Source organism: Pseudonocardia yunnanensis, from assembly GCF_039534065.1.
In the GTDB taxonomy this organism is placed as follows: Bacteria; Actinomycetota; Actinomycetes; order Mycobacteriales; family Pseudonocardiaceae; genus Pseudonocardia; species Pseudonocardia yunnanensis.
The window spans coordinates 114,348-171,386 of record NZ_BAAAUS010000063.1 but is presented as its reverse complement, the minus strand read 5'-3'; the positions used below and the strand labels follow the sequence as shown (position 1 = coordinate 171,386).

Sequence of the window (57,039 nt, the reverse complement as noted above, 5' to 3'; positions counted from 1 at the left end):
CGAACTGGCTGGGCCCGTTCCGCCACGAGCAGCGGATGGAGCTGCTGGAACGGCAGTACGCGATGTGGACCGATCACGGCATCGCGGTCACGAAGGTCTTCCTCGGTGACCCGATGGGCTGGAACCTCCCCCACCACGTCGAGGCGGACCTGCGCGCGATCCAGGAGCGCTGGCCATCGGTCAGCACGTTCCACCTGCACCTGCACAACACCCGCGGCATGGCTCCGATCAGCGCATACTCCGCGCTGCGGACCGTCGGCGAGCACTGCACGGTGATCCTTGACGCGAGCATCGGCGGTATGGCCGGCTGCCCCTACTGCGGCAACGGCCGGGCCGCCGCACTCACCCCGACCGAGGACCTCGTCCACCTGCTGGACGGCCTCGGCTTCGACACCGGCGTGGACCTCGACAAGCTGATCGAGACCGTGGTGCTCGCCGAGGAGATCCTGGGCCACCGGCTGTACGGCCACGTGTCCAAGGCAGGCGGGTGCCCGCAGGGTGCCGCGCTGTACCCGATGGACCTGCCGTTCATCGAGACGCTGGAGCAGGCGCAGCACTTCCGGCTCGGCCCGCCCAGCTACGAGGGGGCGATGTCGCCCTGGAAGGAGCCGATCACGTCCCCGTTCCGGAAGGACCCGACCACGCCCCGGAAAGACAAGGCCTGATGCGCACCGTGCCCACGCTCATCACCACGACGCCTCAGGGAGGCAGCCGATGACCGAGAACGTTCCCGAGGTGACCCACGGCATCGCCGAGTACGCGGTCAAGGCGGACGTCTCCGCCGCACCACCCGACGTGCTCGACCTCGCACGGCGCACCCTCGTCGACACGGTGGGAATCAGCATCGCCGCGCGCGCCGAGGAAGCCGTGCAGATCCTGCTGCGAACGCCGGGCACCGCACCCGGCGCGGGCACGTCCACCGTTCTTCCGACGGGGGCCCGGACCGACGCACCCACAGCGGCGCTGATCAACGGCACAGCGGCGCACGCGCTGGACTACGACGACGTCACCGAGCAGATCTACGGGCATCCCAGTGTGGTGCTGTGGCCTGCGATCCTCGCTGCGGGCGAGCAGGCCGGGGCAGGCGGGCGCGACCTGCTCGACGCCTACCTCATCGGGTTCGACGTCGTGACGGCGCTGGCCGAGGGGTTCGCGCTGCGCGAGCACTACGGGCGCGGCTGGCACTCCACCGCGACGCTCGGCGTGGTCGCCGGGGCCGCCGCGGTGTCCCGCCTGCTCGGCAGCGACGTCGAGCAGACCCGCTCCGCCCTCGGCCTCGCCGCCACGATGGCGGGTGGGAGCCGGCAGAACTTCGGCACGATGACCAAGCCGCTGCATGCGGGGCTCGCCGCTCGCGACGCCGTGCTCGCGGCGTCCCTGGCCGCCGGCGGGTTCACCGCCGACCCTGCGCAGCTGGAGTCACCGCTCGGCTACTTCAACCTCTACGGCGACCGCACCCGGCTGGGCGGCGTGCTGGCTGCGCTGGAGCAGCCGTGGGCACTGCGCCGCCACGGGATCAACGTCAAGAAGTACCCCGCCTGCTACAACACCCAGCGCACTGCCGACGCCACACTCCGCCTGGTGGAGCGGGAGCAGCTCGACCCCGCCGAGGTCCGCCGGATCCGCGTCACGCTGGAGCCCGGCGGGATGGACCCACTGATCCACCACCGCCCGGCCTCCGGGCTGCAGGGCAAGTTCAGCGGCGAGTACGTCGCGGCGGCAGCGGTGCTCGACCGGTCGCTCGGCCTGCGCACGTTCACCGACGAGTCGGTCATCCGGCCCGAGGCGCGCGAACTGGTGGAGCGCGCCGAGGTGACCGAGTCGGCGACGCCGCCGGTAGGGGCGCCGGAGTGGGAGTACTCGTTCGCCGTCGTGGAGGTCGACACCGTCGGCCGGGGCACGCTCAGCGAGCGCACCGACGTGCCGCGGGGCGACCATCGCGCGCCGCTGACCCGCGACGAGCTGGAGTCGAAGTTCCGTGACGCGGTGGACTTCTCCGGCACCGGGTGGGACGCCGACGCACTGCTCACACGTCTCTGGAGCATCGACACGACCAGCCCGTTCGGTGGCGTCATGAGCGCGTAGATCGGTCGTGTGCGCGGCGGGACGCGAGGGTCGAACGTCAGCGAGCGGCCTTCTCGCGTGGCGGATGAGCGTCGCTCTCGCCCGGCACGATCTTCATCGCCCACACCTCCTGCACCGGCTGATCGTCCGGGCAGTCCGGCGTGAGCCTGCCGAGGACGATCTCCCCGAGCCGGCGTCCGTAGTCGTCCAGCGACACCTCGAAGCTCGTCAGCGACGGCAGGAGGTGATCGCACACCGGGTTCTTGCGAAAGCCGATCACAGCGAGATCGGAGCCGGGTTCCACCCCCGCCTCCCGCAGACGGCGGTAGAGCCCGATCGCGAGCGTTTCCTGGGCGAGGACGACCGCGGTAGGACGCGGGGACATGGCCAGGAGCCGATCCGCAAGAATCGCGCCGCCCTCGGGCATGTCCGGCACCCGGATCTCCCACCCGCTGTCCGTCGGCAAGCCGTGCTCGGCGAGTGCGCGGCGATAGCCCCGGACGAACTCGAACGTGCTGGTGATGTCGCGGTCGTCGGACGCGAGGGCGATCCGCTCGTGTCCGAGGCCTGCGAGTCGCGCGACCGAGTGGGCGGCCACACCCTCGAAGTCGAGATCGAGCCATGCGTGATCACTCACACCGCCACGCCCGAGCGCGACGAAGGGGACGGCCCGCTGCGTCAGGTACTCGATCCGGCGGTCGACGCGGTGGGTGTTGGAGACGACATAGGCGTCGGCGAGGTGCCGATCGACCGCGTTGACCAGGTACTGGTCGGGGTCGGCGGACGCCCCGACGGGAAGCAGCACGAGGTCGAGCGACTTCGTGGCGAGCACCTGCTGCAGTCCGTCGCAGAGGCTGAAGTAGAAGGTCTCGCCCATCTCGGTGCGCGCCGTGTTGGTCTGGATGACGAGCGCGACGGTGCCCGTGGCACCTCGCCGCAGCGTGCGTCCTGACTGGTTCGGCTGGTAACCGAGGCGCTCGGCGGCGGCCGTGACGCGCTCCCTGGTGGCCGCGCTCACGTCCTCGCGCGCGTTCATCGCACGGGAGACCGTGCTGATGGACATGCCCAGCTCGGCGGCCAGTTCCCGGATCCCCACCCGGCTCATGCGTCCCTCATGCGTCCTCATGCATCCATCGGCCTCATTCGGACATTATGGCCCGTCTTCCGGCTCCGGAAACGTTTCCGGTACGGTCGCGGCGAACCCAGTCGAGTCCAACGGAGGATCGATGCTCGAGTCCCGGGTGATCAGAAAACTGGCCGTGAGGCTCCTCCCGGTCCTGATCGTCGGCTACTTCATCGCGATCATCGATCGCGCCAACCTCGGGGTCGCGGCGTTGACCATGAACGCCGACCTCGGTATCAGCGCGGCCGCGTTCGGCGTGGCCGCGAGCGTGTTCTTCGTTCCGTACGTCCTGCTCGAGGTTCCGTCGAACCTCGCCCTCCAGCGGTTCGGTGCCCGCTGGTGGATCGCACGGATCATGGTGACGTGGGGCATCCTCTCCGCCGCCCACGTCCTGGTCTGGGACGTCCCGAGCCTCTACGTCGCCCGCGCTCTGCTCGGCGCGGCCGAAGCCGGCTTCTTCCCCGGCGTGATCTTCTACCTCACGCTCTGGTTCCCCTCGGCCTACCGCGGCCGCATCATGGCGATCTTCACCGCTGGCATCCCGGTCGCGCTGATCATCGGGACCCCGCTGTCGGGCCTGATCCTCGAGATGGAAGGCGCGCTCGGCCTGCACGGTTGGCAGTGGGTCTACCTCATCGAGGGCCTGCCGGCCGTCGTCCTCGGAGTCCTGATCCCGTTCCTGCTCCCGGCGAGCCCCGACAAGGCGAAGTTCCTCACCGCCGAGGAACGCACCTGGATCACCGACACACTCGCGCGGGAGCGCGCCGAACGCGAAGCCGTCGATGCCGGCGGACACGCGGGGCGCGGTCGCGCTGTGCTGCGAACACTGTTCAGCCCACAGGTGCTCATGTTCGCGTTGGCCTACTACGGCCTCACGAACCTCAACGGCGCCGTCAGCACGTTCCTCCCGCAGATCCTCCAGCCCTTCGGCCTGGGCACCACCGAGACCACCTTCGTGGCCGCGATCCCGTACGTGTTCGGGCTGCTCGGGATGCTCGTGCTCGGGCGCCTCGCCGACCGGCCGGGCCTGCGCGCGGCGAGCATCTACGTGGCGCTGGGCATCTCGTTCGTCGGCCTCGTCGCCTCCGCTCTCTTCGACGAGCCGATCATCAAGCTCGTCGCGCTGTGCGTGGCGTCCGTGGGCGTGTTCGGGGTTCTCCCGACCTTCTGGGGCCTGCCCACCGCGATCATGACGGGGGCGGCCGCGGCGGGCGGGATCGCCCTGATCAACGCACTGGGCAACCTGTCGAGCGTGGTCAACCCCGCTGTCATCGGCGCCATCCGCGAGAGCACCGGCGACTTCAACGGTGGGCTGCTCTGGCTCGCCGCCATGTCCGTGGTGGCGATGATCGCGCTGGCGATCATCCTCGCCGTGTGGAAGCCGACGAGGAGCGCCGCCGTGCCGACGACAGAGAAGGGAGCGCGGGTGTGATCATCTCGGAGGTCCGGCTGCGGCGTCTGACGGGAACGATGCCCACGGACGGCGACTACTGGGAGGACCGCCTGGTCCGTCCGCTCGACGTCTACCCCGAGTACCGCTCCCGGGACGACCACGAAGGTGGTGTGCAGACCCCGGACGGTTTCGTGATCACGGCTCATTTCGTCGAGATCGAGACGGACGACGGGCTGGTGGGGCGCGCCGGTCCGGTCCCCGAGAACGTCGCCTGGCTGGTCGCCCGCGACCTGCGCCCCCTTCTGATCGGACGCGATCCGATCGCGGGCGAGAAGCTCTGGGACCAGATGCACCGCAGCCAGGTCCACGGACGCCAGGGCGTGCCGATGCTCGCGATCAGTGCGGTCGACTGCGCGCTGTGGGATCTGCGGGGCAAGTGGCTCGGCCGGCCGGTGTTCCGCCTGCTGGGCGGCCCGACGCGGGACACCGTGCCCGCTTACGCCTCGATGCTCGGGTTCTCGGTTCGCGATCTCGAACTCGTGCGGGAGCGGGCGATCGAGTACAAGGAACGCGGCTACCGGGCGCAGAAGTGGTTCTTCCGCTACGGGCCCACCAGCGGCTATGAGGGGTTGCACGCGAACGTCGACCTCGTGCGGACCGTCCGGGAGGCGGTGGGCGACGACTACGACCTCATGTTCGACTGCTGGCAGTCGATGGACGTCTCCTACGTCACCGAACTCGCGTCACGCCTCGCGCCCTACCGTCCTCGATGGCTCGAAGAGGTCGTGATGCCCGACCGGATCGACGGCTACCGGCGACTCCGGGACCGGCTCGACATCCCGCTCGCGGGCGCCGAGCACGAGTACACGCGGTGGGGGTTCCGCCGGTTCGTCGACTCCGGCGCGCTCGACGTCGTCCAGCCGGACATCTACTGGTGCGGCGGGCTGTCCGAGACGTTGAAGATCGCGGCCTACGCGACGGCCCACGATCTCGTGGTCATCCCGCACGGGCACTCGGCGGCGGCGACGCTGCAGTTCTCGCTCACCCAGTCGCCGATGCACACGCCGTACCAGGAAGACCTCGTCAAATGGAACGGCATCCACCAGTACTTCCTGGCCGATCCCGTGGTGCCCGTGGCCGGGATGCTGCATCCCACCGACCACGCGGGTATCGGCATGGAGCTCGACCTCTCCCACGCAGCCACCGACGAGTTCGTCCTCGCATGACCACCGACGCGTGGTGGCGAACGGCCACGGTCTACCAGATCTATCCCCGCAGCTTCGCCGACTCCGACGGCGACGGGGTGGGCGACCTTCGGGGAGTCATCTCCCGGCTCGATCACCTCGTCGCTCTCGGTGTCGGCGCCCTCTGGCTCTCCCCGATCTATCCGTCCCCGCAGGACGACAACGGCTACGACATCAGCGACTACTACGACATCGACCCGATGTTCGGCACGCTCGACGACTTCGACGAGTTGCTCCGCGAGGCGCACGCCCGAGGCATCCGGGTCGTGATGGACCTCGTCGTCAACCACACCTCCGACGAGCATCCGTGGTTCGTGGAGTCGCGTGATCCCGCGAGCGCGAAGCGGGACTGGTACTGGTGGCGGCCGGTGCCGAACAACTGGGGATCGCGTTTCTCCGGGCCGGCATGGGAGCTCGACGACCGGTCCGGCGAGTACTACCTGCACATCTTCTCCCGCAAGCAACCGGACCTGAACTGGGAGAACGCCGACCTGCGCCGGGAGATCCACCGGATGATGCGCTGGTGGCTCGATCGTGGGGTCGACGGCTTCCGCATGGACGTCATCAACTTCATCTCGAAGCCGGTCGACCTCCCCGACGCCCACCTCGCCGACGGCGCCCTGTACGGCAACGCCGAGGCGCTCTACACCAACGGCCCACGGCTGCACGACTTCCTGCAGGAGATGCGCCGCGAGGTGTTCGCCGGGCGGGACGCCGTGCTCCTGACCGTCGGCGAAACCCCCGGAACGTCGGTGGACGACGCGCGCCTGCTCACCGACCCGTCACGCGGTGAGCTCGACATGGTCTTCCAGTTCGACCACGTGGAGATCGACCAGGGACGCGACAAGTGGGACGTCCGCCCGCTCGACCTCGTCGCGTTGAAGCGGACGTTCGAGCGCTGGCAGGTCGGCCTGTCCGAGACCGGATGGAACAGCCTGTACTGGAACAACCACGACCAACCCCGAGTCGTCTCCCGGTGGGGTGACGACACGGCGTACCGGGAGGAGTCCGCGAAGCTCCTGGCAACGGTCCTTCACCTGCACCGTGGCACGCCCTACGTGTTCCAGGGCGAGGAGCTCGGGATGACGAACACGCGTTTCCGCTCGATCGACGACTTCGCCGACATCCAGTCACGCAACTACTACACCGAGGCCGTGACGCGGCGCGGCGAGCCCGCGGAAGTGGTCCTCGACGCGCTCCGCGCACGCTCTCGGGACAACGGCCGTACCCCGATGCAGTGGGACGACACCGAGAATGCCGGGTTCACCACCGGGACTCCGTGGCTGCGGACCAACCCCAACTTCGTGCACATCAACGCTGCCGCTCAGCTCCACGACCCCGGTTCCATCTTCGCGCACTACCGGGCACTGATCGCCCTGCGGAAGTCCGAACCGGTCGTCACGGACGGCGTCTTCACCCTGGTGCTGCCCGACGACCAGACGATCTACGCGTTCACGCGCACGCAGGCGGAACGCGGACTGCTGGTGCTCGCCAATTTCTCGTCCGACGCCGTCGTCGTCCCGGACGGGGCGGTGGCAGGCTGGTTGGGATCGCAGCTGGTCATCGGCAACTATCCCGACTCACCGCCGACGCTTGACCGATCGGTGCGGCTGCGGCCGTGGGAGGCGGTCGTCGTGCGCCGCGACAACGGCTGAGCCTGGATCCACCGGAGAAGTGCGCCGGTAAGGGCGGGGCGTGACCCACGAATTCCCCTCTGAGCGGGGAAGATGTGCTTGCCACGGCAACATCGATCCTCGCAAAGAAGGGCATCTGCCGGATGCGACTATCCCCGCACCGGGTGGCCAGCGCTAACGGCTCGCTCGCCCACCTACCCTCGGGGGTGTTCACCGCGAAACGCCGCCTGGCTGGTCTGCGCCGCGATCTCCCATAACCTCACCCGCGCCGCGGGCGCCCTGACCGGCGGCCGTCACGCCCGTGAACGTGCCACGACTTTGCGCCGGCGGCTGATCATCACCCCGCCTGGGTCGCGCACTCCGCGCACCAGCAGCTCTTCCACCTGCCTCGGGACTGGCCCTGGGAACCCGGCCTGGACGAACTGTTCCGCCGCGCCCTGCACGCCCCCGCAGCCACCTGACCTCCGCTCCCGCGGGGCCCGACCGGAGAACCAGTGGAACTGCCGGGCAGACCGGCGGCTCACTCACGCCCGGTCACCTCGTCCACCCACGAAAGATCAACTACCTGTCCGGCTCAACATCGACGGTGGATCCAGGCTCAGGGCTGGTCGGCAGGGCGCCGGCGAGGTCGCGCAGACCGGTGAGGGTGTCGGCGAGCGCGACCCGCTCGGCGTCGGTCAGGGCGACCGCGCCTGCCCGGGTCAGGAACTCCATGGCGCCGCCCGGATCGTCGGTCCTGGCGGCGAGTTCTGCCCGGTAGGCCAGGGCGTTGACCAGGTCGACCGGCGTCGACGTGGCCAGGTCCCGGCCGAGTGCGGTGTCCAGGATGCGCACGCCCTGCTCTTCGAACCCGCGCGAGTCGCCCATGACCACGGCGTTGTCCAGGGCCTTGCCGAGCCTGCTCCGGGCCGGCTCGGCGGCAGTGGTGTCGGCTGCGGGTGCGCCGGCAGCGGCGTGGATCCGGATCCAGTTGCCGCCCGGGTCGATGACGGCGAACCCGGACAGGTTGTCGGCGTTCTTGCGCAGGCGCGGCCGGGTCATCCGGGGGATCCCGGCGACCAGGATCTTGCCGTGGGCCGCGCGCATCCCCGCGGCGAAGGCCCGGTACAGCTCCCCGGTGTCGGGCACGATGACCAGGCAGGACCCGTAGGAGTCCGCGGGGTCGAAGCCCGGGATGCCGAAGAAGTGCAGGTCGATGTCTGCGCGCCGCAACGCCACGTGCGGGTTGGGGCGGCTCTGGTAGTAGGTCCGGGTGAACCCCAGCATCGCGTAGAACGCCTCGATCTCGTCGATGTCCGGGCAGGGCAGCAGGGGCACGGTCTTCTCGTTGGCCATGGCAACCTCCATCGTGCAGCGTACCGTACGCTGTACTTTGAACCGTACGGTACGCTGTCCGGAAGCGGCAAGCAGCACCCCTCCACACTCGGCGGGCGCGCTTGGACGGACAGCTGTTCAGCAGGAAGGCACGACCAGTGGCTCGACGTTCCCCGGCGCCCGACCTGGCCCGCAGCATCTACCTGCTGTGGGGCCACCATCCCAGCCCGGGACGCTCGGGCCTGACGGTGCCCGCGATCGTCACCGCCGGTATCGAGATCGCTGACGTCGACGGGTTGGACGCCGTCTCGATGCGGAAGGTGGCCGACCGGCTGGGCGTCGGCGCGATGTCGCTCTACGGGCACGTGCCCGGCAAGGACGACCTCACCGCGCTGATGGTCGACGCGGTCTACGCCGAGCTCTACGGCGATGACGGGAACGGCGGCGGGGATGTAGCGGCCGCGAGCCGGGTCGGCGACTGGCGCGCGGCGATGCGGTTCGTCGCCGAGCGGAACTGGGCGCTCTACCAGCGGCACCCGTGGCTGCTGGACATCCGCTCGTCCCGGCCGACCCTCGGGCCGCACGTCAGCCGCAAGTACGAGGTAGAACTGCGCCCGCTCGACGGCATCGGCCTGTCCGACGTCGAGATGGACGCCGCCCTCACCCTGGTGCTCAGCCACGTCGACAGCACGGCCCGCGCGCACCGCAATGTCTCGCGGACCCGGACCGAGTCCGGGATGTCGGATGCCGAATGGTGGGCCGTCGTGGCCCCGGTCCTCGACCAGGTCATGGCCGACGACGACCTCATCGTGTCCGCCCGGATCGGTGGCGCGGTCGGTGCGCAGTTCGACGCCGCCCAGCATCCCGAGCACGCGCTGACCTTCGGCCTGGACACCATCCTCGCCGGCATCCAGGCCCGGATCACCTCGCCGGGTCCCTGAGCTGAGGCCGCTGCCGGTCAGCTCACTGTCGGCAAAGGGCTCTGATAGGGTGCACTACGCGCCGAAACAGGCCCGGCTGCCTGGGCATTCCAGGCAGCGACCGCCTGGGTGAAGTCGGGACTGGGCTTGTTGAATACTTGGAACTGCTTCACGGTGACCTTGAGATTCGCATCGACGGTGAAGCCCCACACGACAACCGCGTAGACCTTGCCTTCATCAGGACCCTTGCGGCACACCACCGACGCCTCGAACTCGTAGTCACGGTTGCCGCGATCCGAGCTCGGCCCGTCATGCAACCACGCACGTGAGTTGCCACGCTTCCAGACCGAGCTCTTTCGCACCCACAACTCGACATTGGGGAAGGTCTTCTTCCCGTCGTCCTTCATGCCGTACCAGCCCTGCTTCATCCCGCCGGCACGATCGATCGCCACATGATTCGGAGTCATTCGCGCGATCCCCTGGGAGGTGACGTTGTCGCGCGTGTGCGAGTCGACGACGCGGACGGTCTGGATGATGCCGATCTCACCCGCGTGAGCCGCCGGCCCGGGGCGGAACTCGAACTCGAACACGTATTTGAACGGCCTCCGTGGCCGGGTGCGGTCATCACCGTGCTGGATCTTCGACTCCAACACCTCAACCGTGCCGTAACCCTTGCCAGGTTCGGCCTGCTCGGCGCCTACATCCGCCGTGCTCAGCTGCGCCGCGATCGCGCTGCGAAGACGTGACGTCGAGAGGCCCGAACGCTGGGCAGCGTCGTCGAGGTAGCGCAGTTGATCAGGTTTGAGCGACGCCAGCGTGCCGGTCTGCCATTCCTCGAGTTTCCGACCGGACGACTCATCGATCTGCTCCGGGGTGGGCGAGGATGGCAATCCGGAAAGCAGCCGGACGACGTGACCCCAGTTCCCGGCCGCGATCGCTTTCGAACACTCAGTCTCGGTCGCAGCGGGCGGGGTGTCGACGACCCGCTGCACCGTCAGCCCGTTCCCGGGCGAATCGTCCACCGAGCGTTCGCCGCCGGTACGATCAGCCGAAAGACGGCGGAGCAGATGCCCGACGGCAGCGTTTCCTGCGCTGCGCTGCAGGGCCAGAATTTCGGCGGCCGGCCCGCCCGTCGAACGCGGAAGCGGTGCTGCCCTCGCGGGCCGACCATGCACCGTTCCTTGTGCATCAGGGTGATGGTGTCGGGGCGGCGGATCTGCAAAACCGTGACTGCCGACCACGCATCGAGAATAATCGCGCAACGATCAGCAGGAAGATCGCCGCAACAGGAGCAGTCTCACCACTAGCACCGGAAAGACCTGCGTGCCGACGTGGGAAGCCGTCGGCCGGCGTCAGGCTCCGGGTGCTGCGGTCATCGCTCCGACGACCTTCGCCGGGCTCAGCGGCAGCTCGGTGATCCGTGCTCCGAACGAGCGCAGGGCGTCCTCCACGGCGTTGGCGATCGCGGCGGGCACCGGGATGGTGCCGCCCTCCCCCGCACCCTTGGCACCCAGCGGATTCAGGGGGCTCGGGGTGTGCAGGTGCACCAGTTCGACCGGGGGCACCTCGACGGCGGACGGCAGGGCGTAGTCCAGGTAGCTGGTGCTCTGCGGCTGTCCCGTCTCGTCGTAGAACGGTTCCTCGTAGAGGGCGTTGCCGATGCCGTGGGCGAAACCGCCCAGCACCTGTCCGTCCACCAGCAACGGGTTGATCACCGTGCCGCAGTCGTGGCCGATCACGTACTTGAGGATCTCGATCCCCCCGGTCTCCGGGTCGACCTCCACAACCACGGCGTGGGTCCCGCTGGCGTACGCAGCCCGCTCGGGAGCGAAGTAGGAGGTGGTCTCCAGCCCCGGCAGGATCCCCGGGGCCAGCGTGATCCCGTGCTTGCCGACGTTCGCGGCCTGGGCGATCTCCCGCAACGACACGCCGCGCTCCTGCTCGTCCGCCACGCAGATCCGGTCGCCGACGAGGACCAGCCCCTCCGAGCTGGTCTTGAGCATCGCCTCGGCCACCAGGAAGAGCTTCTCGCGCATCTCGCGTCCGGCCTGCAGCGTGGCCGGACCCGCGGTGGCGGTGTTGCGGGAGGCGAACGTGCCTTGGCCGAACGGGATCCGGCTGGTGTCGCCGGTGGTGACCCGGATCAGGTCGATGTCCATGCCGAGGGCGTCGGCGGCGATCTGCGCGTAGACCGTCTCGTAGCCCTGCCCCTGTGGCGCGGCGGCGAGCGTCACGATGATCGTGCCGTCGTTGGCGAGCCGGAACCGCGAGCCCTCGTACGGGCCGAGGCCGCAGCCCTCGACGTAGGCGGCGAGGCCGATCCCGATCAGGCGTCCCTTGGCCTGCAGTTCGCGCTGCCGCTCGCGCTCGCCGTCGTAGTCCAGGCGGGCGAGCACCGCCTCGAGCAGCTGCGGATAGTCGCCGCTGTCGTAGGTGAGCGGGCTGCCGTCGCGGAAGGTGAGCCCGACCCGGTAGGGGAACTCGTCGGCCGGCACGAGGTTGCGGCGCCGGAACTCGGCCGGGTCCATGCCCAGGTGCTCTGCGGCGCGGTCCACCATCCGCTCCATGGCGACCACGGCCTGCGGACGGCCCGCGCCGCGCACGGAACTGGTCGGCACCATGTTCGTGTAGCAGGCGATCAGCTCGGAGTGGATGTTCGGGATGCGGTACTGGCCGGGCAGGGTGCTCAACGTGATCATGGGCACCTGCAGGCCCGCGCAGTACGCCCCCTGGTCGTGCTGGAAGACGTTGCGGACGGCCAGGATGTGGCCCTCGTCGTCGAACCCGATCTCGACGTCGTGCACCTGGGTGCGCTCCATCATCGTGGCGACGAAGTTCTCCTGGCGGTCCTCGATCCACTTGACCGGGTGCCGCAGGATCTTCGCGAGGTAGGGGATCACCGCCTCCTCACCGTAGAACTGGGCCTTCGGCCCGAACCCGCCGCCGACGTCGGGAGGCGCGACCACGCGGATCTCGTCCTCGGGCACGTCGTAGAGGTAGGCGAGCTGGTTGCGCACGTAGTGCGGGGACTGCGTGGTGTCCCAGACGGTCAGCTGTCCGGTGGCGGCGTCGAAGGACCCGACCACCCCGCGGGTCTCCATCGAGTGCCCGCCGCCGCGCGCCACCGTGAACCGTTCCCGCAGCCGGTGCGGCGCGGCGGCCAGCGCGGCGTCCGGGTCGCCCGCGGTCTGGATGACGTGCACCGCGACGTTGCTGTCCAGCTCCTCGTGGACGAGCGGAGCACCGTCGGCCAGCGCCGCCCCGGTGGACGAGACCGCCGGCAGCACGTCGTACTCGACATCGATCAGCTCGAGCGCGTCCTCGGCGACGTGCCGGGAGACGGCGATGACCACGGCCACCGGCTCCCCGACGAAGTGCACCGACTCGGGCGGGAGCGGCAGGCGGGGGATGTCCCGCAGCTGCGGATGGGTGACCTTCGGCGGGATCCCTTTCGCGAGCACCCGCAGGTCGGAGCCCGTCCACACCCCGAACACACCGGGCAGCGCAGCAGCGGCGCCGGTGTCGATCGCGACGATGCGGGCGGAGGCGTGCGGGCTGCGCAGGAACGCCGCCTCGTAGCAGCCGGGCAGGTCGAGGTCGTCGAGGTACCGCGCGGCGCCGGTCAGGAGCCGGTGGTCCTCGCGGCGCCGCAGCGGCGCGCCGATCTGCGGGTTCACCACCTGCGTTTTGCGGTCAGGCGTGGCTGTGGTCAACACGCTGGTCATCGGCGTCCCCGCCCTTCCGAGACCTCGAGCAGCGCTGCAACCATCCCGGCGTAGCCGGTGCAGCGGCAGATGTTGCCCGCGAGGACGTCTCGAGCCTCCGCGGCGGAGGTGACCCGGCCTTCGCGCAGGGCCGCCGTGGTGCTCATCAGGAATCCGCTCGTGCAGAACCCGCACTGGACGGCGTGGTGCTTGCGGAACGCCGCCTGCAGGTCGCCGAGGTCACCGTCCTCGCCCGCCAGGCTTTCGACGGTCTCCACCTCCGAGCCGTCGACCTGGGCTGCGAGCAGAAGACAGGACCGCACCGCGGCACCGTCGACGATCACGGTGCACGCGCCGCACACACCGTGCTCGCAGCCGAGGTGGGTGCCGGTCAGGCGCAGACGGGTGCGGAGGAAGTCGGCCAAGCTGAGGCGGCTGTCGACGATCTCGTCGTGGCGAACGCCGTTGACGGTCGTGACGACCCGGACCACTTCCTCCTGATCGGACAGTTCAGGCTGCATGGCTTCGTCCTTCCCGAGGCAGCTCGCCATGAGAGATGTCGCCGAGCACCTGGCGGGCGAGGGCCCCGACCAGGTCGCGTCGGTACTGCGCGGGTGCATGGACGTCGCCGGTGGGCTCGACCTCCTGGCGCACGGCCCTCTCGGCGGACGCGAGCGCGCGGGGTTCGAGCCGGCTGCCGATCACGAGCTGCTCGGCAGCGGTGAGCCGCTGGGGGGTCGCGCCGATCCCTGCGGCGACCAGCCTGCAGGCCGTCACGGTCCCGTCGTCGTCGCGTGTGGCGACCCCCGCCACGCCGGCGAGGGCGAAGTCACCGTGCCGCGCGGCGAACTCCCGGAAGGCGGTCGCGGTGCCCGGCGCCAGATCGTCGATCGAGACGCCCATGAGCAGCTCGTCCTCCTCCAGAGCCGTGGTGAGGTGGAAGACGAAGAAGTCGTCCGCCGGCACGATCCGTTCCCCACGCTTCGAGACGATGTGCAGGTCCGCCCTGAGCGCGGTCATGACCGCAGGCAGCTCGGCCGCCGGGTCGGCGTGGGCGAGGCTGCCGCAGACGGTGCCGCGATTGCGGATCTGCGGGTGAGCGACCTGCGTGAGCGCGGTGCGCAGAAGCGGAAGATCGGTGGCGAGCTCGGCCGACCGCTCCACCACGCGCTGCCGCGCGAGTGCGGGGATGTGCCATCCCGTGTCCGTCCGGACGGGCTGGTCGAGTCCGGGCAGGCGGTTGATGTCCACGAGGTGCTCGGGGGCCGCCATCCGGAAGTTGAGCAGCGGAATCAGGCTCTGCCCGCCCGCGAGCACCTTGGCCTCGCCTCCGTGGTCGGCGAGCAGGTCGAGCACGTCGGCCAGCGACCGCGGCGCGTGGTAAGCGAAGCGGCCCGGTTTCATGCGACCACCGCCGCGTGTCCTGCTGTCCCGGCGAGACAGCACGTGCCGACCGGGTCGGGTTCGGCCGGTTCAGCGTCCTCGAGGTGGGCTCGCACGAGCCCGGCCAGGTCCGGGCGCTCCACGAGCGACAGATGACGGAGTCCGGCCAGAGTGCGGTGACGTCCATCGGCGACGCCTTCGGCGATCGCGCGGCCCATCTCCACGGGAGTCGCGTAGTCCTCCTCACCCGTCACGGACAACGTCGGGGCGGTGATCCCCGCCAGCAGGTGGCGCGCATCGAGCCGGCCCAGCGCGAGCGACGCCTCCGCGTGCGCGCCGGAGTCGGTCTCGACGAAGATCCCGGCGATGCGGCGCACCTCGTCGTGGTGGGTGCGCAGGAAACCCTCGGTGAACCAGCGGTCGACCTGGAACGGCACCTGCCGCCTGCGGGTCAGCGCGACCGCCCGTTCGGCGCGCTCGGTCCAGGCCTCGACGGCCGTCTCGCCGTACCAGGCGGTCGTGTCGGCGAGCACCAGCCGATCCACGCGTGCCTGGTGTGTTCCGGCGAACTCGATCGCGACGCTGCCACCCATCGACATGCCGAGCACGTGGGCGCTCGCCAGGCCGAGCCCGTCGAGGAGGGCGGCGAGGTCGGCTGCGAGATCGGCCATGTCGAACGACCTGCCGTCCCAGCCGCTCCCGCCGTGCCCGCGGGCGTCCGCGGCGATGACGTCGAAGTGCGGGGCGAGCCGCGCGGCGTACGGACCCCACATGCGGCTGTCCAGGGCCAACGAGTGCAGCAGCACGAGCGGATGCCCGCGTCCAGTCCGGCGGTAGGCGATCGGACCGACAGGCCCGTCCACGGAGTCCGGGCTCATGTCGAACGCGGCGGATGGGGCTAGCGCATGATCAACCATGTTCACTTCCTGGTGAGCAGCCGGTCGAGGTTCCCGCCGAGCACGGCGGTCGTCACGTCCGCTCCGAGGCCGGCCTCCCTCACCGTTTCGACGGGTTGCGGGTCGCCCAGTGGGAACGGGAAGTCGCTGCCCAGCAGCACCTGCTCGGAGCCCACGGTGTCGACGAGGTGCCGAATCGCATCCGGTGTCATGGTCACGGTGTCGAAGTAGAGGTCGCAGAGGTAGTCCGACGGCCGGTCCCGATCGATCGTGTACGACGAGAGCCGCTCGCTGCGATGCGCCCCGTCCAGCCGTCCGCGCTGGTACGGCAGGAAGCCACCGCCGTGCACGGTGATCAGCCGCAGCTGGGGGAAGCGGTCCAACGCACCGGACAGGATCAGGCGGGCGAATCCGAACGTGGTGTCGACGAGCCGGCAGTAGGCATTGGCGAACTCGGCGCTGTCGGGCAGCCCCTGAGCAGCCGGGCCGATGCTCGGCGGGTGCACCAGCACCGGGACGCCGAGTCCCTCGACGGCGGCCCACAGCGGGTCGAGGCGCCGGTCGGCTAGGTCGTGACAATGAGCCGGATTCGTGCTGAAGACGAGGCCGGCCATCCCGTCGTGCACGACAGCGGACTCGAGATCCTTCGCCGCCTGCTCCGGATCGTCGAGCGCCACGACGGCGAGGGTTCCGGGGCCGGCTCCACCCGCCTCGGCGAGGACCGCCTCGTTGACCCTGTGAGCCCAGCTACGCGCGTCGGCAGCCGACATGCCGGGGGTGGGCAGCACCCCGTCCCACGGTGAGAGGAGCTGCCCGTCGATGCCGGTCCGCGTGCGGTACTCCTCGCGGAGCTCGCTCTTGGACAGGAACGGGGCGACGACGGTCGTGTCCGCGCCGGGGAACTCGATGGCCCATCCCCGCTCGAGCTTGCGAGCGCTGACACCGTCGAGATCCGATCGTCGGGCGACCTCCTCCAGCAGGGCGAGGGGCACGGTGTGCGCGTGTGCGTCGACGACGCTGTGACCGATGCTCTCCACGGCTCGACCGTATGGCCGGCCACGCATACCGACCAGCGCGAAGAACTAATGCCGGAGATTAGCCTGCCTAATGAACTACGCCAGGAATCGCCGGTGTCAGATGGTAGACGGGAAAGGACTGGTCACGGGACCGCGGGAGAAGATCTGTCGGCGGTAACTACCACGCGGCCGCCACGACCTCGACCGCGGCGATGGGCATGACAACGACCGCCAGGACGATCACCCCCCATCGCGCGCGCTTCACGAGGCCTTCGTGAGCCGACCATGCGGCGCGGTCCTCCAGCACCATGAGGAGCCCGTACACCGCCGCAAGGCCCACCGCGATCAGCAGGATCACGAACACGTTCATGGGACTCCTTCCGACGCTGCTGTCAGGAGCGCCGTCGGAGCCGCCTGATACGTGACGCCCGGCCGAAGGGCCGCGGAGTCAGAGACCTTCCGAGCCCGTGGCCAGTTCGACGGAGGCGGCCGACACCTCCCGCAGCACGTCGAGCAGCTGGCCGACCAGTGGGTCGCGCCGGGTCTCCGGCAACGTGGCGGCGTGGATCCGGCGGCTGAACGCCGGCTCGTCGAAGGGCACGGCAACCACGTCCGGGCGCTGCGCCACCAGCGACAGCCGAGGGGCGACCGCGAGTCCCACTCCCGCGGCCACGAGACCTTGCAGCGACGTGTAGTCCTCCGTGCGGAAGACGACGTCGGGCTCGAACCCGGCGATGCGGCACATCACCTCGAACGCATCGGCGTACGGGGCACGGTGCGGGCGGGCCACCCACGCCTCCGCACCCAGGTCACGCAAGCGCAGCGGCTCGGTGCGATCGGCGAGCGGGTGGCCCGCCGGGAGCAGCACGCACATCGGGTCGTCGAGCAGGTGGTGGCGCTCCAGCATGTCCAGCGGGCGGGGGGCGAAGTCGTAGTCCCACGTCAGCCCGACGGTGACGCCACCGTCGGCGAGCTGTGCCGCGAGCTCGTCTGGCTGGCAGGGATGCAGGACGAGACGTGTGTCGGCATGGCGCCGGCGGTACTCCTGCACCACGAGCGGGATCAGGTACGCACCCGCGGTGGAGAAGACACCGAGGTGCACCGACGCGGGACGCTCGCCGAGCCGGTGCAGCTCGTGTTCGAGGCTGGCCAGCTCGCCCAGCAACAATCGGGCGCGGTCGGCGAGCAGTCGCCCCGCTGCCGTCAGCAGGATGCCGCGCGGGCACCGCTCGACGAGCGCCGTGCCGACCTCCCGCTCGAGGATCGCCATCTGCTGCGAGATCGCCGACTGCGTGAGGTGCAGCCGAGCAGCAGCGGCCGTGAACGACCCCTCCTCCGCCACCGTGCAGAAGATCCGCAGCCTTCTGGTGTCGAGCACGACCCTCCTTCCCGACGCTCAGCGACGCCGCAGGTGATCAGCGTCCATCCGCTGATCCGAGCCCCGTCCATCCCGACCGTTCGATCGCGACGAGGCCGCGCATGACCAGCCCGGACGTCAACGCGGCAGCGAGGTCGGCGTCCCGGTCCTCATAGGCGCGCAGAAGACGCTCGTGGTCCTCCACCGAACGCTGGAGGCGGCCCGGGAGCGACAGGCTGACGTGACGCAGCTGCAGCATCCGCAGCCCGAGGCTGTCCAGCACCCGGCACAGCGTGCGGTTGCCTGCGATCTCCGCCTCGGTGTTGCGGAAGTGGACGTTGATCCAGAAATAGCGGTCGACGTCGTCGTCCGCCACCGCTTGTTCCAGCTGTTCCTGCAGCACCCGCAGCCGCGCGATGTCGGCGGCGCCCGCGACCTGCACCACCTCGCGGCTGACCAGCGCGTACAGGTGCGCGCGCACGCGGTAGAGCTCCCGCACCTCCTCGATCCGCAGGGGGGCGACGCGGGGCCTACGGTGGGCGGAGATCTCGACGAACCCCTCGCGCTCGAGCGTGAGCAGGGCCTCCCGCACTGGTGTGCGGCTGCTGCCGAACGTGCGGGCGAGCTCCACGGAGTTCAGGTCGTCGCCGGGCAGCAGCCTGCCCTCGATGATGTCCGTTCCGACCTTCACGATGATCTCGTCGACGATGCTCGTGCCGCCGGTCCGGTTGAGCACCCGAAGCAGCTCCCGCCGCCCCAGGCTGTGTACCGGACCCGACATCGTCGTCTCGGCTGTGCTCATCGCCACCTCCACGTTCCGCCTTCCCGGTCCCGCTCCTGCGTCAGCCGAGCGCGTCCGGCCATTTGGCCAGCACCCGGTCGCGCAACTCCCGGCTGGTCTCCGCCACCCGCGGGAATCCCGCGAGCCTCTCGAACGGCCGGCAGGCGTCGATCACCGCCCTCGTGTTGTAGGGCGGTGCACCCGGCTCGCGCAGCGGGTCGACCCGGCTGCCCCACGTGTAGCGCTGGACGTCGATGTCACGCCCGGGCTCGGTGCGCGTGCACACCGCCCACATGACGTCGTTGAGGCTCCGCGGGTCGACGTCGCCGTCGACCACGATCACCAGCTTGTTCATGTACGCGGCGGCGGGCAGCTGGGCGGTGAGATGCCCCGCCTGCCGGGCGTGCCCGGCGTAGCGCTGATGCACCGACACGGCGAGCAGCTGACGCCCACCGCCGACCTCGTGGGCCCACACGCCCTCCAGCCCGGCCAGCCCCGTGGAGACGAGGGCGTCGTGGATCATCGCCGATTTCATCACGCTGCGCATGTAGGAGTAGTCGTGCGGCGGTTTCCCGGGGGGCGCGCCCAGCAGGATCGGGTCGTTGCGGTGGTAGACACGCTCGACGTCCATCGTCAGGATCTGCTCGGAGCCGCCACTGTAGTAGCCGGTCCACTCGCCGAAGGGGCCCTCGTCGGCCTTGCGGTCCGGGTACAGCCAGCCTTCCACTGCGATCTCGGCAGTCGCCGGGATCGGCAGGCCCGTCACCTCGCCGCGGATGATGTCGACCGGCCTGCCGAGCACCGCGCCGGCGTAGTCCAGCTCGGACAGATCACGAGGCACCTCGGTGCCGGCCACGATGAGCAGCAGCGGGTCCTGCCCGAGCGAGGCCGTGACCGGGGCGCGCCCCTCCTTCGCGAACCACTCTCGGACGTGCATCGCGCCGTGCTTGCCGGCCTCGATGTTCACGCTCACCGCCCGGCCGTCGTCCTGCACCTGCATCCGGTACGCCCCGGCGTTGACCTCGCCGGTGTTCGGATCGGTGGTGAAGACCGCGCACCCGGTGCCGATGTAGCGGCCGCCGTCGCCCTCGTGCCAGCGCGGCACGGGGAACCTCAGCAGGTCGACGGCATCTGCATGGTCGACGTTCTCCAGGACGGGCCCCGAGTCGACCACACGCGCCCGGTAGCGCGGGGCGTTCTCGATCCACTGGTTGGGCTTGCTCCGCAGCGCCTGCACCAGCGCACGGTCGTCGAGGTCGGTGCCCAGGCGCAGCGTGAGGCCGAGCCTCCGGGCGTTCGACATGCTGCCGGAGAGCACACGTGCACCCTGCGGGTAGCCCACGACACGGTCGAACAGCAATGCGGACGGTGACGTGCGCCGGTAGTTCACGTCCGACGCCGCGCCGATCTCCAGATCCCAGTGTGCGCCCTCGACGACCTTCAGCTCGCCGAGCTCGTTCACCAGTTCCAGCCAGCTACGCAGGTCGTCGACCTGGTCCAGCGAGGTTCCCATGATGCTCGTGACTCCTTGCCTTCTCGGGCTAGGTTTTCTTGTAGAGCGAGTCGATGAATCCGCTGCGCTGCAGGTCCTCGACCATCGTGTTGTCCAGGTATGACGAGATGTCCGCCGGCGGCGGGTCGTGCCGCTCCGCCGCCGCGTCGTCGAAGGCCGCCTTGGCCAGCGCCGGGTCCACGGTGGGGACCCTCGCCCACAGTGGCTCGAAGAAGTCGTAGGCGTACTCGGCCAGTTTCGGGTCGGTGGAGCCGCTGTGCTTGCGGATGCTCGCGATGGCAGCCGCCTTGTCGGTGTGCAGGATCGCCAGGCACTCCACCTCGGACTTGACGAACGCCTGGACGGCCGCGGGATGTGACTTCAGGAAGTCGGTCGTCGTGACGTAGGCGTTCGCCGCCGAGGGATACCGCGTGAAGTCCATGACTTTGTGGAAGCCCAGGGCCCGGGTCTTCGTCCCGGTCGGCGGCTGGGTCACGATCACGTCGACCGCTCCCGTCTGGAGCGCGGTCACCTCGGCCGAGGTGCTCTTGAGGAACGTCTTCTGCACGTCGTTCTCGGTCCAGCCCTTGTCGCGCAGCAGCGCGTCCACCGACGCGTCGCCGAGCGAGCCCGGAGAGCTGAGCCCTATCCGCTTGCCCTTGAGCTGGTCGGGCGAGGTGATGCTCGGCGAGCCCCACATCTCGAGGTAGTAGCGGGGTATCGGCAGCGCGATGTAGCTCAGGCCGAAGCCGGCGAGAGCGCCGGCCGCGGTGCTGCGGGCCTCACCGGCGCCGATCTGCACGCTGTTGCTCGCGATCGCCGGGAACAGCTGCGAGCTGCTGTTGAGCAGAGTCAGCGTGACGTCGAGGCCGTTCTTCTCGAACACCCCCTTGTCCTCGCAGACGTAGAGGTCGTCGTAGGCCGCACCGACGGCGGTGTAGCCGATGGTCATCGACATGTTCGACGAGGGGGCGGCAGCACCCGCGGTGCCGCAGGCCGTCGACGCGGCCGCGAGGACGACCGCGGCGACTGTGAGGAGGAGTCGTGGACGGATGACGATGGCCTTTCGTGCGGGGCGCAGCACTGCGCGCCGGGGTTGGCACGGGTCAGACCGAGCTGGACCAGAAGGTGAGGCGGCGTTCGAGCCAGGCGACGCTGCGCGTGAGCAGCACGGCGAGCACCGCGATCACGACGATCGCAGCCATGGCGTTGTCCATCTCGACGTTGGAGGTCTCCGTCTGCACGACGTAACCGAGGCCCGAGTTGCCCATGAACAGCTCTGCCACGATCGCCCCGACGAGAGCGCGGCCTACGGCCTGCCGCACGCCGGCCAGGATGAACGGCAGCGTGGCCGGGAACGCGATGGCGCGCAGCGTGAGCAGCCGGGAGGCGCAGAACACCCGTGCGACGTGCAGATAATTGCTGTCGATGTTGCGTGCCCCGGCGATCACGTTGATCAGGAGCGGGAATGCCGCGCTCCACACGACAATCACCAGCCGCGCCTCGGCACCGATGCCGAACCAGAAGATCACGATCGGCAGAAACACCACGAAAGGCACCGCGTACATGATGCTGACGACGGGTTCGGTGAGGTCGAAGAGAATCCGGCTGCGCCCGATGATCAGTCCCAGCGGGATTCCGACCACGATCGTGATGATCATTCCGTAGACCACGCTCGACACGGTGGAGAGCAGCGGGAGCCACAGGTCCCCGGTGCGGATCATCTCGACCAGCCCGCCGACGGCACCGACCGGTGAGCTGGTGAACCTGTCGTCCACCACACCGGTCCATGCGCAGAGCTGCCAGGCGCCCAGCACGACGACGAGGCCGATGAGCCCCAGCGTCCCCGACTTCAGCCGACGCTCGCGCCGAGGACGCGGGTGCTCCACCGGAGAGGTTGCGGATCTAGCCGGCGAGACGTGCGTCGTCATCGGACGTCATCCTCCGTGAGGGCTGGGACTGTTTCATGACGAGATCGGTGATCTCGTCGACGAGTGCCAGGAACTCGGGCGACCGCTTCACCGCAGGAAGCCGCGGTCGTGGCAGGCCCACACGGATGTCCGCGACGAGGTGGGCCGGTCCCTTCGAGAGCACGATGACCCGATCCGCGAGGAACACCGCCTCCGGAACGTCGTGCGTGATGAACATGGCCGTCTTGCCCGCCTGGATCCCGTCGGCCTGCCAGATACGCGTCAGCTCCTCCTGCATGACCTCCCTGGTCTGGGCGTCGAGGGCCGAGAAGGGTTCGTCGAGCAGGATCAGCTCGGGATCGGTGGCCAGCGCACGGGCCAGGTTGACGCGCTGGCTCATTCCGCCCGACAGCTCGCGTGGGTACTTCTCACCCTTCCCCGCGAGCCCGACGAGTTCGAGCAGCTCCAGGGTCCTCCCCCGGCCGTCCGCGTCGAGGCGGCCGTGGGCCTTGAGGCCGAACTGGATGTTCTCGACGACGGTGTGCCACGGGAACAGGGAGGCCTGCTGGAAGACCAGCGATCGCTCCCGGCCGGGGCCCACGATCTGCCGCCCGTCGAGGCTGAGCTCGCCCGACACGACGGGAGTCAGTCCGGCGACCGCGGTGAGGAAGGTCGTCTTGCCGCAGCCACTCGGGCCGACGACGGCGATGAACTCATTCGCCGCGACGTCGAAGGTCAGCCCGTCGACGGCGAGTGCGAAGGTGCCCTTGCGTCCGGAGCTGTGGCCGATCTGGATGTCCCGAACGCAAAGCTTCGTCACGGGTAACTCCATGTGCTCGTCCTCCTTGATCGAGCCGGTCTTCCGCGAGACGGAAAGTCGAAGTGTCGACACTTGAAGTGAATCACTCTGATTTCAACCCGTCTAGACCCGCAATGGCCGTCCAGACGCCACATGAGGCCCACAAGTGTCGACGGGGCGGTAGGGTGACCAGACATCCCGAGCGACTCGAGAGGAGCCGAGGTGCACCGCGCGACGAGGGGCTGGAACCGCTTCCTCACCGACCAGGACACGCAGTTACTCGCCCGGACATCGTGGGCCAAACGCGAACCGTTCGGCCTGGGCACGACTCCCGCGGTAATCGTCATCGACGCTTACCGCGCCGCGCTCGGCGATTCCCGCAGACCGCTCCTCGAAGCCGTCGACGCCTGGCCGTCCGCGTGCGGTCCCGCGGGCTGGGCCGCCGTCGACCGCACCGTGCCGGTCCTCGCCGCTGCTCGCGACCGGAACGTCCCCGTCTTCTACCTCACAGGCCTCGTCGCGAACCCCAACCCGTGGAACCGCAAGCGCCGTGACCGGCCCAGAGACCCCGCCCGAACGGCCCGGGACATGCGCATCGTCGACGAACTCACACCCGCCGACGGCGACGTCGTCCTGGAGAAATGCACGCCGAGCGGGTTCACGAGCAGCCCGCTCGACGCGCTGCTCACCGCGGCCCGGATCGACACGGTCCTGCTCTGCGGTGAGGCGACCAGCGGATGTGTCCGCGCCACCGCGATCGATGCCTGCGTGCTCGGCTACCGGGTCGGCGTCGTCGAGGACTGCTGCTTCGACCGGATCGAGGCCAGCCACTGGATGAGCCTCTTCGACCTGGACCAGAAGTACGGAGACGTGATCGACTCCGCCGCCGTTCTCCGGTACCTCGGGGGAGACGGCGCCGAAGCGATGAACGCCGGCGAGGTCGGGGCATGAGGATCATCGTGGGGATGACCGGGGCCAGCGGAGCCCCCTACGGCGTGCGGATGCTCGAAATCCTCCACGACAACCCGGCCGTCGAGACGCACCTGGTGATCTCACGGGCGGCGGCCTTGACGATCCGCCACGAGTGCGGCCTCGACGTGCGCGCGGTCGAGGAGCTGGCGGACGTCGTGCACAAACCCTCCGCCATCGGGGCGACGATCGCCTCCGGCTCCTTCCCCGTGCACGCGATGCTGGTTGTGCCGTGCTCGATCAAGACGCTGTCGGCGATCGCCCACTGCTACGCGAACGACCTGATCTCCCGCGCGGCGGACGTCTGCCTCAAGGAGGGTCGCCCGCTCCTGCTCATGGTGCGGGAGACACCGCTGCACGTCGGCCATCTCCGCACCATGACCGCCGCCGCCGAGGCGGGCGCGATCCTGATGCCCCCGGCCCCGGCTTTCTACGCCCGTCCGACCTCGGTGGAGGACATCGTGGAGCACACGGTGCGCCGGGCCCTGGCCCGCGTCGGGGTTCCCGGCGCCGCTCCCGCCGAATGGGACGGCAGGGTGGAGAACCGGCAGGACCGAGGCGACGCCGATGACGCCGCCAACGGACACGTGATCCCGTTGCGCGACGGACGGTGACGCCGGTGGGCTGCTAGTCCACCCGTGCCGGCACGCGGCCGAGGGCGTCGAGCGCCTCGACCACGAAGTAGATGCCGCGGAAGAAGCGCAGGACGTTGCCGCGTTCGAGCCGGATCCGCCGGTACATCACGAGCTGCCCGGCGTTGGCGCCGCCGACCAACTCCCGCCACACCTCGTGCGGAGCGGCCAGCACGTAGTCGGCACCTGCCGCTTCGGCCGCGTCCACGACAGCCCCCCGCACACAGCGCCCCTTCTGCCACTGCAGCAGCAGATGCGCCGGACCGCCGCCCAGCGCGGCGGGCAACTCGGCGTCCGACAGCACCCATGTGGCGTCGTATTCGGCGCGGACCTTCTCGATCCACTCCCAGTAGGTGGGCAGCTTGCTCGCCCGTAGCTCCTCGCTTGGGTCGGCGTCGACGGCCTCGCGGACGGCCTGCGCCCACTGCGGCCCGAAGATGTCGGGCGCCTGCGTCACGGTCGTGGTCACCGTCAGCCTCCTGCCAGCTCGGGCTCGATACGCTGGATCATCTGCTGGATGTCGGACGGGAGGTCGATGCCGACGTCCGAGAGCTTCATCGACAGCTGCCGGATCATCAGCCTGCGCACCTCCTCCGGCGTCCAGCCGAGTGCCTCCAGTGCGAGGCGCCTGCTCACGGCCCCGTTCATGGACAGGATCGTGCGGAGCGTCTCGTGGATCTCGCGCAGCTGGGAGGGATCGGACTGCACCGCGTCGCGCAGGAACCGCATCCCGCCCTGTACGTGGCGTGCCTCGTCGCGGCAGGTGGCGGTGAACCCCGCGTAGTAGGCGGGCAGGAACTTCCGGGTGCGGCAGTAGGTGAGGGTGATCTTCATGACCGAGAGGGCGAGGACGCCCTCGATCCACAGGAAGTACGTGGTGCCGTACCGGGTGCGCGCCGCAAGGTCCTCGGGATCGCGCCGCAGCTCGTCCGCCTGGTACGCGAGCAGTCCGAACGGCCCCACGAACGTCTCCGACACGTAGGGGTAGGAGGCGTCCAGCACCTCCTGAACCGTGCTGCCCGGCAGCGCGACGACCTCCCGGTAGAACCGGTCGAAGAACACCGTGTGCCGGGCCTCATCCTCGATCTGGCTCGACATGTAGATCTTGGCCTCTTCGGTGCCGCCGAGCATGAACACCGGCAGTTCCACCTCGACCTGACGCTCACCGTGGTGGAAGCCCGAGGAGATCGCCACGAAAGCGTCGCGCTCCTCCTGGCTCATGCGCGTGCGCCAGTCGACCACGTCCTGCGTGAAGTCGAGCTCGTAGACATCCCAGCGCTGACGCAGGTACCGCCGGTAGAGCTCCATGTGGTCCGGCAGCCGCTTCAGGTCGGCGTGCACGTAATCCAGCACGTCGTCGATGTCCACGTCACCGATCTGCGCCAGGCTGGATCGCTCGACCGCCTCCTGCCGCGTCTGCGCCGGCAGTGCCTGTCCGATGCTCATGCCTTACCCGCCCCCGTTCGAACCCGCCGATCCGGGCGACGCGTCGACTCCAGACGTTCCGCCCGATCCTCCGCACCGCCCCGATGTATCGGGGAACGGACGCCGATGGTCGAACCCAGCAGATCATCTCGATCCACGCTGCGCAATGACCCTTGGGGAGGGGCTACCTCGCAGGCACGATGAGCGCCTTCACCACGCGCTGCGCGGCGACGTCCTCGAGCGCGGCCTGCGCGTTGTCGAGGTCGTACTCCCTGCTGATCAACTCGGTCCAGGGGAACTGCCGCCCGTAGCGGGCCATCACCTGCACGGATCGGTACACGTGGCCCACGTCGCTCCCCCAGCACCCGCGGATCTCCAGGTGCTTCTGGTTGAGATCCAGATGGGGGTTGAACGTGGCGACTCCCGCGTCGGTGTACTGCCCGACGACGACGTAGCGGCCCGCGTCGCGGGTGAGCCGCATTCCTTCGGGAACCGCTCCCGGTGCTCCCGTCGCCTCGATGGTGACGTCTGCTCCCCGCCCCTGCGTCGCGTCGCGGACGGCCGCGAGCCGCTCCTCCGGGGTGGTCGAGCCGATGTCGATGACGGCGTCGGCGCCGAACCGCGTTGCCGCGTCGAGCCTGACCTCGGGACCTCCGACGACGATCACGGACCCGGCGCCCCGCAGCTGGGCGAGAACGGCAGCGCACAGGCCGACGGGCCCGGCGCCCTGGACGACAACGGTGTCACCGAAGGCGATCTCACCCAGCGTCACGGCGTGGAGCGCGGTCGGCATCCCGCATCCACCGGCCAGGAACGCTCGCCAGTCCAGCTCGGCGGGCAGCGGGACGACGTGCACACCGGGCCGCAGGTAGATGTACTCCGACCAGCCACCGAGGAGCCCGTCGTCGGCCGAGAGGGTGACGCCGTAGACCTTGCGGGCCGGGCAGCGGGTGGTGGCGTGCCCGACGGTGCAGTACCAGCAGCGCCCGCACGTCCCGTACACATCGAGGAACGTGACGATCTGCCCCACCTGCAGGGGCGCTCCCGACACGTCCCTCGCCACGTCCGCCGTCGGGCCTGCAGGGCCGAGCTCGGCGACCTGCCCGACGCTGACATGCCCCGGGATGATCGGGTACGGCACGCCCGCGAGCTGTCCCTTCCAGAGGTGCGCATCGGTTCCGCACACCTCGCTGCCGAGGGTTCTCACCAGGACCCCGCCCGGCTCGAGCTCGGGCCGCTCGAAGGCACGCACTTCGAGCGGGGCGTCCGGGGCGGTCATCACCACTGCCGAGATCACGAAATTTCTGTTCCTTCCGGCCACCTGCGAACGTCTGGGCACTGAGGGGCCGTCGAACAGCGCTGGTCTCGAACCCGGGGCGACAGTATCCGTGCTCGGAACCGGGTGTGGAGATCAGCTCGTCGTCACGACCGGCATGGGGGCAGAGCCGTCAGGCGGCCGAGAGTACCGATCGTCCGGTGTCGGTGAGGCGGGCTGCGACGCGCTGCCCGACGGATCCCGGTTCGGCCACAGCGATGAGCCCCGCGCGGAACAACTCGTGCGCCGCGAGGTGGTCGCAGTGTCGTCCGTCGATGAGCAGGTCGGGTGCGCAGCCGTAGAGCGCCTCGGCGCGACCGGCGTCTACGGCCTTCAGCATCGCGCGATGCCGGTTGGTCAGTGCGTGGTCGACGGGCTTCGACGACATGGGTCTGTTTTCTCCTGGCGATGGACGGCGCCGACGTGCCCGGCGCTGCGGGCCGAGGTCCTCGACGGGACTCACCGGCCGATACCGGGACTCTCCGCCTGTCGGGCGCGAATCGCACCCGTGCATGTCCCCGGCCGACTACGGGGGTACCACGAATCCACCGGTTCATTCAGGACAGACGCCGCAAAACCTCACCGAATGTGGCGACCGCCTCCTCGATCTCCGAGACCGGGCGCGCGGCATAGCCCATGACGAGCCCGGGGGGCCCCGGGCGCTGGCGATGCCACGACAGCGGTTGCACCTTGACGCCCAGCGCGAGCGCCCCGGCTGCGAGCTCCGTGTCGGGGACGTCGTCCTCGAAGGTGACGGTCAGATGCAGCCCCGCCGCGGCGCCGTGCACGGTGGCCCCGGGCAGCTGGGTCCTGATCGCGCGGATCATCGCATCGCGGCGGCGACGGTGGCGTCCACGCAGCAGGCGCAGGTGGCGCTCCAGCTCACCCGATTCCATCAGCCGGGCCAGCACCATCTGGGGTAGCACGGCGTTGCCGAGATCTGCGTTGCGCTTGGCCGCGACGAGGTCGTCCCGGTACTCGGAGGGCGCGAGCAGCCAGCCGACGCGCAGCGCCGGAGCGAGCAGTTTCGAGACACTTCCGGTGTAGAAGACCTGCCCCAGCATCGAGCGCAGCGCGGCGACCGGCGGGCGGTCGTACCGGTGCTCGGCGTCGTAGTCGTCCTCGACGACCACCCCGCCCTCACCCGCCCACCGCATCAGCTCGCCGCGTCTCCCGCCGTCGAGGACGACGCCGGTGGGGAACTGATGTGCCGGGGTGAGCAGAACCGCCGGCGCGCCGCCGGCGCGCAGGGCGTCGACGCGCAGGCCGCCGCCGTCGACCTCGATCGGCGGGGTGTCGACGCTCCAGCTATGCAGGTGCTGGCGGACCCCGAGGGACCCGGGATCCTCCACGGCGATCTCCGTGATCCCGCGCCGGCGCAGCACCTGCGCGATCAGGCCGAGCGCCTGGGTGACCCCGGCGACCACGACCACCTCGACTGGATCGACCCGGATCCCGCGGTTGCGCGCGAGCCAGCGGGCCACCGCGAGACGCAGTACCGCACTCCCCCGCGGATCGCCGTATCCGAAGTTCGACGCCGACAGCTCGGCGAGCACCGATCGTTCCGCGCGCACCCAGGCCGACCGCGGAAAGGCGGCGAGGTCGGGGACGCCGGGCGTCAGGTCGATCCGGGCAGGGACAGCGCGCAGCGCATCGAAGATGTCCACGCCGGGCGGAGCGGCGAACAGCGCGGCAGGCGGAACAGCGGGCTCCTCCGACAAAGCGTCGCTCGGGCACACCACGGGCGCCGCGACGACGACGGTGCCTGCGCGACCACGCCCGGCGACGTGCCCGTCCTCGGTGAGGCGCTGGTAGGCCTCGGTGACCACACCGCGCGAGACGTGAAGCTCGCTCGCGAGCACCCGGGTGGCCGGCAGCCTGCTTCCCAGCGGCACCCGCCCGTCGGCGATGGCTTCCCTCAGCTGGACGGCCAGCCAGTCGGCCAGACCCCCGGCCGGGGCGCCGTCGACGTCGAGCTGGAGGAAGTCTGATCCCCGGCTTATGGTCCGGTTGTCCGGCTCGTCTTTGGCCCTGCCCACAGGGCCATAGTGGCATCAGGGTGACGGACATGGACACAACCACGCCGACCACCGGATATGTGCACGGGTACTCGACGCACGAGGCCCACCGGCTGGGCGACCAGGCCGACACGCTTGCCGAGCTGCTGCACTCCGACACCTTCTTCCCGCCCGGCAGCCGCGTGCTGGAGGTCGGCTGCGGGGTCGGTGCACAGACGGTGCACCTGGTGAGGTCCAGCCCGGACGCCCGTCTCGTCGCCGTCGACATCTCCGAGGACTCGCTCGCACAGGCCCGCGCCCGGGTGGCGGCGCGCGCCCCGGGGGCGAGCGTGGACTGGCACCGGGCCGACCTCTTCGACCTACCGTTCCCCGACGCGGCGTTCGACCACCTCTTCCTCTGTTTCGTGCTCGAACACCTGTCCGATCCGCGGCGCGCACTGGCCGATCTCCGACGTGTCCTGCGACCAGGGGGAACCATCACCGTGATCGAGGGCGACCACGGGTCGGCGTTGTTCCACCCCGACAGCCTCTTCGCGCGGGCGGTGATCGACTGCCAGGTCCAGCTACAGGCCGAGGCGGGCGGGAACGCGCTACTCGGTCGGCAGCTACAACCCCTGCTGGAGGACGCCGGCTACGTCGAGGCCGTGACCCGCCCCCGCACGGTCTACGCCGACCACACCCGCCCGGCCCTCGTCGAAGGCTTCATCCGCAGCACCTTCACCGCGATGATGGAGTCGGTGCGCGATGCCGCCCTGCTCACCGGGCTCCTGGCCGCGCCCGCGTGGGACCGGGGCATCGCCGACCTGCGCCGGACCGCAGAGCCCGACGGAACCTTCCACTACACGTTCTTCAAGGCACGCGCGGTGAACCCACCGTCATGTCCAGAAACACCAGCCGCGCCGGCAGGGAGATCGGGCCGTGGTTGACGAAGCTCGGCAGGTAGGGCTGCTGCTCGTGGGAAAGCAGCAACTCGACGGACTCGATCCGCTCGAGCAGGGCCTGGAGGACGACGCGGCTCTCCAGGCGCGCCAGTGAGGCGCCGATGCACGCATGCGCACCCTTGCCGAAGGCGAGGTGCGCGGAGCCGTTCCGCCGGTCCAGCACGAGGTGCGGACATTGCTCCCACACCTGCGGGTCGCGATTCGCGGAACCGTAGAACACCAGGAGACGCGACCCGGCCGGTACCTCCACGCCGCCGACGAGACCGTCGACGGTGACCAGCCGGTAGAAGCACTGGATCGGCGCTTCCAGCCGCAGGGACTCCTCGATGAACCGCCCGATCAGGTCCGGCTCGCGGCGCAGCCTCTCGAAGAGGCCCGGCACGCGGCCGAGGAGGGCCATGCTGCTGGCGAGGTGGTGGGTGGTGGTGATGTTGCCGGCGATCAGGAGTTCGATCACGAACCTCACGCACTCGCGCCGCGAGAGCTCCCCCTGGCGCTCGGCCTCGCCGATGAGCGACAGGACGTCCTCACCAGGCATGCCGTCGCGCTCGTCCAGCAGAGTGCCGATGTAGCCGGTGAACTCGTTCTGGACTCGCTCGCGGCGGGCAGCGTCTCCGGAGTGACCGCCCAGGGAGCTCGTGATCTCCTCCGACCACGCGCGGAACCGGTCGACGTCGCGCTGCGGCACGCCGAGCACGAGGCTGATCACCCGGATCGGCAACAAGGCCGCCAGGTCCCGGACGAGATCGATGTCGGTGCGCCCCCGCAACCCGTCCACGAGCCGGGCACAGACCTCGCTGATCTGCGGCTCCCACGCCGCCACCCGCGCGGGGGTGAAGACGCGGTTGACGATCGACCGCCGCCTGGCGTGCAGGGGGTCGTCGGACAGCAGCAGGAGCGGCCGCAAGCCCGTGTCGTCGTCCTGCGGGCGCACGGGCGGGTTGCCGACCGTGTTCGCCGACGAGAACCGTTCGCCGTCGCGCAATACCGCGACGACGTCGGCGTGCCGGCTGACCACGTAGGCGTCCACCTCGGGGGCGTAGTGCACCCCGCGCTCCCGCATCCGCTCGTAGGCCTCAGCAGGGCAGCGCAGCCCGTCCTGGTCGAGGGCGACAAGATCCGCCAGTTGCACGGCCGCTCCTGTGAGGTCCACGCGAAGGCCGCTCCCCCGCACCCGACGACTGTGATCGCCCGGGACGGGGTCGGGGAAGCATTTTCGGCAGAGAAGAACAGTCGTCGGGATTGCTCCGCAGGATGCGACAGGGCATTTAGTGTCCGCTCGTCTACGGCGGGCAGCTCGGCGAAGGGACACCCATGATCATCGACGTGCACGGCCACGTCAGCGCACCCAGCGAGCTCTACGCCTACAAGGCCGGCCTGCTCTCCCACCGTGGCGCGCACGGGCGTGGCGGCGCCGGGATCTCCGACGACCAGCTGCGCGCTGCTGTCGAAGCGCCCCACCCGAGCTTCGGCAACCAATCCCACCTCGCCCACCTCGACGAGGCAGGCGTCGACCTGCAGCTGATCTCGCCGCGGCCGTTCCAGATGATGCACAGCGAGTCGCCAGCGAAGCTCGTCGAGTGGTTCACCGCGGAGACCAACGACGTCATCGCCCGTGTCTGCGCGCTCTTTCCGGGACGCTTCCGCGGGATCGCCGGGCTGCCACAGAGCATGGAGCGCTCGCCTGCCGACTGGGTCGGAGAGCTGCGCCGCTGCGTCCAGGAGCTCGGCTTCGTGGGTGCGACGTTCAACCCGGACCCCTACGAGGGCACCCAGCAGCCGCCGAACCTCGGCGACAAATTCTGGTACCCGGTGTGGGAGGCACTGTCTGAGCTCGACGTCCCGGCGCTGATCCACTCGGCCGGCTGCCGCGCGCCCGCTCGCGAGACGTACTCACTGCATTTCATCCAGGAGGAGACGCTCGCCGTCGTCGGCCTGCTGAACTCCAGCGTCCTCACCGACTTCCCCGACCTGAAGATCATCGTGTCCCACGGCGGCGGCGCGATCCCCTACCAGCGCGGCCGGTTCCAGCCCGGGGCGATCCGCGGGGGCGGCCGGTTCGAGGACCGGCTGCGCAGGCTGTACTACGACACCTGCCTCTACACGCAGGACTCCATCGAGCTGCTGCTGCGCGCCGTCGGCGTGGACCGTTGCCTGTTCGGCACGGAGAAGCCCGGCACCGGCTCGGTCCGCGATCCCGGGACCGGCCGCTGGATCGACGACATCCACCACCTGATCGCCGATATCGACTGGCTGACCGCGGGCGAGCGCAAGCAGCTGATGGAGACGAACGCACGCGAGCTGTTCCGGCTCTGAGAGGCGAGGGGAACATGGCCGAGATCGTTGTCGGCGTCGGGACCTCGCACGGTCCCCTGCTGAACACCCCGCCCGCGAGCTGGGGAGAGCGCGGCAAGGCCGACCGGGTCAACCCGGCGCTGGTCTACAAGGGGCAGGAACACACGTTCGCCGAGCTCGACCGGCTGCGCGGCGGCGGCACGTTCGCCGACGAGTGCCTGCCCGACGTCTGGCAGGACCGGCACGCCGCGTGCCGTCGGGCGATCCGCACCATCGGCGACGTGGTGCGCGGCGCGGATCTCGACGCGCTGGTGGTGGTGAGCAGCGACCACAAGGAGACCTTCGGCGACGAGCTGCTCCCCGCGTTCGCGATCTATCACGGCGACACCGTCGAACACGTGCCGTTCACGCAGGAGCACCTCGACGCGATGCCACCGGGGCTGGCGATCGCCGAGGTGGCGAACGTCCCGGACGTCCCCGTCACGCGCAAGTGCCATTCGGAGCTCGCTCTGCACCTCGTGAAGCACGTGGGACGGGCGGGATTCGACCCGGCCGCGTCGCGCGCGCTCCCGGCCGGACGGTACGGCGACCACGGGATCCCGCACGGCTGGGGCTTCGTCTACCAGCAGGTGCTCGACGGCAGCGGTGAGATCCCGTTCGTCCCGGTCTTCGTCAACACCTTCTGGGAGCCGAACCCGCCGACCGCAGCGCGGTGCTATGCGTTCGGGCGCGCGCTCGGCGCGGGCATCGCGGCCTTCGCCGGCGCTGATCGGGTGGGCGTCATCGCCTCTGGTGGGCTGAGCCACATGGTCGTGGACGAGGAGCTCGACCGGGCCTTCCTCGACGCCCTGATTCAGGACGACTCCGAGTACATGGCGCAGCTTCCGGACGAACTGCTGCGCTCAGGGACGTCCGAGATGCGGAACTGGATCGTCGTGGCCGGCGCGATGTCAGGCAGCGGCCTGCGTCCGGAGGTCGTGGAGTACCAGCCCTGCTACCGGACCGAGGCGGGGACGGGATGCGCGATGGGCTTCGTCACCTGGACCCCCGGGCCGGCGGCCGCGGCATGAGCGACGGGACGGAACTGAAGGTGGACCTCCTGGACCGGCTGCGGGCCCTGGACAGCTGCGCGGTGTCCGACGCACTGGACACGCTGGGGCTGGCCGGAGCCACCACAGGGCTGCGGCCACTGTGGCCGGTTCCGGGTGTGGTCGCAGGGTTCGTCCGGACCGTGCGCGCCGGACCCCGCCCGTCGGAGGGGCCCGCCGACCACATCGCCACCGCGGCGATCGAGGCGGCCCACCCCGACGACGTGCTGGTGATCGCGAACGCCGGGCGCACGGACGTCTCCTGCTGGGGCGGCATCCTGGCCGTCGCGGCGGAGGGACGTGGCCTGCGCGGAGTGGTGATCGACGGGGCGTGCCGCGACATCGCGGAGAGCGAGGAGCTCGCGTTTCCGGTCTTCGGCCGCGCTGTCGTGCCGGTGAGCGCGCGCGGCCGCATCGTCCAACTCGCGATGGACGAGCCCGTCGACGTGGCCGGCATCCGCGTCGGCCCCGGTGACCTCGTTCTGGCCGACCGCAACGGCGTGGTGTTCGTCCCCCGCGACCGCACCGAGGACGTGATCGGCCTCGCGGAGCGGATCGTCGAGCGTGAGGCGGCGATGGTGGCCGCGGTACGCGCGGGGCGCCCTGTCACCGACGTCATGCACGACTCGCGGTTCCCGTCGATCGAGTCCGAGGAGACCGAGCGATGAGCACTCCACCCACTCATCCCCTGGCCGGGTTCTCCACCGCCACGGTCTCCGACGCTCTCGACCGCCTCGGTCTGCCTGGTAGCGCCTACGGGCTGCGCCCGCTCTCCGACGCGTCGGCCCGGTTCTGGGGTCGTGCGTTCACCGTTCGATATGTGACGGCAGGGTCTTCGCCCGGCACGGTCGGCGACTACCTCGACGACGTGTCCCCTGGCGAGGTCGTCGTGCTGGACAACGCCGGACGCACGGACTGCACGGTCTGGGGCGACATCCTCACCACGATCGCGGCCGACCGGGGCGTCGCGGGCACCGTGATCGACGGGGTCTGCCGCGACGTGGCGCGGGCGCTTCAGCTCGGCTACCCCATCCACAGCCGCGGTCGATTCATGCGCACGGGCAAGGACCGCGTCGAGGTGTCCGACGTGGGCCGCCCGGTGTCGATCGGAGGCGTCCAGGTGAAGGCAGGCGACCTCGTGCTCGGAGATACGGACGGGATCGTCGTCGTTCCCTCCGATGTGGAGGACGAGGTGCTGGGGACGGCCACGCTGATCGCAGCAGGTGAGGAGGCGATCCTGGCCGACGTCCTCGCCGGGAAATCGACCTTGGCGCAGGCCAGGGTGCGCCACGGCTATCACCACATGCAACGGCCGGACGAGCGGATGTAACCACCCACCGCCCCGGAGGTCGAGGCCCGTCATGCCGAACCCGATCAATCGACTGTCCTCGGTGGACAACGCCCTCCACCTGCTCAAACTCGTCGCCGAGCGCGGGCCGGTCCGGCTGTCCGACGCCGCGGACTCGCTCGGCGTCGCCCGTTCGACGGCCCATCGGCTGCTGTCCTCGCTGATGCATCACGGGTTCGTCGTCCAGGATCGGCCGAACACCCCGTATCGTCCCGGCCCGGTGCTCGCCGAGCTCGGCTTCGCGGTGATCGGTCGCATCGACCTGCGCACCGTGGCACGCCCGGCGCTCGAAGCCCTCAGGGAGGCCACGCACGAGACGGCGAGCCTTCTCGTGCTCGAGCGGGGCTGCGTGCGGTTCATCGACTGCGTGGAAGGCCGCCGGACCGTCCGGGTCGGCAGCCGCACCGGCGTTCTGCTCCCCGCCACGTGCACTGCGGGTGGCAAGTCGATCCTCGCCGCGCTGCCGGCAGAGCAGCTCGCCCACCACCTGCCCGATCTGGTCCTGCCGACTCCCACCCCGCATTCGTTGCGCACGTTCGACGAGCTCGGGGCCGAGCTCGAGGAGATCAGGCGACGCGGGTACGCGATCAACCGCGAGCAGGCGGAGATCGGCATCAGCGCGGTCGGGGCATGCCTACGGGACCGGATAGGCACGCCGATCGCCGCCCTCAACATCGCCGTTCCGTCGACCCGCATGCCCGACGACGCGGCCGAGCGCCGTTTCGCCGACGAGCTACTTGCCGCGGTGGAAGACGTCCACAGGCTGATCGAGCAGTCGGGCCCGTGATTCCTCCGCGCCGATCTCACCGCCTGGCGCGACTTTTTTCTTCCATGCGGAAACCGTCCAAGGCGTCTTGCCGCTGAAAGGAAACCGTCCGTAGCTTGATCCGGGAGTCTCCCCGTGTGGTGCTGCTCAAGGAGGAGCGATGACCGCGACGGAACCGCCTCGGGCAACTACGGCTCACGATCCCTTCGATCACCCACCCCGCTCGCGACCGGCGTCTCGCGCTACGCACGAGCAGGAACGGCCCACTCGCCCCGGGCACGCGTTCCCACTGCCGGTACAGCTCGGCAGGAGCACGCCGCCCTCGGGCGCCGAGCTCGCAGCGCCCGAGTCCGCCGCGCTGCCGCCGTACGCGCTCGAGTCGGTGGACCGGGCCCTGCGCCTGCTCGCCCTGCTGCCCGAACAGCGGCAGCTCCGGGTCACCGACGTCAGCCGCGAGCTCGGCGTCGCCCCGTCCACCGCCCACCGCCTGCTGTCGACGCTCGCCCACCGCGGGTTCGTCACGGCGGACGTGAACACGCGGACCTATCGGACCGGTCCGGCTTTCTGGGCCCTCACCGCCGCGGCCCAGCCTGCCGATGATCTTTCCGTCCGGTTACGCCCGCACCTCAGACGGCTCTCGGAATCCGTGGAGGAAACGATCACCCTGATCGTGCTCGACGGACTGTTCTGCCGATTCATCAGTGGCGTCCGCGGTGCGCGTCCCCTCCGCACCATCGTTCGGGTGGGCACGGTCCTGCCGTGTCACACCGTCTCGGGCGGAAAGGCCCTACTGGCCGAGCTGCCTCCGCGGAAGCTCCGGGCCCTGTTCGCCGGCCACCGGCTGCTGCCGATGACCCGGCGGAGCATCGCCACGCTCAACGAGCTCAGCGACGAACTGGAGACGGTGCGCGAGCTGGGCTACGCCACCAACGTCGGCGAGTCCGAGGACGGAATCACGGCCGTCGCCATGCCGGTCCGGCGCCCCGACGGTACGGCCCTCGCGGCGGTCGCGGTGTCCGCGCCCACCGCGCGCATCGGTGCCGTGCCCAGCCGCGCGCTGCTCGACCCACTCCAGGAAGCCGTCTCCCGCATCGGCGAGGACCTGCTGGCCGACGCGGGTTCGCTGTGACGCCCGCCGCGCGTCGGCGCGCGTACGCCGACTGAGAGGCCCGAAACCCGGCTTATTCGCGCCAGCGGAAAACAGGGTCCGATCCACCCGAGACTGTTCCGCCTGCACATACGTTTCCTTCATCCCGCAACGCCGGATCCGCACGATCCTGCGCCGCGCCTCGATGTGGAGGAACCGCATGCCGGGCGGAACACCAGTGACCACCAGACCACCGAGCCGTACCCGTGTGCCCGCGTTGCCGACGTCGCTGCGCCGCCGCGGTGCGCGGCCGCTGGCCTTCCTCGGGGCGACCGCACTGGGTCTCGTGATCCTCGTGCTCTTCGTCTACCCGGCCGTCATGGTCGTGGTCGGCGCATTCCGGACCTCCTCCCCCGGCTTCCCCGGTGAGTGGTCGTTACAGGGCTTCGTCGACGCCTACACCGAACCCGCCACCTACGAGCTGCTCTGGAACTCGACGGCCTACTCGTTCTCGGTGATGGTGATCTCGCTGGTCCTCGCCGTCTTCTTCGCGTGGGTCGTCACCCAGACGAACACGCCGGGACGCCGATTCGTGACACCGATGATGGTCGCGCTGATCACGCTGCCGTTCCTGTTCTTCGGGATCAGCTGGGCCATGCTCGGCAACTCGAGCACCGGTCTGCTCAACCAGATCCTGAGGCTGGTCGTGCCCGTCGAGGAGGGCCCGCTCGATGTGCGGTCCTGGCCCGGAATCGTGTTCGTCGCCGTCCTCAAGATCACGGCGATCAACTACATGCTCATGCTCGGTGTCTTCCGCACGCTGGACCCAGCGCTTCGGGAGGCCTCCCTGATGGCGGGCGTGAGCAGGACCGCGACGTTCTTCCGGATCGAACTGCCGGTACTCGCGCCGGTGCTCCTCGCGCTCGCACTCATGGGGTTCGTTCGTGGGCTCGAGTCGTTCGACGTGCCGCTCCTGCTGGGCGCCCCGGCCGGTATCGAGGTCTTCTCGACCCAGATCTACGACTACCTGCGCAACCACTTCCCTCCCGCGTATGCCCAGGCGAGCGCCCTTTCCGTGCTGGTCATGGCGATCATGGTCGTCCTGGTCGTCCTGATGTGGCGGTTCCTCGGCAGGCGGGACTTCACCACGCTCGGTGGCAAGGGTCAGCGCGTCGAGCTTCTCGACCTCGGGCGTCGCAGGTACCTCTGCACCGCGGCCATCGTCGCCTTCGGGCTCCTGGCCCTGGCCTTCCCGCTGGTGCAGCTGGTGCTCGGCTCCGTGCAGTCCGTGTTCGGCGTGCTGTCCTCCGGGCTCACCCTCGATCACTACCGCACGGTCCTCGGCGAGCCCGGGGTCGTCTCGGCGCTGCAGAACACGGCGTTCGTCGTGGTCGTCGGTGGGTTCCTCGCGGTGGCGCTGGCCACGCTCATCGCCTACATCGTCCAGCGCGGCACGTCGAAGCTGCGGTGGGTGCTGGAGGGCGCGACGTGGCTGCCATGGGCCGTCCCGGGTGTCGTGCTCGGCCTCGGGATGCTCTGGGCGTACCTCTCGGTCCCCGGGCTGCGCACGCTCTTCGCCTCGATCTGGCTGGTCATGCTCGGCCTCATCGTCGTGGCCACGCCGGTGGCTGTGCGGTTGGCCAACGCGGCGATCGCACAGGTGCACAGGCAGCTCGAGGAGGCAGCGCGCGTGCACGGCGCAGGCCGGCTGCGCGCGGTGATCGGGGTGGTCCTGCGCCTGATCCTGCCGAGCCTGCTGGCGGGGTGGCTGATCTGTGGTGTGGTGATGGCCGGCGAGCTGGCGGTGCCGGTACTGCTCTCCGGACCGGGCAGCCAGACGGTCCCGGTCGTGCTGTTGGAGATGACCGAGTCCGGCCGCTCGTCCGAAGCGGCCGCCGTCTTCACGCTCATGCTCGCGGCGATGGCGGCGGTGCTGGTCCTCGCGCTCGCGGTGCGCGCGGTCGGCACCCGCGTGCTCCGCGCGCGGCAGGCACCGGCGACGCCCGTTGCCACGACAGCCGAACCGTCCCCGCTCGCCGGGTCCGTTCCGACCGCTGCGCCGGCCCGGGAGCCGTCGCCTGCGGTGCCCATCCGCACGGCGGCCGAAGGAGACTAGCTGTGGCGCAGATCGACATCGCCGGACTCACCAAGCGGTTCGACAGCGGCGCTGCCGCCGTCGACCACCTCGACCTCACCGTCCAGGACGGCGAGTTCCTCAGCCTCCTGGGGCCGAGTGGCTGCGGGAAGACCACGACCCTGCGCTGCGTGGCGGGCCTCGAGCGGCCGACGAGCGGGGAGATCCGCTTCGACGGCGAGCCCATGGTGTCTCGCAGTGTGTTCGTGCCGCCCGAGAAGCGGAACATGGGCATGGTCTTCCAGAGCTATGCCCTGTGGCCCCACATGACGACTTTCGGCAACGTCGCCTATCCGTTGCGGCGGGCGCGGCTGGACGGCACCGCGGTGGCGGCTCGGGTCGCCGAGATGCTCGACGTCGTCGGGCTCGCCGAGTACGGCGGCCGGCTGCCGAGCAAGCTCAGCGGCGGGCAGCAACAGCGCGTCGCGCTCGCACGTGCGCTGGTCAACCGTCCGCAGGTGGTGCTCTACGACGAGCCACTGTCCAACTTGGACAGCCTGTTGAGGTCCCAGATGCGCCGTGAGGTGCGAAGGCTGCACGACGCGCTGGGCTCGACGTCGATCTACGTCACGCACGACCGCACGGAGGCCATGGCGCTGTCGGACCGCATCGCGGTGATGCAGGCCGGTGTCGTCCAGCAGATCGGCACTCCGCGGGAGATCTACACCTGCCCGGCCAACCGGTTCGTGGCCGACTTCATCGGGTTCGACAACCTCCTGAAGGCCGAGGTGGTCGCCTCGGACCGGGACGGCGCGCTGGTTCGGCTCGGCAGCGATGGCCCCCTCGTCCGGTGCGCGACCACCAGCGTGCGCCCGCCCGGCAGCATCGTGGAGCTCGCGGCGCGGGCCGGTGCGTTCCGCCTCGCGCCGGCCGCACCTGAGCCCGGACAGTCCTTCCGCGCCCAGGTCAGGACGGTGACCTACCTCGGAGAGGACCTCGAGATCCAGGTGCAGGCGGGCGAGGTCGCGCTGCTTGCACGGATCCGCGACGCGGACGTCCGGGCCGCCACCCAGGGGACGGTCCCGGTCAGCGGTGACCTGGTGGACCTCAGCATCCGGCCGGATGAGCTCGTGGAGATCGGCGCCTGAGCGGAGCTCGTGGCGAACAGAAGGCGCGACGGAGGAGACGGCGATGAAGTCGGCAGCGACGAAGCTGGGACGACGGCGATCCCGCTGGTTCTTGGCAGCCGTGGCGGGGGCGGTCGGCCTCCTGCTCGCGGCGTGCGGTTCGGGAGGAGACACGGGAGGGGGCGGCCAGCAATCGGCGGTGGGAGCGCCGGTTCAGGAGTTGTACGCCGCGGCGCAGGCCGCGGGTGAGGACAAGGTCGTCGTCTACGGGATCAAGGGCAACGCCTGCTACGACCGGTTCTCCCAGCGCTTCCCGGGTATCACCGTGGAGTCGCAGTACATGGTCGGGGAGACCCAGGCCCGGCTCGAGCAGGAGCATGTGAGCGGTCAGAACGTCGGCGACGTTCTGCGCACCGGCTCCACGACGATGCTCGCCCTCACCAAGAGCGGGATCCTGACGCCGTTCACACCCGCGGACGTCGACGGCATCCCGGAGGAGGCGTGGGGTCCGGACCACGGGTTCGTCGTCGACTCCAAGCGAGTGGCCGGGATCGCCTACAACACGGCCCAGATCTCCCCGGACGAAGCCCCGAAGAGCTGGACCGACCTGGCCGACCCCCGGTTCAAGGGCAAGATCGTGATGCCGGATCCGACGGGCCCCGGGGCCGGACTCAGCATCCTGCAGGAGCTCCTGCAGACCGGCGGCGCCACCGACGACGCGTGGCTGGAGCGGTACGCCGCCAACGAACCGGCGCTGATCCAGGGCGTTCAACCTGCCATCGAGGCGCTCCGCAGTGGCGAGTACGCCGTGATGATGGGCGGCCTCGACCAGATGACGGGGCCGCCTCTCGCAGAGGGCTCCAGCCTGAAGTGGGTGTTCCCGGTAGCGGGCGCCTCGCCGGTCACCGGCCACTTCATCGGCATCATCACGAACGCCCCGCACCCCAACGCGGCCCGGTTGCTGGAGAGCTGGCTGCTCAGCGAGGAGGGGCAGACCTGCCTCTCCCAGGAGGGGAACGAATACCCGGTACGGGACGGCGTGCCCGGCCCGCCCGGCTTCCCCGCACTCGACGAGCTCGACGCCGTCACCCCGCCCCGGCCGGTCGACTACACCGAGCTGGATCGTCAGCAGAAGTACCTCGAACAGTTCCAGACCGTCTTCGGGCGGTCCCGATGACACCGGCCACCGGCACGGGAGGACGCGCACATGCTTCGGCCTGAGGACAACAAGCTGATCACGGAGGTCGGGCCGGGGACCCCGATGGGCGAACTGTTCCGCCGCTTCTGGCTCCCGGTCGTGGCGAGCGAGGACATGGAGGATCCCGACGGCGCTCCGGTCCGGCTCCGGATCCTCGGTGAAGATCTGGTCGCGTTCCGCGACACCGAGGGGAAGGTCGGCGTCCTGTCCGCCTACTGCCCTCACAGGCGGGCCAACCTGTTCTACGCCCGCAACGAGGAGGGCGGCCTGCGGTGCATCTACCACGGCTGGAAGTTCGACGTGACGGGCCGCTGCCTGCACATCCCGTCGGAACCCGCGCGGTCGAACTTCAAGGACAAGGTGCGCGCCCCGGGATACCCGACGCAGGAGCGCGGCGGGCTCGTGTGGGCCTACATGGGACCGCCGGACAAGCAGCCGGAGTTCCCGGAGTACGAGTGGGCGCAGGTGCCGGCGAACCAACGCGTGATCAGCGCGAGCCTCGTCGAATGCAACTGGCTGCAGACGCTCGAAGGCGATATCGACACGGCGCACGTGTCGTTCCTGCACCGCACGCTCAATCCGAGCACCACGCTCAAGTGGGCGCGATTCGTCGAGAACTTCACCGATTACGTCACGAAGGACCGGTCGCCGTCCCTGACCGTGAAGAGCACCGACTACGGCTTCGTCTACGGCGGCCGGCGAGTCGGCGGCGAGGACGACTACTACTGGCGCTTCTCGCACTGGCTCGTGCCGTCCACGTCGGAGACACCGGGGTCGGCCGAGCGCCCCGGGCGCATCGTCGTCCCGATCGACGACCGCAACTCGATGTCGTTCTCCTTCGTCTGGCACCCGCACCGTGCGCTGTCGGCAGAGGAAGCCATCGCGAACGGGCGGAACAACGGACAGCCGCTGCATCCGTGGGAGCTCGCCGACGGGTATGTGATCGACACGCGCCGGTCCCCGCTCAACCGTGACAACGACTTCAAGATCGACAGGCACGTGCAGCGGACCAAGCGGTTCAGCGGAATCCTCGGGACGCCGCCCGAGGAGGACCGGGCGATGACCGAGACGATGGAGCCGGTGCTCGACCGCAGCAAGGAACACCTCGGGACGAGCGACATCGCGATCATCGCCATGCGCCGCCGCCTGATCAAGATGGCCAGGGACCTCGCCGACGGAATCGAGCCGGCCCTCGCCAAGCAGGCATGGGCGTTCCGTACCCGGGGCTACGACGTGGTGTCGCGGCACGCGGAGTTCGAGGACGTGCTCGCGGAGCACATGTCCGAGCTGACGCCCGGGCGCGTGACGCCGGCAGCGAGCGGATGAGCGTTAGCTCGATGATCAACGGGGAGGCGAACGGGGTCGGCGGGGCCGACCCGTGGCACATCGTGGACGTGGAGACGCTGGACGTCGACACGGTCGTTCTGGTCATCCACCAGGTCGAGGTCTCACCGCGGGCCGATCAACTGGCCTATCGGGAGTCGGAGATCGACGCGCTCTGGACTCTCGCCGACATGGCGGCCCAGGCAGGCGACACGGACGCGTCCGAGTGGCTCGGACTCCTCTGGCAGGCGCACGACCATGTCGGCGACGGCGACCGAACACAGGCGCTCGCCGCGCTCACGCGCCTGCGGGACCGGCTCGTGGAGACCGAACGGAGGCGGAGCCGGCACAACTCCTCGATGTGACTCCAGCACCGGCGCCGATTCAGCGAATTCCGCTTCGCACTACATCGGTCGACGTCACTGATTCCGGCCCGGCCCGGAAATCATCGTGATCACGCCGGCCGGGCCGTGACCGGAAGCGCGTGGAACGCGTTCATCAACAGGCCCGGCTCGGCCGCGATCTCGTGCGGTGGCACGGCCAGACGCAGGCCGGGGAATCGGGCGAGCAGGCCGGTGAACGCCGTCTGCGCCTCCAACCGGGCCAGCGGCGCCCCGAGGCAGAGATGGATGCCGTGACCGAACGCGATGTGCTGGTTGGGCGAGCGGGTCAGGTCGAGATCCTCCGCGTCGGGCCGGGTGGTGGTGTCGCGGTTGGCGGCCAGCAGCCCCACCAGCACGGTGTCGCCTTCCTCGATCGTGACACCGGCGAACTCGAAGGTCTCCACCGCGATTCGCAGCGTGCTGGTCTGCACCGGCCCGTCGATGCGCAACAGCTCCTCCACCGCGCTGGGCACACGTTCCGGTTCGGCGCCCAGCACCGCCCATGCCCCTGGCCTGCACAGCAGCATGTACACGCCGTTGGCGATGAGGTTGACCGTGGTCTCGTGCCCGGCCACGAGCAACAGGTAGATCATCGAGGTGAGCTCGTCCTCGGTGAGCTGGTCGCTGCCGTCACGTGCCCCGACCAGGGCCGATGTCAGATCGTCTGCGGGCTCCCGGCGCTTCCGCGCGATCAGGTCGCGCAGGTACTCGACGAACGCCGTGGCCGCCGCGGCGTACGCCTGCACCCCGATCACGGACGCGTTGACGTCGGCGAACGACCATTCCCGGAATCTCTCCCGGCCGCTCTCCGGCACGCCGAGCAACTCGCAGATCACCGCGACCGGCAGCGGATAGGCGAACTCCGCGACGAGATCGAACGAGGAGTCGGCCGCCCGTGCCACGAGCGGATCCAGCAGCTCGTCGGTCAGCTGCTGGATCCGCGGAGCCAACCGTTCCACCCGCCGCCGGGTGAACGCGGCGGCCACCAGCCGCCGCAGCCGGCCGTGCTCGGGCAGATCGACGTTGAGCATGTTGCTGTTGATGGCAGCGCGGAGGCCCGGATCCAGCTCGGCGGCGAAGGGCGGCCCCGCCGTGGCCAGCCGCGGATCGGTGAGCGCGGCACGCGCCTCCTCGTAGCGGACCACGAGCCACGCCCATTCACCGTGGGGTAGCACGACCCGGTGCACCGGCCCGGACCTGCTGAGCTCCCCGTACAGCCGATGGCGCTCAGCGAGATCGGTGGTGAGAAAGAAGGGTGCGGGCGGAATGGAACCGGACAATCAAGCCTCCACCGATAATGCCTGACACCGGTCCACGCTGAGCAGGTGACGTTCTGTCAGGATCCCAAGACGCCGCGATAACGCAGCGGGGGGATGCCGCGAATTCGTCGATAATGGGTCGGTACTATTCCCGCCGAGAAACCGGGATGAACCGGCGATCGCGGACTCATCGTGCTCGCGTGACCGGGGCACGGCGAGACGCCGGCCCGGTGCACGGTGCCCGACGTGGTGCACCTCGTCATCGCGTAGCGCCGTGCCGGCGATCGACCCCGCGATGGAAGGCTGAGCGGGTGTCCGACGCGATGCCCGACCCGTACCTGGCCGCCGGTGCCCGCACGAGTCCCGAGATGCGCCGTGAGGCGATACGGCGGCGGGTGGCCGAATCGGGCTTCGTACGCGTGGACGTGCTCGCGGGCGAGTTCGGCGTGAGCATCATGACCGTCCACCGCGATCTCGACGAGCTCGAGGAGCGCGGTTTCCTGCGCAAGGTGCGCGGCGGTGCCACGAGCGCACCCACCGCCACGTTCCACGGCGACCTGCCGCACCGCATGCAGGCCGAGCAGGCCGAGAAGCAGGCGCTGGCCGCGGCGGCGCTCGCCGACGAGGTCTTCGCGGGGCAGGTCGTGGCGCTCGACGACAGCACCACCGCACTGGCGCTGGCCCGGCTCCTGCCGGAGAAGGCGCCGCTCACGGTGGTCACCCATTTCCTGCCCGTCGTCCGTGCGCTCGCGGGCCGGGCAGGTATCGAGATCATCGGGCTGGGCGGTCGCTACGACCCGGCCTACGACTCGTTCCTCGGCCAGGCCACGGCCGAGGCGGCCGCCGACCTGCGCACCGACCTCCTCGTCATGTCCACCACCGCGGTCACCGACGGCGTCTGCTACATCCAGTCGCAGGACACCGTGATCACCCGCCGGGCACTCATCGCGAGCGCGGCCCGCACCGTCGCGCTCGTCGACCACACGAAGTTCACAAAGCGTGCCCTGCACCGGCTCGTCGAGCTCTCCACGCTCGACCGCGTGCTCGTCGACAGCGCGACGTCCCCCGCCGTGGTGTCGGGCCTGCGCGCCCGCGGGGCACGGATCGACATCGTCGGACTTCCTTAGATGGGATCGGATGTGAAGTTCGGTCCCTGATCGAGGTCTCGAGATCCCTCTGAGCTGCACATTTATGTCGGCCCTCGATCATCGGATGTTAAATATTGCGAAGTTGAGGCCATCGCCTGTCTACTGATCGTTGCCCCGCACCCCGAGCGGGGGAACGGAGGAACCATCGATGACCTCGGACGCCGTGGCGGTCTGCGTGGACGCCGGCACCACCGTGATCAAGGCGGTCGTCTTCGATGCCGGCGGCCGCGAGCTCGCCGTCACCCGCCGCGGCACGGCCGTGGCTCATCCCACGCGCGAACGCTCCGAACAGGACATGGGCGAGGTATGGGACGCCGTGGTCGCCACGGTCCGCGAAGCCGTGCAGCGAGTGGCGCGCCCTGTCCGGCTGATCGCCCTCACCGCCCAGGGCGACGGTGCGTGGCTGGTGGACGCGGCGGGGAGCCCTGTCCGGCCCGCCGTACTCTGGAACGACGGCCGCGCGGCCGACATCGTCGCAGGCTGGCGCAACGAGGGCGTGCTCGACGAGGCCTTCCGCACCAACGCCTCCCTGACCAATGCGGGGCTCCCCAATGCCGTGCTCCGCGTGCTCGACGTCGAGGAGCCGGAGGTCCTGGACCGGGCCGCGGCCGTGCTGACCTGCGGCAGTTGGCTCCTCCTGCGGCTGACCGGCGTGCTCGGGATCGACATGTCCGAGGCGTCAGCGCCGTGGCTCGACATCGGGCGCGGCACCTACTCCGACGCGCTCGTCGCGCTCTACGGGTTGGAGCACCGGCGCGATCTGCTCCCTCCGCTGATCCCCGACTCCGACCGCGTCCACCCGCTCAGCGCCGACGCCGCCGCTCAGCTCGGGATCCCCGCAGGCACGCCCGTCGTGCTCGCACCCTTCGACGTCGTCGCCACCGCGGTGGGCAGCGGAGCCACCGATCCCGGCCAGGCCACGAGCGTGCTCGGCACGACGCTCTGCACCGAGACGGTGATCACACGTGCCGACACCGCAGGCGAGCCGAGCGGCCTCACGCTCGCACTCGGCCGTCCGGAGCGGCTGCTGCGGGTCTTTCCGACGCTCGCCGGCACGGGCGTGATCGACTGGGCCGTCGCGCTGCTCGGCCTGCCCGGCCCCGCAGCGCTGTCCGACCTCGCCGCGCAGGCACCCCCGGGCGCCGACGGGCTACGCATGCTGCCCTACCTCTCCCCCGCGGGCGAGCGCGCGCCGTTCCTCGACGCCGCCGCGAGCGGCCTGCTCACCGGTGCGACGTTCGCCCACGGCCGGGAGCACGTCGCGCGGGCGGTGCTGGAAGGCCTCGCCCACGTGATCCGGGACTGCCTCACCGCCGTCCGCAGCGGCAGCGCAGGTCCGACCGAATCCGCTGCGCCCGCCGACCTGCGACTCTGCGGCGGGGGCACCGCGAGTGCACTGTGGTGCCAGCTCATCGCCGACGTCACCGGCGTCGAAGCCGTCTGCACCGAGGACACCGAGATCGGCGCGAAGGGCGCGCTGCTCACGGCGCTCGCCGCACTCGGCGACCATGCGGACGTGTCCGCGGCCGCGGCGGCGCTGGTGCGCGAGCGGCGTCGGTTCGTTCCGGACAAGACCGTCCAGGATCTGCACGATGCCGAGCACGCCGAGTTCCTTGCTACCCGGGCCCTCGCCGCACAGCGATGGGCGCACTGGCGCGCGACCGGCCCGGGTGCGCTGCATGTCTGAGGATCTCGCCTGGATCGGCGTGGACCTCGGCACGCAGAGCGTCCGGGCGCTCGCCGTCGCCGACGACGGCACCCCGCTGGCCGCCGCGTCGCGGCCGCTCACCAGCCACCGTGACGGTCCACGCCACGAGCAGGATCCCGAACAGTGGTGGTCCGCCACGTCCGCCGCGCTGGCCGACGTGACGGCCGCGATCGCCGGCACACGCGCGATGGGCGGGGTCGCCGTCTGCGCCACGTCCGGGACCGTGCTGCTCACCGGACCCGACGGCACCCCCCGCACGCCCGGCCTCATGTACGACGACATCCGCGCCGGCGACCTGGCCGAGCAGGCTCAGAACGCCGGTTCGGACCTCTGGAGCCGCCTCGCCTACCGGATGCAGCCTGCCTGGGCGCTGCCGAAGCTGTTGTGGTGGCGTGACCAGGGCCTGCTACGTGACGGAGCCCGCCTGGCCCACCAACCCGACGTGATCACCACCCGCCTGGTCGGCCGTCCGGTGGCCGCCGACTCGAGCCACGCGCTCAAGACCGGGTACGACCTGCTCGACGAGTGCTGGCCCCTCGACGTGCTCGCCCGGCTGCACCTCGATCCGGCAGTGCTGCCGACCGTGCAGCGGGCGGGCTCGTTGCTCGGCACCGTCGGCGCCGCGGCCGCCGAGGAAACGGGACTCCCACCCGGCACGCCGGTGATCGCGGGAATGACGGACGGATGTGCCGCCCAGCTCGGCGCCGGTGCCCTGGAGCCCGGCGAGTGGAACGCGGTGCTCGGCACCACCCTCGCCCTCAAGGGGGTGAGCAGAACGCTTCTGCACGACCCGACCGGCGCTGTCTACTCCCACCGGGCCCCGCACGGGGATCTCTGGCTTCCCGGCGGTGCGTCCAGCACGGGCGCGGGCGTGATCAGCGAGCTGTTCCCGGACGCGGATCTCGACGCGCTGACGGCGGCCGCCGCCCGGGTTCACGACGTTCCACTGTGTTATCCACTGGCGGGCACGGGCGAGCGGTTCCCGTTCGTGGCACCGGACGCGCGGGGTTTCGGCCTCGACATCCCGGATCCGGCCACCCGGTTCGCTGCCATCTGCCACGGCGTCGCGCACGTCGAGCGGCTCTGCTTCGACCTTCTCCACCACGCCGGTGCCGACGTCTCCGGCCCCGTGAGCACCACCGGCGGCGGTGCCCGCAACCCCTGGTGGAACCAGCTGCGCTGCGACCTGCTCGGCGTGCCCGTCCGGGTACCGGCCGACGCGGAGGCGGCGCTGGGCATGGCCGTGCTCGCCGCCGGCGCCCACGACAGGGACATCGCAGGCGCCGCGAAACGGATCGTGCGCCTGCATCGCACGCTCGAACCCGATCTCACCCGTACCGCCGTCCTCGCTCCCGCGCACCGTGCGTTCGTCGACGCGCTGGAGCAGCGGGGCTGGCTCGACCCACAGCTCGCCGCACACGCGCGGGCGCGCACCGAGAGGAACGACGCATGACCACCCGGGCCCGCGCCCTCGTCGCAGGCGACCGCTTCGTGCTGAACCGGTTGCTGGCTACGGACCTGGCCGCCGAGGGAGCGTTCGACGTCCGAGAGCTGGAGCTCCCGTGGCCACACGTGCCCTTCGGCCCCGTCGCGGAGGTGGACGAGGCGTCCGGCTCCGAGGAAGAGCTGACGGCGGCCCTGCAGGGCGTCCGCGTGTGCCTGACGCAGATGGCGCCGCTCACCCGCCGGATCCTCGAGGCCTGCCCCGATCTGGAGCTGTTCGCCGTGTCTCGCGGGGGGCCGGTCAACGCGAACCTGGCTGCGGCCACCGAGCACGGCGTCACGGTGACGTTCGCGCCCGGACGCAACGCCACCTCCACCGCGGAGTACGCCGTCGGACTGGTGCTCGCCGCGATGCGCCGCATCCCGCAGAGCCACCTCGGCGTCGTCGAGGGCTTTTGGGAGAGCTCCCTCTACGCCTACGAGAAGACCGGGCTCGAGCTGGAAGGGGCCACGGTCGGGCTCGTCGGTGCCGGGGCGGTCGGCTCGCGGGTGGCGCGGATCCTGCTGGCGTTCGGTGCCGACGTCCTGGTGGCCGACCCCTACGCCGATCCGGCCACCCTGCCGTCCGGTGTGCGGCTCGTCGAGCTGGACGAGCTGGTCGCGACGTCGCAGGTCGTCTCGCTGCACGCGCGCGTCACGGACGAGACCCGCGGCCTGATGAACGCCGAGCGCATCGCGGCGATGCCTTCCGGATCCGTGCTGGTCAACTGCGCCCGCGGAGCGCTGGTGGACCACACCGCGCTGGCCGCGGCGCTGACCGACGGGCACCTGTTCGCCGCGGGCCTGGACGTGTTCGACGTCGAGCCGTTGCCCGCCGACCATCCGCTGCGCCGTGCCCCGCACGTCGTGATGACCCCGCACCTCGCCGGGGCCAGCCGCGCGGTCGCGGAGCGGGCGAGCCGGATGGTGGCGGCCGAAGCCGGCCGATGGCTGCGTGGCCAATTACCCCTGCACTGCGCGAACCCCGACGTTCTCGCGCGGGTCCGATGACCCTGCTGCTCGCCCGGCACGGACAGACCGTCTGGCACGCCGAGAACCGCTACGCCGGCGGACACAGCGACATCGACCTCACCCCCGCGGGTGTGCTGCAGGCCGAGCGGCTCGGTTCCTGGGCCCGCAAGCGCGGCGTCGACGCAGTGGTCGCCTCGCCGCTCCGACGGGCCGTCGAGACGGCCCGACCGAGCGCCCTGGCCTGCGAGACCGAACTGGAGATCATCGACGACCTGCGCGAGGTGGGCTTCGGCGTCGCCGAGGGGCGCACGCTCGACGAGCTCGATCCGGATGTCGCCGCCCGGTTCCGCGCCGATCCGGCCGCCCACCCCTTTCCGGGAGCCGAGCATCCGGCCGCGGCCGCCCAGCGGGCCGCCGACACGCTCCGTGTTCTCGCCGCGCGCAGATCCACCGTGCTGGTGGTCGCGCACAACACGCTGCTGCGGCTCGGGCTGTGCACGCTGATCGGCCTGCCGGTGGCCCGCTACCGGCACGTCTTCCCCCGGCTGGAGAACGGCGCCGTCACCGAGGTGGCCGTGCCCGCCGACCGCACGGCCCCCGCTGCGCTGCTCTCCCTCAACGTCCCCGTCCTGTGATGTCCCCGTCCTGAGATGTCCCCGTGCAGAGGAGTGGTCATGAGCAATGGTGCTCTCCGTAGTCGTCATCTGGGCAAGGCCCTCGCCGTCGCCCTAGCGGCCGTGGTGACCGCAGGTCTCACCGCGTGCGCGGACGTCAGCGATGGCGGCGGTACGCCCGCGGCGGGTGGCGGCGAGACGCAGAACGCGAAGGTCGCGTTCCTCATGCCCGACATCGCCTCCACGCGCTACGAACTGGCCGACCGGCCATTGTTCGAGGCCAAGGTCAAGCAGCTGTGTGCGGGCTGCGAGGTGGTCTACGCCAACGCCAACAGCGACGCCGCCCAGCAACAGCAGCAGGCGAACTCGGCGCTTGCGCAGGGTGTCAAGGCGATCGTGCTCGACCCCGTGGACTCGACGGCGGCAGCGAGCATCGTCACCACCGCGCGAGCCCAGGGCGTGCCGGTGATCGCCTACGACCGCCCGATTCCGGACGTGCCGGCCGACTACTACATCTCGTTCGACAACGAGGCGATCGGCGCCATGATCGCGAAGTCACTGGTGGACAAGCTCAAGGCCGACGGCGTCCAGGGCGGGCTGCTTCAGGTCAACGGCTCGCCCACCGACGCGGCGGCCGGTCTGATCAAGAAGGGCATCCACTCCTCGATCGACCCCAGTGGCCTGCCGCTGCTCGCCGAGTTCGACACCCCCGACTGGGAACCGTCGAAGGCGCAGGACTGGGTGAGCGGCCAGATCACGAAGTTCGGCCCGCAGATCGTGGGCGTCGTCGCGGCCAACGACGGCACCGGAGGCGGCGCCATCGCCGCGTTCAAGGCCGCCGGCTCCCCGGTGCCGCCGGTGACGGGCAACGACGCCGAGCTCGCCGCCGCGCAGCGGATCATCGCGGGCGACCAGTACAACACCATCTCGAAACCCATCAAGATCGTCGCCGAGGCCGCTGCCACCACCGCGCTCCAGTTCGTCAACGGGGAGCGCCCGGCCGGCAAGACCACCCTGTTCAACACCCCCAGCGAGCTGTTCACGCCGACCGTGGTGACCAAGGAGAACCTCAAGGAGGTGCTGATCGACTCCGGGGAGATCAAGGCGTCGGACCTGTGCACCCCCGAGTACGCCACCGCCTGCAGCCAGGCCGGGCTCGCATGACGGCCGGCGGACCGGTGCTGGCGCTGCGGGGCATCAGCAAGAGCTTCGGTGCGGTCGCCGCCCTGACCGACGTGGACCTCGACGTCGCACCTGGCCAGGTGGTGGCTGTCGTGGGCGACAACGGTGCCGGCAAGTCCACGCTGGTGAAGGTGCTCGCCGGCGTCCACCCGCCCGACTCCGGAACGATCACGTTCGGCCGCGAACCGGTGAGCATCACCGACCCGGCGGCGGCCCATGCCCTCGGGATCGCCACCGTGTTCCAGGACCTCGCCCTGTGCGAGAACCTCAACGTCGTCGAGAACCTGTTCCTCGGCCGCGAGCTTCGCCGTCGCCGCCTCGACGAGGTGACGATGGAAACGCGGTCGTGGGAGCTCTTGCGCCAGCTCTCGGCGAAGATCCCCACCGTCCGCGTGCCGGTGGCGTCGCTCTCGGGCGGCCAGCGCCAGACCGTGGCGATCGCCCGGTCGCTGCTCGGCGACCCGAAGATCATCATTCTCGACGAGCCGACAGCGGCGCTCGGCGTCGCGCAGACCGCTGAGGTGCTCAACCTCATCGAGCGGCTGCGCGAGCGAGGGCTCGGCGTGATCATGATCAGCCACAACATGGAGGACGTCCGGGCGGTGGCCGACTCCGTGGCCGTGCTGCGGCTGGGACGCAACAACGGGGTCTTCGACGTCGCGTCCGTGACATCCGAGGAGATCATCGCCGCGATCACCGGGGCCACGGACAACGCCGTCACCCGTCGGGCGGCCGCTCAGGCGGGAGGCCGGCCGTGACCGACATCCACAGTGGTCCGCAGGCGCCGCCGGCCTCGGGAGAGGCGCTCGACCAGCAGGACGAGCGGCTGCGCCGGTCCGTCGGGGTGCGCGGCGCGGTCGCCGGGTCGTTGGAGCGGATCCGGTCCGGCGACCTCGGCGTGGTGCCCGTCGTGGCGGGGCTCGTGGTGATCTGGACGGTGTTCCAGGTGCTCAACCCGATCTTCCTGTCGCCGGCCAACCTCGTGAACCTCGCGATGGAGAGCGTCGCGGTCGGCGTGATCGCGCTCGGCATCGTGGCGGTGCTGCTGGTCGGGCAGATCGACCTGTCGGTCGGGTCGGTCAGCGGCCTGGCCGCGGCGATCCTCGCCGTGACGTTCGTGAGCCACCACCTGCCCGTGTGGGTCGCGCTCCTCGCCGCGGTCGCGGCCGGATGCGCGATCGGGTTCTTGTACTCGCAGATGTTCACGCGCTTCGGGGTACCGAGTTTCGTCGCGACGCTGGCCGGGCTGCTCGGGTTCCTCGGTGCACAGCTCTGGCTGCTCGGCGCGGCCGGCGCGATCAACCTGCCCTTCACCTCCGGGCTGGTGTTCTTCGCGCAGCTCGCGTTCGTGCCCGAGGCGCTGTCGTACGTGCTCGTGCTGGTCGCGGCGGCAGGACTGTTCGCCAGCCGGTTCCTCCTGGCGCGGGAACGCCGCCGGGCCGGGCTGTCCGCACGCTCCACGCAGCTCATCGCGGCCGAGAGCGCCGCCGTACTCGTCGGGCTCGGGGCCGCGGTCTGGTACCTCAACCGGGGTCGCGGCGTCGGCTGGATGTTCGTGCTCTTCGTGGCGCTCGTCGTGGTGATGCACTACCTGCTCAAGCGCACCGGGTGGGGCCGGTCGGTGTACGCGGTGGGCGGCAACGTGGAGGCCGCGCGCCGCGCCGGCATCAACGTGAACCAGGTCTACATGTCGGTGTTCGTGCTCTGCTCGGGGCTCGCCGCGCTCGGCGGCGTGCTCGCGGCGGCACGGCTGGCAGCGGCGAACCAGAGCAGCGGTGGCGGCGATGTCAACCTCAACGCCATCGCGGCCGCGGTGATCGGGGGCACGAGCCTCTTCGGGGGGCGCGGCAACGCCTTCGCGGCACTCCTCGGGATCCTGGTGATCCAGTCGATCTCCAGCGGACTGACGTTGCTGAACCTCGACAGCTCGTTCCGGTTCATGGTGACGGGGCTGGTGCTCGCCCTGGCGGTGGCCCTCGACTCGGTGGCGAGACGCAGCCGCGCGTCGCACGGACGGGCGTGACCGGTCGGACGGACGGGGGCGGTGGCGCGGGGGTGGCCACCGCCCCCGCGACGTCTCCGACCGTTTCGGGCATTCCGACACTCGATGAAGACAGCGCAATAAAGAATGCGATCAGGACAATTATTCGACATTGACGCCGGCCGCGCCGGATGATGTACTGGAGAAGGTAAAGTACAATATTTCACATTTCCCGGTGCAGGATTTCCTACAATGACGTCGAAGGCGGACCGCGTGCCGGGCACGCCGCACCGCCGTCTCGTTCCCCCGAACCTCCTGGTCACCGGCTCCCGGGCCCGGTGGCCGGACGGCGCACGACCTGAACCGCCCACACCCGCATCCGCCGCAGGTCGCCCCCGCTGCACACGGACGTGCCAGGAGGATCAGCTCATGTTCAGAACCCGCAGGCGCTGGCTCGTCGCGGCGTTCGTTCTCGCGATCACCGCGATCGCGTACATCGACCGGGTCAACCTCTCGATCGCGGCCCCCGTGCTCACCAAGGAGTTCCACACCAACGCCGCGGTCATGGGTCTGCTGCTGTCCAGCTTCACCTGGACCTACACCCTGCTCAACCTGCCGGCGGGCATGCTCGTCGACCGCGTGCGCACGCGGATCCTCTACTCCGCCGCGCTCCTGATCTGGGCGGTGTCGAGCTTCCTCACCACACTGGCCGGATCCGTGGCGGCGATGTTCGGCCCCCGGCTGCTCCTGGGAGTCGGCGAGGCGCCGTTCGCCCCCGCCGCCATCAGGACGCTCGCCGACTGGCTGCCGAAGTCGGAGCGTGGCACGGGGAGCAGCATGTTCATCTCCGGCGTCGCGCTCGGCACCGCGGTCGGGCCGCCCGGGCTCGCGTTCCTGGTCAGCACGTACGGCTGGCAGAGCTGCTTCATCGCATCCGGCACGCTGTCGCTGCTGGCAGCGGTGATCTGGTACGCCTGGTACCGCCATCCCCTCGAGGACAGCAGGCTGACCGGGCGCGAGCGCGAGCTCATCGTCGCCGACCAGGAGCCCCCGCAGCAGGAGGGCCGGGCCCCGTGGAGCGCGATCATCAGGCACCGCGACATCTGGGCCATCACGAGCGGGTACTTCTGCCTGCTCTACATCCTCTACACGTTCATCACCTGGCTGCCCAGCTACCTGGTGCAGGACCGGGGCATGACGGTGCTGAGCTCGGGCTTCACCACCTCGATCCCGTGGATCTGCGCGTTCGTCGTCGGACTGCTCGGCGGCCGGATCTCCGACGTCGCCGTGCGCCGGGGCGTGTCCTCACTGGACGCACGCAAGATCGTGCTGGTCGGCGGGATGGTGGCGGCGCTGGCGATCCTGGGCACCGCCTACTCCGCGTCGGCGACCGTGGCGGTGCTCTGCCTGTCCGTCTCCACCTCCGGCATCATCTTCTCCAACGGCGCGGTCTGGGCCGCCACCACGGACGTCATGCGGAGCCTGAACCTGTCCGGTTCGGCCACGGGTTTCGTCAACGGGCTGGGCAACGTCGGGGGCATCCTCGGACCGATCGTCACCGGGGCGCTCGTCTACGCGACGGGCTCCTTCGTCGTCCCGCTCGTGGTGGCGGCCGGCCTCGCGCTCGTCGGCGCGCTCGCGTGGGCGTTCGGCATGCGCAGCTCGCCCGCGGCATCGCCGGCGGGTCGACCGATCGCGGGGATGGGAGACGCGCGGTCCAGCGCGGCCGGAGCCGGATCATGAGGAGGAACCGATGACCACCGAGAGCGCGCTATCCGGGATCCGGGTGGTCGACGCCGCCACCCTCGCCGCCGGACCGCTGGTCGCCACCTGGCTCGCAGAGTTCGGCGCCGAGGTGATCAAGATCGAGCAGCCCCGCGGCGGCGACCCGCTGCGGCAGTGGGGCGCACAGAAGGACGGCGTCGGGCTGATGTGGAAGAGCCTGGGACGCAACAAGAAGTCGGCCACACTCGACCTGCGTCAGGAAGCGGGGCGGGACCTGCTGCGTGAGCTGGTGAGCCACAGCGACGTGCTGATCGTGAACCTGCGGCCGTCCACGCTGAACCGGTGGGAGCTCGACTATCCACGCCTCGAGGCCGACAACCCGGGCCTGGTCATGCTGCACGTGTCCGGGTTCGGGGCGGGCGGTCCCAAGAGCGACCGCCCGGGGTTCGGCACGCTCGGGGAGGCGATGAGCGGGTTCGCCCACATCACCGGGCATCCCGACGGCCCGCCCACGCTGCCGTCGTTCATGCTCGGCGACGGCGTCGCCGCGCTGACGGCCACCTACGCGGTGATGATGGCGCTGTATCACCGTGACGTGCACGGCGGCGGCGGTCAGCACATCGACATCAACCTGATCGAGCCCCTGGCCCGGCTCATCGAGCAGCCCGTGCTGACCTACGACCAGCTCGGCACCGTGGCCGGGCGCACGGGAAACCGCTGGGACATCAGCGCCCCGCGCAACGCCTATCGCACCAAGGACGGGTACTGGCTGGCGATGTCGGGCAGCGCGCCCACCATCGCGATGCGGGCCCTGCGAGCGGTCGGCCGCGCCGACCTGACCGAGGACCCGCGCTTCGCCGAGGCCCAGCAGCGGCTGGCCAACGCCGCCGAGATCGACCGCGTGATGGGCGAGTGGATCGGCGAGCGCACCCTCGACACCGTGATGGACGTGTTCGATCAGGAGCAGGTCGCCGCCGCCCCGATCTACGACGCCGAGCAGCTCCTCGCCGACCCCCAGATGCAGGCCCGCGGTGTCTACGCCGCCCAGGCCGACCCCGACCTGGGCTCGATGCGTGTCCAGGGCCCGGTCCCCCGGTTCTCCGAAACGCCGGGCCGGGTCGAGCATCTGGGTCCCGCGCTGGGCGAGCACAACGACGAGATCTATCTGGACCTCCTCGGCCTCGACGCGGACCGCTACCGCCGGATGCAGGCCGACGGTGTCATCTAACGCCGCGCCGATATCCCCACAACGCCAGAGGAAGAAGTGCGAGAGATGACCGTCCGGGCCCGCCGCTCCGAGCTCGCCACACCCGCGAGCAACGAATGGATGTTCGCGAAGGCCGCCGCATCCGGCGCCGATCTGGTGTTCCTCGACCTGGAGGACGCCGTTGCCCCGGCCGAGCGGGAGGCCGCGCGAGGGAAGGCCGCCGCGGCTCTGCGGGATCTCGACTGGGGTCGCACCGTGCGCGCGATCAGGATGAACGGCGTCGACACCCGCTGGGCGCACGGTGACGTGATCGAGGTCGTCACCGGCGCGCGCGAGGCCCTCGACGTGATCATCGTGCCGAAGGTCCGCAGCGCGCGGGACGTGTGGTGGGTCGACGTGCTGCTCACCCAGCTGGAAGAGGTACTGGGACTGCAGAAGCGCATCGCGCTCGAGGTGCTCATCGAGGAGACCGAGGGCCTGCAGAACGTCGCCGAGATCACCAGGGCCAGCGATCGGCTGGAGGCCGTGATCTTCGGTGCCGGCGACTTCTCGGCGTCCCAGGGCGCCCGCGTGGACACCAACTTCGATCCGGTCGTCGACTATCCCGGCGACATGTGGCACTACGCCAGGGCGCGGATCGTCGTGGCTGCCCGGGCGGCGGGCATCGACGCGATCGACGCACCGTTTCCCGCCTACCGCGATCCCGAGGCCTACCGCAGTGCCTGCGACCGCGCCGCGGCGA

The 57,039-nt window shown here is 70.2% G+C and carries 53 protein-coding genes (2 of these 53 running past the window's edge); 31 read left to right on the top strand and 22 right to left on the bottom strand.

The window, feature by feature from the left end:
• Positions 1-665 carry the 3' portion of a beta/alpha barrel domain-containing protein gene (locus ABD743_RS41385; protein ID WP_344729720.1) on the top strand. It extends 520 nt beyond the left edge of the window, so the window shows 665 of its 1,185 coding nt (coding positions 521-1,185); its start codon lies beyond the left edge, outside the window; its stop codon occupies positions 663-665.
• 49 nt (positions 666-714) lie between these two features.
• A complete protein-coding gene (locus ABD743_RS41380) occupies positions 715-2,085 on the top strand; it encodes an MmgE/PrpD family protein (protein WP_344729719.1) in 1,371 nt (456 codons plus the stop codon).
• A 37-nt stretch (positions 2,086-2,122) separates the two neighbouring features.
• On the opposite strand, the gene ABD743_RS41375 is transcribed toward ABD743_RS41380, so the two are convergent.
• Positions 2,123-3,169, bottom strand: a complete 1,047-nt coding sequence (locus tag ABD743_RS41375; RefSeq protein ID WP_344729717.1) for a LacI family DNA-binding transcriptional regulator — start codon at positions 3,167-3,169, stop codon at positions 2,123-2,125.
• A 121-nt stretch (positions 3,170-3,290) separates the two neighbouring features.
• Here ABD743_RS41375 and ABD743_RS41370 point away from each other — a divergent pair, with 121 nt between their 5' ends.
• From ABD743_RS41370 to ABD743_RS41360, 3 genes are read left to right on the top strand one after another with little or no spacing between them, the layout of a single operon-like run.
• Positions 3,291-4,619: an MFS transporter gene (locus tag ABD743_RS41370; RefSeq protein WP_344729715.1), complete on the top strand. Its 1,329-nt coding sequence runs from the start codon at positions 3,291-3,293 to the stop codon at positions 4,617-4,619.
• The gene (locus tag ABD743_RS41365; RefSeq protein ID WP_344729713.1) at positions 4,562-5,806 is read left to right on the top strand and encodes an enolase C-terminal domain-like protein; all 1,245 of its coding nucleotides are present in this window, start codon (positions 4,562-4,564) and stop codon (positions 5,804-5,806) included. Before ABD743_RS41370 ends, ABD743_RS41365 begins: the two co-directional genes overlap by 58 nt.
• Positions 5,803-7,479, top strand: a complete 1,677-nt coding sequence (locus ABD743_RS41360) for a glycoside hydrolase family 13 protein (RefSeq protein ID WP_344729712.1) — start codon at positions 5,803-5,805, stop codon at positions 7,477-7,479. The genes ABD743_RS41365 and ABD743_RS41360 overlap by 4 nt, the downstream gene beginning before the upstream one ends.
• 540 nt (positions 7,480-8,019) lie before the next feature.
• On the opposite strand, the gene ABD743_RS41350 is transcribed toward ABD743_RS41360, so the two are convergent.
• Positions 8,020-8,793 carry a VOC family protein gene (locus ABD743_RS41350; protein WP_344729710.1) on the bottom strand — a complete coding sequence of 258 codons (774 nt, stop codon included), beginning with the start codon at positions 8,791-8,793 and terminating at the stop codon, positions 8,020-8,022.
• A gap of 137 nt (positions 8,794-8,930) precedes the next feature.
• Here ABD743_RS41350 and ABD743_RS41345 point away from each other — a divergent pair, with 137 nt between their 5' ends.
• Positions 8,931-9,713, top strand: coding sequence for a TetR/AcrR family transcriptional regulator (locus ABD743_RS41345; protein WP_344729708.1), 783 nt, complete (start codon positions 8,931-8,933; stop codon positions 9,711-9,713).
• A 17-nt stretch (positions 9,714-9,730) separates the two neighbouring features.
• On the opposite strand, the gene ABD743_RS41340 is transcribed toward ABD743_RS41345, so the two are convergent.
• The 13 genes from ABD743_RS41340 to ABD743_RS41280 all read right to left on the bottom strand — a co-directional run bounded on the left by ABD743_RS41340 (position 9,731) and on the right by ABD743_RS41280 (position 23,051).
• Positions 9,731-10,933 carry a hypothetical protein gene (locus ABD743_RS41340; protein WP_344729706.1) on the bottom strand — a complete coding sequence of 401 codons (1,203 nt, stop codon included), beginning with the start codon at positions 10,931-10,933 and terminating at the stop codon, positions 9,731-9,733.
• A 111-nt stretch (positions 10,934-11,044) separates the two neighbouring features.
• The gene (locus ABD743_RS41335; RefSeq protein ID WP_344729705.1) at positions 11,045-13,417 is read right to left on the bottom strand and encodes a xanthine dehydrogenase family protein molybdopterin-binding subunit; all 2,373 of its coding nucleotides are present in this window, start codon (positions 13,415-13,417) and stop codon (positions 11,045-11,047) included.
• Positions 13,414-13,917 (bottom strand): (2Fe-2S)-binding protein, encoded by a 504-nt coding sequence (locus tag ABD743_RS41330; RefSeq protein WP_344729703.1) that lies wholly within the window; start codon positions 13,915-13,917, stop codon positions 13,414-13,416. Before ABD743_RS41330 ends, ABD743_RS41335 begins: the two co-directional genes overlap by 4 nt.
• Complete coding sequence (locus ABD743_RS41325; RefSeq protein WP_344729701.1) at positions 13,907-14,800, bottom strand: FAD binding domain-containing protein; 894 nt, start codon at positions 14,798-14,800, stop codon at positions 13,907-13,909. The genes ABD743_RS41330 and ABD743_RS41325 overlap by 11 nt, the downstream gene beginning before the upstream one ends.
• Positions 14,797-15,696: an alpha/beta fold hydrolase gene (locus ABD743_RS41320; protein ID WP_344729699.1), complete on the bottom strand. Its 900-nt coding sequence runs from the start codon at positions 15,694-15,696 to the stop codon at positions 14,797-14,799. The genes ABD743_RS41325 and ABD743_RS41320 overlap by 4 nt, the downstream gene beginning before the upstream one ends.
• Positions 15,697-15,698: 2 nt before the next feature.
• Positions 15,699-16,712 carry an amidohydrolase family protein gene (locus ABD743_RS41315; protein WP_344729697.1) on the bottom strand — a complete coding sequence of 338 codons (1,014 nt, stop codon included), beginning with the start codon at positions 16,710-16,712 and terminating at the stop codon, positions 15,699-15,701.
• A 157-nt stretch (positions 16,713-16,869) separates the two neighbouring features.
• Positions 16,870-17,061, bottom strand: coding sequence for a hypothetical protein (locus tag ABD743_RS41310; protein ID WP_344729696.1), 192 nt, complete (start codon positions 17,059-17,061; stop codon positions 16,870-16,872).
• A gap of 78 nt (positions 17,062-17,139) precedes the next feature.
• Complete coding sequence (locus ABD743_RS41305; protein ID WP_344729695.1) at positions 17,140-18,069, bottom strand: LysR family transcriptional regulator; 930 nt, start codon at positions 18,067-18,069, stop codon at positions 17,140-17,142.
• 37 nt (positions 18,070-18,106) lie between these two features.
• Positions 18,107-18,850 (bottom strand): GntR family transcriptional regulator, encoded by a 744-nt coding sequence (locus ABD743_RS41300; RefSeq protein ID WP_344729693.1) that lies wholly within the window; start codon positions 18,848-18,850, stop codon positions 18,107-18,109.
• A 40-nt stretch (positions 18,851-18,890) separates the two neighbouring features.
• Positions 18,891-20,342 (bottom strand): UbiD family decarboxylase, encoded by a 1,452-nt coding sequence (locus ABD743_RS41295; protein ID WP_344729692.1) that lies wholly within the window; start codon positions 20,340-20,342, stop codon positions 18,891-18,893.
• Between the two features lie 28 nt (positions 20,343-20,370).
• Positions 20,371-21,279: an ABC transporter substrate-binding protein gene (locus ABD743_RS41290; protein WP_344729690.1), complete on the bottom strand. Its 909-nt coding sequence runs from the start codon at positions 21,277-21,279 to the stop codon at positions 20,371-20,373.
• 148 nt (positions 21,280-21,427) lie between these two features.
• Positions 21,428-22,252, bottom strand: coding sequence for an ABC transporter permease (locus tag ABD743_RS41285; RefSeq protein WP_344729689.1), 825 nt, complete (start codon positions 22,250-22,252; stop codon positions 21,428-21,430).
• On the bottom strand, positions 22,227-23,051 hold the full coding sequence (locus ABD743_RS41280; protein WP_344729687.1) for an ABC transporter ATP-binding protein: 825 nt from the start codon (positions 23,049-23,051) through the stop codon (positions 22,227-22,229). Before ABD743_RS41280 ends, ABD743_RS41285 begins: the two co-directional genes overlap by 26 nt.
• Positions 23,052-23,252: 201 nt before the next feature.
• On the opposite strand from ABD743_RS41280, the gene ABD743_RS41275 reads away from it, so the two are divergent.
• Both ABD743_RS41275 and ABD743_RS41270 read left to right on the top strand, forming a co-directional pair.
• Positions 23,253-23,981, top strand: a complete 729-nt coding sequence (locus ABD743_RS41275) for an isochorismatase family protein (protein ID WP_344729686.1) — start codon at positions 23,253-23,255, stop codon at positions 23,979-23,981.
• Complete coding sequence (locus ABD743_RS41270; protein WP_344729685.1) at positions 23,978-24,613, top strand: UbiX family flavin prenyltransferase; 636 nt, start codon at positions 23,978-23,980, stop codon at positions 24,611-24,613. Before ABD743_RS41275 ends, ABD743_RS41270 begins: the two co-directional genes overlap by 4 nt.
• A 13-nt stretch (positions 24,614-24,626) precedes the next feature.
• Here the strand turns inward: ABD743_RS41270 and ABD743_RS41265 are convergent, their stop codons facing one another.
• The 5 genes from ABD743_RS41265 to pdxR all read right to left on the bottom strand — a co-directional run bounded on the left by ABD743_RS41265 (position 24,627) and on the right by pdxR (position 29,410).
• Complete coding sequence (locus tag ABD743_RS41265; protein ID WP_344729683.1) at positions 24,627-25,100, bottom strand: hypothetical protein; 474 nt, start codon at positions 25,098-25,100, stop codon at positions 24,627-24,629.
• A gap of 2 nt (positions 25,101-25,102) precedes the next feature.
• On the bottom strand, positions 25,103-26,077 hold the full coding sequence (locus ABD743_RS41260) for a ribonucleotide-diphosphate reductase subunit beta (RefSeq protein WP_344729682.1): 975 nt from the start codon (positions 26,075-26,077) through the stop codon (positions 25,103-25,105).
• A gap of 163 nt (positions 26,078-26,240) precedes the next feature.
• Positions 26,241-27,353 (bottom strand): zinc-binding dehydrogenase, encoded by a 1,113-nt coding sequence (locus ABD743_RS41255; protein ID WP_344729680.1) that lies wholly within the window; start codon positions 27,351-27,353, stop codon positions 26,241-26,243.
• Between the two features lie 151 nt (positions 27,354-27,504).
• Positions 27,505-27,759: a hypothetical protein gene (locus ABD743_RS41250; RefSeq protein WP_344729679.1), complete on the bottom strand. Its 255-nt coding sequence runs from the start codon at positions 27,757-27,759 to the stop codon at positions 27,505-27,507.
• Between the two features lie 169 nt (positions 27,760-27,928).
• Entirely contained in the window at positions 27,929-29,410 is a 1,482-nt protein-coding gene (gene pdxR, locus ABD743_RS41245) for a MocR-like pyridoxine biosynthesis transcription factor PdxR (protein WP_344729677.1), read from the bottom strand.
• Positions 29,411-29,439: 29 nt separating this feature from the next.
• Between pdxR and ABD743_RS41240 the strand changes: the two genes are divergently transcribed.
• A complete protein-coding gene (locus ABD743_RS41240; RefSeq protein ID WP_344729676.1) occupies positions 29,440-30,315 on the top strand; it encodes a methyltransferase domain-containing protein in 876 nt (291 codons plus the stop codon).
• Here the strand turns inward: ABD743_RS41240 and ABD743_RS41235 are convergent.
• Complete coding sequence (locus tag ABD743_RS41235; protein WP_344729674.1) at positions 30,239-31,483, bottom strand: cytochrome P450; 1,245 nt, start codon at positions 31,481-31,483, stop codon at positions 30,239-30,241. The genes ABD743_RS41240 and ABD743_RS41235 overlap by 77 nt on opposite strands.
• A 161-nt stretch (positions 31,484-31,644) precedes the next feature.
• Here ABD743_RS41235 and ABD743_RS41230 point away from each other — a divergent pair, with 161 nt between their 5' ends.
• From ABD743_RS41230 to ABD743_RS41180, 11 genes are all read left to right on the top strand, one after another.
• On the top strand, positions 31,645-32,646 hold the full coding sequence (locus ABD743_RS41230; RefSeq protein WP_344729672.1) for an amidohydrolase family protein: 1,002 nt from the start codon (positions 31,645-31,647) through the stop codon (positions 32,644-32,646).
• A 14-nt stretch (positions 32,647-32,660) separates the two neighbouring features.
• Positions 32,661-33,695 carry a DODA-type extradiol aromatic ring-opening family dioxygenase gene (locus ABD743_RS41225; protein WP_344729670.1) on the top strand — a complete coding sequence of 345 codons (1,035 nt, stop codon included), beginning with the start codon at positions 32,661-32,663 and terminating at the stop codon, positions 33,693-33,695.
• Positions 33,692-34,381, top strand: coding sequence for an RraA family protein (locus ABD743_RS41220; protein ID WP_344729669.1), 690 nt, complete (start codon positions 33,692-33,694; stop codon positions 34,379-34,381). The genes ABD743_RS41225 and ABD743_RS41220 overlap by 4 nt, the downstream gene beginning before the upstream one ends.
• Positions 34,378-35,043 carry an RraA family protein gene (locus ABD743_RS41215; RefSeq protein WP_344729667.1) on the top strand — a complete coding sequence of 222 codons (666 nt, stop codon included), beginning with the start codon at positions 34,378-34,380 and terminating at the stop codon, positions 35,041-35,043. The genes ABD743_RS41220 and ABD743_RS41215 overlap by 4 nt, the downstream gene beginning before the upstream one ends.
• A gap of 31 nt (positions 35,044-35,074) precedes the next feature.
• Positions 35,075-35,848 (top strand): IclR family transcriptional regulator, encoded by a 774-nt coding sequence (locus tag ABD743_RS41210; protein ID WP_344729664.1) that lies wholly within the window; start codon positions 35,075-35,077, stop codon positions 35,846-35,848.
• Between the two features lie 139 nt (positions 35,849-35,987).
• Positions 35,988-36,956, top strand: coding sequence for an IclR family transcriptional regulator (locus tag ABD743_RS41205; protein ID WP_344729663.1), 969 nt, complete (start codon positions 35,988-35,990; stop codon positions 36,954-36,956).
• 196 nt (positions 36,957-37,152) lie between these two features.
• Positions 37,153-39,030: an ABC transporter permease gene (locus ABD743_RS41200; protein WP_344729661.1), complete on the top strand. Its 1,878-nt coding sequence runs from the start codon at positions 37,153-37,155 to the stop codon at positions 39,028-39,030.
• A gap of 2 nt (positions 39,031-39,032) precedes the next feature.
• A complete protein-coding gene (locus ABD743_RS41195; protein WP_344729660.1) occupies positions 39,033-40,136 on the top strand; it encodes an ABC transporter ATP-binding protein in 1,104 nt (367 codons plus the stop codon).
• A gap of 43 nt (positions 40,137-40,179) precedes the next feature.
• Positions 40,180-41,292 carry an ABC transporter substrate-binding protein gene (locus tag ABD743_RS41190; protein ID WP_344729659.1) on the top strand — a complete coding sequence of 371 codons (1,113 nt, stop codon included), beginning with the start codon at positions 40,180-40,182 and terminating at the stop codon, positions 41,290-41,292.
• A 30-nt stretch (positions 41,293-41,322) separates the two neighbouring features.
• Complete coding sequence (locus ABD743_RS41185; RefSeq protein ID WP_344729657.1) at positions 41,323-42,639, top strand: Rieske 2Fe-2S domain-containing protein; 1,317 nt, start codon at positions 41,323-41,325, stop codon at positions 42,637-42,639.
• 11 nt (positions 42,640-42,650) lie between these two features.
• Positions 42,651-43,001 (top strand): hypothetical protein, encoded by a 351-nt coding sequence (locus ABD743_RS41180; protein WP_344729656.1) that lies wholly within the window; start codon positions 42,651-42,653, stop codon positions 42,999-43,001.
• Between the two features lie 89 nt (positions 43,002-43,090).
• Here ABD743_RS41180 and ABD743_RS41175 read toward each other — a convergent pair whose 3' ends face one another.
• Entirely contained in the window at positions 43,091-44,299 is a 1,209-nt protein-coding gene (locus ABD743_RS41175; RefSeq protein WP_344729655.1) for a cytochrome P450 family protein, read from the bottom strand.
• Between the two features lie 290 nt (positions 44,300-44,589).
• Between ABD743_RS41175 and ABD743_RS41170 the strand changes: the two genes are divergently transcribed.
• From ABD743_RS41170 to ABD743_RS41120, 11 genes are all read left to right on the top strand, one after another.
• Positions 44,590-45,405, top strand: coding sequence for a DeoR/GlpR family DNA-binding transcription regulator (locus ABD743_RS41170; protein ID WP_344729654.1), 816 nt, complete (start codon positions 44,590-44,592; stop codon positions 45,403-45,405).
• 169 nt (positions 45,406-45,574) lie between these two features.
• A complete protein-coding gene (locus ABD743_RS41165) occupies positions 45,575-47,113 on the top strand; it encodes an FGGY family carbohydrate kinase (RefSeq protein ID WP_344729652.1) in 1,539 nt (512 codons plus the stop codon).
• Entirely contained in the window at positions 47,106-48,587 is a 1,482-nt protein-coding gene (locus tag ABD743_RS41160) for an FGGY-family carbohydrate kinase (RefSeq protein WP_344729651.1), read from the top strand. Before ABD743_RS41165 ends, ABD743_RS41160 begins: the two co-directional genes overlap by 8 nt.
• Positions 48,584-49,627, top strand: coding sequence for a 2-hydroxyacid dehydrogenase (locus ABD743_RS41155; protein ID WP_344729649.1), 1,044 nt, complete (start codon positions 48,584-48,586; stop codon positions 49,625-49,627). Before ABD743_RS41160 ends, ABD743_RS41155 begins: the two co-directional genes overlap by 4 nt.
• Positions 49,624-50,223, top strand: coding sequence for a histidine phosphatase family protein (locus tag ABD743_RS41150; RefSeq protein WP_344729648.1), 600 nt, complete (start codon positions 49,624-49,626; stop codon positions 50,221-50,223). Before ABD743_RS41155 ends, ABD743_RS41150 begins: the two co-directional genes overlap by 4 nt.
• Positions 50,224-50,262: 39 nt before the next feature.
• Entirely contained in the window at positions 50,263-51,366 is a 1,104-nt protein-coding gene (locus tag ABD743_RS41145; protein ID WP_344729646.1) for a substrate-binding domain-containing protein, read from the top strand.
• Positions 51,363-52,142 (top strand): ATP-binding cassette domain-containing protein, encoded by a 780-nt coding sequence (locus tag ABD743_RS41140; RefSeq protein ID WP_344729644.1) that lies wholly within the window; start codon positions 51,363-51,365, stop codon positions 52,140-52,142. The genes ABD743_RS41145 and ABD743_RS41140 overlap by 4 nt, the downstream gene beginning before the upstream one ends.
• Positions 52,139-53,407 carry a sugar ABC transporter permease gene (locus ABD743_RS41135; RefSeq protein WP_344729642.1) on the top strand — a complete coding sequence of 423 codons (1,269 nt, stop codon included), beginning with the start codon at positions 52,139-52,141 and terminating at the stop codon, positions 53,405-53,407. The genes ABD743_RS41140 and ABD743_RS41135 overlap by 4 nt, the downstream gene beginning before the upstream one ends.
• A 387-nt stretch (positions 53,408-53,794) precedes the next feature.
• The gene (locus ABD743_RS41130) at positions 53,795-55,108 is read left to right on the top strand and encodes an MFS transporter (RefSeq protein ID WP_344729640.1); all 1,314 of its coding nucleotides are present in this window, start codon (positions 53,795-53,797) and stop codon (positions 55,106-55,108) included.
• A gap of 10 nt (positions 55,109-55,118) precedes the next feature.
• Positions 55,119-56,318 (top strand): CaiB/BaiF CoA transferase family protein, encoded by a 1,200-nt coding sequence (locus tag ABD743_RS41125; protein WP_344729638.1) that lies wholly within the window; start codon positions 55,119-55,121, stop codon positions 56,316-56,318.
• 45 nt (positions 56,319-56,363) lie between these two features.
• Positions 56,364-57,039: the 5' portion of an HpcH/HpaI aldolase/citrate lyase family protein gene (locus ABD743_RS41120; RefSeq protein WP_344729636.1), read on the top strand. 230 nt of this gene lie beyond the right edge of the window; only the first 676 of its 906 coding nucleotides appear in the window; it begins with the start codon at positions 56,364-56,366; its stop codon lies beyond the right edge, outside the window.

Bases quoted from the DNA above. Each gene is read 5' to 3' on its own strand.
- ABD743_RS41380 (WP_344729719.1), top strand. From the start codon at position 715: ATGACCGAGAACGTTCCCGAGGTGACCCACGGCATCGCCGAGTACGCG.
- ABD743_RS41375 (WP_344729717.1), bottom strand. From the start codon at position 3,169: ATGAGCCGGGTGGGGATCCGGGAACTGGCCGCCGAGCTGGGCATGTCC.
- ABD743_RS41370 (WP_344729715.1), top strand. From the start codon at position 3,291: ATGCTCGAGTCCCGGGTGATCAGAAAACTGGCCGTGAGGCTCCTCCCG.
- ABD743_RS41360 (WP_344729712.1), top strand. From the start codon at position 5,803: ATGACCACCGACGCGTGGTGGCGAACGGCCACGGTCTACCAGATCTAT.
- ABD743_RS41350 (WP_344729710.1), bottom strand. From the start codon at position 8,793: ATGGCCAACGAGAAGACCGTGCCCCTGCTGCCCTGCCCGGACATCGAC.
- ABD743_RS41335 (WP_344729705.1), bottom strand. From the start codon at position 13,417: ATGACCAGCGTGTTGACCACAGCCACGCCTGACCGCAAAACGCAGGTG.
- ABD743_RS41330 (WP_344729703.1), bottom strand. From the start codon at position 13,917: ATGCAGCCTGAACTGTCCGATCAGGAGGAAGTGGTCCGGGTCGTCACG.
- ABD743_RS41325 (WP_344729701.1), bottom strand. From the start codon at position 14,800: ATGAAACCGGGCCGCTTCGCTTACCACGCGCCGCGGTCGCTGGCCGAC.
- ABD743_RS41320 (WP_344729699.1), bottom strand. From the start codon at position 15,696: ATGGTTGATCATGCGCTAGCCCCATCCGCCGCGTTCGACATGAGCCCG.
- ABD743_RS41310 (WP_344729696.1), bottom strand. From the start codon at position 17,061: ATGAACGTGTTCGTGATCCTGCTGATCGCGGTGGGCCTTGCGGCGGTG.
- ABD743_RS41300 (WP_344729693.1), bottom strand. From the start codon at position 18,850: ATGAGCACAGCCGAGACGACGATGTCGGGTCCGGTACACAGCCTGGGG.
- ABD743_RS41295 (WP_344729692.1), bottom strand. From the start codon at position 20,342: ATGGGAACCTCGCTGGACCAGGTCGACGACCTGCGTAGCTGGCTGGAA.
- ABD743_RS41290 (WP_344729690.1), bottom strand. From the start codon at position 21,279: ATGTCGATGACCATCGGCTACACCGCCGTCGGTGCGGCCTACGACGAC.
- ABD743_RS41285 (WP_344729689.1), bottom strand. From the start codon at position 22,252: ATGACGACGCACGTCTCGCCGGCTAGATCCGCAACCTCTCCGGTGGAG.
- ABD743_RS41270 (WP_344729685.1), top strand. From the start codon at position 23,978: ATGAGGATCATCGTGGGGATGACCGGGGCCAGCGGAGCCCCCTACGGC.
- ABD743_RS41260 (WP_344729682.1), bottom strand. From the start codon at position 26,077: ATGAGCATCGGACAGGCACTGCCGGCGCAGACGCGGCAGGAGGCGGTC.
- ABD743_RS41250 (WP_344729679.1), bottom strand. From the start codon at position 27,759: ATGTCGTCGAAGCCCGTCGACCACGCACTGACCAACCGGCATCGCGCG.
- ABD743_RS41240 (WP_344729676.1), top strand. From the start codon at position 29,440: ATGGACACAACCACGCCGACCACCGGATATGTGCACGGGTACTCGACG.
- ABD743_RS41230 (WP_344729672.1), top strand. From the start codon at position 31,645: ATGATCATCGACGTGCACGGCCACGTCAGCGCACCCAGCGAGCTCTAC.
- ABD743_RS41225 (WP_344729670.1), top strand. From the start codon at position 32,661: ATGGCCGAGATCGTTGTCGGCGTCGGGACCTCGCACGGTCCCCTGCTG.
- ABD743_RS41220 (WP_344729669.1), top strand. From the start codon at position 33,692: ATGAGCGACGGGACGGAACTGAAGGTGGACCTCCTGGACCGGCTGCGG.
- ABD743_RS41215 (WP_344729667.1), top strand. From the start codon at position 34,378: ATGAGCACTCCACCCACTCATCCCCTGGCCGGGTTCTCCACCGCCACG.
- ABD743_RS41210 (WP_344729664.1), top strand. From the start codon at position 35,075: ATGCCGAACCCGATCAATCGACTGTCCTCGGTGGACAACGCCCTCCAC.
- ABD743_RS41205 (WP_344729663.1), top strand. From the start codon at position 35,988: ATGACCGCGACGGAACCGCCTCGGGCAACTACGGCTCACGATCCCTTC.
- ABD743_RS41190 (WP_344729659.1), top strand. From the start codon at position 40,180: ATGAAGTCGGCAGCGACGAAGCTGGGACGACGGCGATCCCGCTGGTTC.
- ABD743_RS41185 (WP_344729657.1), top strand. From the start codon at position 41,323: ATGCTTCGGCCTGAGGACAACAAGCTGATCACGGAGGTCGGGCCGGGG.
- ABD743_RS41180 (WP_344729656.1), top strand. From the start codon at position 42,651: ATGATCAACGGGGAGGCGAACGGGGTCGGCGGGGCCGACCCGTGGCAC.
- ABD743_RS41165 (WP_344729652.1), top strand. From the start codon at position 45,575: ATGACCTCGGACGCCGTGGCGGTCTGCGTGGACGCCGGCACCACCGTG.
- ABD743_RS41160 (WP_344729651.1), top strand. From the start codon at position 47,106: ATGTCTGAGGATCTCGCCTGGATCGGCGTGGACCTCGGCACGCAGAGC.
- ABD743_RS41155 (WP_344729649.1), top strand. From the start codon at position 48,584: ATGACCACCCGGGCCCGCGCCCTCGTCGCAGGCGACCGCTTCGTGCTG.
- ABD743_RS41150 (WP_344729648.1), top strand. From the start codon at position 49,624: ATGACCCTGCTGCTCGCCCGGCACGGACAGACCGTCTGGCACGCCGAG.
- ABD743_RS41145 (WP_344729646.1), top strand. From the start codon at position 50,263: ATGAGCAATGGTGCTCTCCGTAGTCGTCATCTGGGCAAGGCCCTCGCC.
- ABD743_RS41140 (WP_344729644.1), top strand. From the start codon at position 51,363: ATGACGGCCGGCGGACCGGTGCTGGCGCTGCGGGGCATCAGCAAGAGC.
- ABD743_RS41130 (WP_344729640.1), top strand. From the start codon at position 53,795: ATGTTCAGAACCCGCAGGCGCTGGCTCGTCGCGGCGTTCGTTCTCGCG.
- ABD743_RS41125 (WP_344729638.1), top strand. From the start codon at position 55,119: ATGACCACCGAGAGCGCGCTATCCGGGATCCGGGTGGTCGACGCCGCC.